At 54.3% G+C, this 49,474-nt stretch carries 51 protein-coding genes, 1 tRNA gene, 1 other RNA gene, 1 pseudogene and 2 riboswitches (1 of these 56 running past the window's edge); of the genes and pseudogenes, 15 read left to right on the top strand and 39 right to left on the bottom strand.

Translation table 11 applies throughout. From position 1 onward, the window contains the following. Window positions 1-264 precede the first annotated feature (264 nt). From DBY86_RS08385 to ubiG, 11 genes are all read right to left on the bottom strand, one after another. Window positions 265-918 carry a TIGR01621 family pseudouridine synthase gene (locus DBY86_RS08385; protein ID WP_107819629.1) on the bottom strand — a complete coding sequence of 218 codons (654 nt, stop codon included), beginning with the start codon at window positions 916-918 and terminating at the stop codon, window positions 265-267. A 35-nt stretch (window positions 919-953) separates the two neighbouring features. Beyond that, the gene (gene coaD / locus DBY86_RS08380) at window positions 954-1,466 is read right to left on the bottom strand and encodes a pantetheine-phosphate adenylyltransferase (RefSeq protein WP_107819628.1); all 513 of its coding nucleotides are present in this window, start codon (window positions 1,464-1,466) and stop codon (window positions 954-956) included. A 123-nt stretch (window positions 1,467-1,589) separates the two neighbouring features. Continuing rightward, complete coding sequence (locus tag DBY86_RS08375) at window positions 1,590-2,273, bottom strand: Bax inhibitor-1 family protein (protein WP_107819627.1); 684 nt, start codon at window positions 2,271-2,273, stop codon at window positions 1,590-1,592. Window positions 2,274-2,430: 157 nt separating this feature from the next. Then, window positions 2,431-2,697, bottom strand: a complete 267-nt coding sequence (locus DBY86_RS08370) for an oxidative damage protection protein (protein WP_002223157.1) — start codon at window positions 2,695-2,697, stop codon at window positions 2,431-2,433. Between the two features lie 75 nt (window positions 2,698-2,772). Further along, entirely contained in the window at window positions 2,773-3,243 is a 471-nt protein-coding gene (rlmH, locus tag DBY86_RS08365) for a 23S rRNA (pseudouridine(1915)-N(3))-methyltransferase RlmH (RefSeq protein ID WP_107819626.1), read from the bottom strand. 53 nt (window positions 3,244-3,296) lie between these two features. Then, the gene (rsfS, locus tag DBY86_RS08360) at window positions 3,297-3,683 is read right to left on the bottom strand and encodes a ribosome silencing factor (protein ID WP_002214954.1); all 387 of its coding nucleotides are present in this window, start codon (window positions 3,681-3,683) and stop codon (window positions 3,297-3,299) included. A gap of 57 nt (window positions 3,684-3,740) precedes the next feature. Further along, window positions 3,741-4,346 carry a nicotinate-nucleotide adenylyltransferase gene (nadD, locus tag DBY86_RS08355; protein WP_107819625.1) on the bottom strand — a complete coding sequence of 202 codons (606 nt, stop codon included), beginning with the start codon at window positions 4,344-4,346 and terminating at the stop codon, window positions 3,741-3,743. Next, a complete protein-coding gene (locus DBY86_RS08350) occupies window positions 4,343-4,942 on the bottom strand; it encodes a beta-class carbonic anhydrase (RefSeq protein ID WP_003677311.1) in 600 nt (199 codons plus the stop codon). Before DBY86_RS08350 ends, nadD begins: the two co-directional genes overlap by 4 nt. Window positions 4,943-4,970: 28 nt before the next feature. After that, on the bottom strand, window positions 4,971-6,512 hold the full coding sequence (locus tag DBY86_RS08345; protein ID WP_107819624.1) for an ABC transporter permease: 1,542 nt from the start codon (window positions 6,510-6,512) through the stop codon (window positions 4,971-4,973). 245 nt (window positions 6,513-6,757) lie between these two features. Next, window positions 6,758-7,675, bottom strand: a complete 918-nt coding sequence (gene thrB / locus DBY86_RS08340; protein WP_003753519.1) for a homoserine kinase — start codon at window positions 7,673-7,675, stop codon at window positions 6,758-6,760. Window positions 7,676-7,711: 36 nt separating this feature from the next. Then, window positions 7,712-8,440, bottom strand: a complete 729-nt coding sequence (gene ubiG, locus DBY86_RS08335) for a bifunctional 2-polyprenyl-6-hydroxyphenol methylase/3-demethylubiquinol 3-O-methyltransferase UbiG (RefSeq protein WP_107819623.1) — start codon at window positions 8,438-8,440, stop codon at window positions 7,712-7,714. Between the two features lie 152 nt (window positions 8,441-8,592). Here ubiG and DBY86_RS08330 point away from each other — a divergent pair, with 152 nt between their 5' ends. Next, window positions 8,593-9,834, top strand: a complete 1,242-nt coding sequence (locus DBY86_RS08330) for an aromatic amino acid transporter (RefSeq protein WP_107819622.1) — start codon at window positions 8,593-8,595, stop codon at window positions 9,832-9,834. 69 nt (window positions 9,835-9,903) lie between these two features. Here the strand turns inward: DBY86_RS08330 and DBY86_RS08325 are convergent, their stop codons facing one another. Continuing rightward, complete coding sequence (locus tag DBY86_RS08325; protein ID WP_107819621.1) at window positions 9,904-11,556, bottom strand: LTA synthase family protein; 1,653 nt, start codon at window positions 11,554-11,556, stop codon at window positions 9,904-9,906. A gap of 142 nt (window positions 11,557-11,698) precedes the next feature. Here DBY86_RS08325 and gmhB point away from each other — a divergent pair, with 142 nt between their 5' ends. The 4 genes from gmhB (at window position 11,699) to DBY86_RS13375 (ending at window position 13,936) form a co-directional block, all read left to right on the top strand. Further along, window positions 11,699-12,262, top strand: coding sequence for a D-glycero-beta-D-manno-heptose 1,7-bisphosphate 7-phosphatase (gene gmhB, locus DBY86_RS08320; protein ID WP_107819620.1), 564 nt, complete (start codon window positions 11,699-11,701; stop codon window positions 12,260-12,262). 28 nt (window positions 12,263-12,290) lie between these two features. Further along, on the top strand, window positions 12,291-13,034 hold the full coding sequence (locus tag DBY86_RS08315) for a lysophospholipid acyltransferase family protein (protein WP_107819619.1): 744 nt from the start codon (window positions 12,291-12,293) through the stop codon (window positions 13,032-13,034). Then, complete coding sequence (locus tag DBY86_RS08310) at window positions 13,031-13,720, top strand: M48 family metallopeptidase (protein WP_107819618.1); 690 nt, start codon at window positions 13,031-13,033, stop codon at window positions 13,718-13,720. Before DBY86_RS08315 ends, DBY86_RS08310 begins: the two co-directional genes overlap by 4 nt. An 84-nt stretch (window positions 13,721-13,804) precedes the next feature. Continuing rightward, window positions 13,805-13,936, top strand: a complete 132-nt coding sequence (locus DBY86_RS13375; RefSeq protein WP_199901071.1) for an acyl-CoA dehydrogenase — start codon at window positions 13,805-13,807, stop codon at window positions 13,934-13,936. Window positions 13,937-14,262: 326 nt separating this feature from the next. On the opposite strand, the pseudogene DBY86_RS08300 reads toward DBY86_RS13375, so the two are convergent. Further along, window positions 14,263-14,472, bottom strand: a pseudogene (locus DBY86_RS08300) (IS110 family transposase); the annotation flags it as partial. Window positions 14,473-14,687: 215 nt separating this feature from the next. Further along, window positions 14,688-16,589, bottom strand: a complete 1,902-nt coding sequence (gene thiC, locus DBY86_RS08295) for a phosphomethylpyrimidine synthase ThiC (RefSeq protein ID WP_107819636.1) — start codon at window positions 16,587-16,589, stop codon at window positions 14,688-14,690. A gap of 90 nt (window positions 16,590-16,679) precedes the next feature. Further along, window positions 16,680-16,779, bottom strand: a riboswitch (TPP riboswitch). 149 nt (window positions 16,780-16,928) lie between these two features. On the opposite strand from thiC, the gene DBY86_RS08290 reads away from it, so the two are divergent. The 3 genes from DBY86_RS08290 to DBY86_RS08275 all read left to right on the top strand — a co-directional run bounded on the left by DBY86_RS08290 (window position 16,929) and on the right by DBY86_RS08275 (window position 19,009). Then, window positions 16,929-17,005, top strand: a tRNA-Met gene (locus DBY86_RS08290). 181 nt (window positions 17,006-17,186) lie between these two features. Next, window positions 17,187-18,062: an NUDIX hydrolase gene (locus DBY86_RS08280; protein WP_107819616.1), complete on the top strand. Its 876-nt coding sequence runs from the start codon at window positions 17,187-17,189 to the stop codon at window positions 18,060-18,062. 8 nt (window positions 18,063-18,070) lie between these two features. Then, entirely contained in the window at window positions 18,071-19,009 is a 939-nt protein-coding gene (locus DBY86_RS08275) for an ABC transporter ATP-binding protein (RefSeq protein ID WP_107819615.1), read from the top strand. Between the two features lie 119 nt (window positions 19,010-19,128). Here DBY86_RS08275 and ptsP read toward each other — a convergent pair whose 3' ends face one another. From ptsP to DBY86_RS08250, 5 genes are all read right to left on the bottom strand, one after another. Then, on the bottom strand, window positions 19,129-20,904 hold the full coding sequence (gene ptsP / locus DBY86_RS08270) for a phosphoenolpyruvate--protein phosphotransferase (RefSeq protein ID WP_107819614.1): 1,776 nt from the start codon (window positions 20,902-20,904) through the stop codon (window positions 19,129-19,131). Next, window positions 20,904-21,173, bottom strand: a complete 270-nt coding sequence (locus tag DBY86_RS08265; protein ID WP_107819613.1) for an HPr family phosphocarrier protein — start codon at window positions 21,171-21,173, stop codon at window positions 20,904-20,906. Before DBY86_RS08265 ends, ptsP begins: the two co-directional genes overlap by 1 nt. 68 nt (window positions 21,174-21,241) lie before the next feature. After that, complete coding sequence (locus DBY86_RS08260) at window positions 21,242-21,679, bottom strand: PTS sugar transporter subunit IIA (protein WP_107819612.1); 438 nt, start codon at window positions 21,677-21,679, stop codon at window positions 21,242-21,244. An 80-nt stretch (window positions 21,680-21,759) separates the two neighbouring features. Next, complete coding sequence (locus DBY86_RS08255; RefSeq protein WP_107819611.1) at window positions 21,760-22,323, bottom strand: hypoxanthine-guanine phosphoribosyltransferase; 564 nt, start codon at window positions 22,321-22,323, stop codon at window positions 21,760-21,762. 68 nt (window positions 22,324-22,391) lie between these two features. After that, a complete protein-coding gene (locus tag DBY86_RS08250; protein WP_107819610.1) occupies window positions 22,392-23,216 on the bottom strand; it encodes a DNA ligase in 825 nt (274 codons plus the stop codon). An 89-nt stretch (window positions 23,217-23,305) separates the two neighbouring features. On the opposite strand from DBY86_RS08250, the gene DBY86_RS08245 reads away from it, so the two are divergent. Further along, window positions 23,306-23,938 (top strand): MBL fold metallo-hydrolase, encoded by a 633-nt coding sequence (locus DBY86_RS08245; protein ID WP_107819609.1) that lies wholly within the window; start codon window positions 23,306-23,308, stop codon window positions 23,936-23,938. 66 nt (window positions 23,939-24,004) lie between these two features. Here DBY86_RS08245 and DBY86_RS08240 read toward each other — a convergent pair whose 3' ends face one another. The 5 genes from DBY86_RS08240 to DBY86_RS08220 all read right to left on the bottom strand — a co-directional run bounded on the left by DBY86_RS08240 (window position 24,005) and on the right by DBY86_RS08220 (window position 29,759). Beyond that, window positions 24,005-25,795 carry a DNA recombination protein RmuC gene (locus DBY86_RS08240; protein ID WP_107819608.1) on the bottom strand — a complete coding sequence of 597 codons (1,791 nt, stop codon included), beginning with the start codon at window positions 25,793-25,795 and terminating at the stop codon, window positions 24,005-24,007. 339 nt (window positions 25,796-26,134) lie between these two features. Further along, a complete protein-coding gene (locus DBY86_RS08235; protein WP_199901070.1) occupies window positions 26,135-26,923 on the bottom strand; it encodes a cytochrome c1 in 789 nt (262 codons plus the stop codon). A 14-nt stretch (window positions 26,924-26,937) separates the two neighbouring features. After that, window positions 26,938-28,287: a cytochrome b gene (locus DBY86_RS08230; RefSeq protein ID WP_003677248.1), complete on the bottom strand. Its 1,350-nt coding sequence runs from the start codon at window positions 28,285-28,287 to the stop codon at window positions 26,938-26,940. Window positions 28,288-28,305: 18 nt separating this feature from the next. Beyond that, on the bottom strand, window positions 28,306-28,887 hold the full coding sequence (petA, locus tag DBY86_RS08225; RefSeq protein WP_107819606.1) for a ubiquinol-cytochrome c reductase iron-sulfur subunit: 582 nt from the start codon (window positions 28,885-28,887) through the stop codon (window positions 28,306-28,308). 122 nt (window positions 28,888-29,009) lie between these two features. After that, a complete protein-coding gene (locus tag DBY86_RS08220; RefSeq protein ID WP_107819605.1) occupies window positions 29,010-29,759 on the bottom strand; it encodes a Nif3-like dinuclear metal center hexameric protein in 750 nt (249 codons plus the stop codon). A 129-nt stretch (window positions 29,760-29,888) separates the two neighbouring features. Here DBY86_RS08220 and DBY86_RS08215 point away from each other — a divergent pair, with 129 nt between their 5' ends. Both DBY86_RS08215 and DBY86_RS08210 read left to right on the top strand, forming a co-directional pair. Beyond that, entirely contained in the window at window positions 29,889-30,818 is a 930-nt protein-coding gene (locus DBY86_RS08215; RefSeq protein ID WP_107819604.1) for a LysR family transcriptional regulator, read from the top strand. A gap of 192 nt (window positions 30,819-31,010) precedes the next feature. After that, window positions 31,011-31,505: a hypothetical protein gene (locus DBY86_RS08210; protein WP_107819603.1), complete on the top strand. Its 495-nt coding sequence runs from the start codon at window positions 31,011-31,013 to the stop codon at window positions 31,503-31,505. 381 nt (window positions 31,506-31,886) lie between these two features. Here the strand turns inward: DBY86_RS08210 and rpsI are convergent, their stop codons facing one another. The 7 genes from rpsI to ppc form a co-directional block, all read right to left on the bottom strand. After that, the gene (rpsI, locus tag DBY86_RS08200; protein ID WP_002227789.1) at window positions 31,887-32,279 is read right to left on the bottom strand and encodes a 30S ribosomal protein S9; all 393 of its coding nucleotides are present in this window, start codon (window positions 32,277-32,279) and stop codon (window positions 31,887-31,889) included. 9 nt (window positions 32,280-32,288) lie between these two features. Continuing rightward, entirely contained in the window at window positions 32,289-32,720 is a 432-nt protein-coding gene (rplM, locus tag DBY86_RS08195) for a 50S ribosomal protein L13 (protein ID WP_002215010.1), read from the bottom strand. A 177-nt stretch (window positions 32,721-32,897) separates the two neighbouring features. Then, window positions 32,898-33,077, bottom strand: a non-coding RNA gene (ssrS, locus tag DBY86_RS08190) — 6S RNA. A gap of 5 nt (window positions 33,078-33,082) precedes the next feature. Next, window positions 33,083-33,388: a cell division protein ZapA gene (locus DBY86_RS08185; protein WP_025457457.1), complete on the bottom strand. Its 306-nt coding sequence runs from the start codon at window positions 33,386-33,388 to the stop codon at window positions 33,083-33,085. Between the two features lie 10 nt (window positions 33,389-33,398). After that, window positions 33,399-33,728, bottom strand: coding sequence for a hypothetical protein (locus DBY86_RS08180; RefSeq protein WP_002233231.1), 330 nt, complete (start codon window positions 33,726-33,728; stop codon window positions 33,399-33,401). Between the two features lie 54 nt (window positions 33,729-33,782). Next, the gene (locus DBY86_RS08175; protein ID WP_107819601.1) at window positions 33,783-34,772 is read right to left on the bottom strand and encodes an NAD(P)H-dependent glycerol-3-phosphate dehydrogenase; all 990 of its coding nucleotides are present in this window, start codon (window positions 34,770-34,772) and stop codon (window positions 33,783-33,785) included. A 122-nt stretch (window positions 34,773-34,894) separates the two neighbouring features. Then, window positions 34,895-37,597, bottom strand: coding sequence for a phosphoenolpyruvate carboxylase (gene ppc, locus DBY86_RS08170; protein WP_107819600.1), 2,703 nt, complete (start codon window positions 37,595-37,597; stop codon window positions 34,895-34,897). A 42-nt stretch (window positions 37,598-37,639) separates the two neighbouring features. Here ppc and DBY86_RS08165 point away from each other — a divergent pair, with 42 nt between their 5' ends. Continuing rightward, the gene (locus tag DBY86_RS08165; protein ID WP_159068574.1) at window positions 37,640-38,533 is read left to right on the top strand and encodes a HesA/MoeB/ThiF family protein; all 894 of its coding nucleotides are present in this window, start codon (window positions 37,640-37,642) and stop codon (window positions 38,531-38,533) included. A gap of 566 nt (window positions 38,534-39,099) precedes the next feature. Here the strand turns inward: DBY86_RS08165 and DBY86_RS08145 are convergent. The 8 genes from DBY86_RS08145 to tldD form a co-directional block, all read right to left on the bottom strand. After that, the gene (locus DBY86_RS08145; protein ID WP_002218191.1) at window positions 39,100-39,324 is read right to left on the bottom strand and encodes a SlyX family protein; all 225 of its coding nucleotides are present in this window, start codon (window positions 39,322-39,324) and stop codon (window positions 39,100-39,102) included. Then, complete coding sequence (locus tag DBY86_RS08140; protein WP_107819598.1) at window positions 39,325-40,713, bottom strand: Na+/H+ antiporter family protein; 1,389 nt, start codon at window positions 40,711-40,713, stop codon at window positions 39,325-39,327. Between the two features lie 85 nt (window positions 40,714-40,798). Further along, window positions 40,799-41,620, bottom strand: coding sequence for a peptide chain release factor N(5)-glutamine methyltransferase (prmC, locus tag DBY86_RS08135; protein ID WP_107819597.1), 822 nt, complete (start codon window positions 41,618-41,620; stop codon window positions 40,799-40,801). A 309-nt stretch (window positions 41,621-41,929) separates the two neighbouring features. Beyond that, on the bottom strand, window positions 41,930-42,793 hold the full coding sequence (locus tag DBY86_RS08130; RefSeq protein WP_107819596.1) for an amino acid ABC transporter substrate-binding protein: 864 nt from the start codon (window positions 42,791-42,793) through the stop codon (window positions 41,930-41,932). Between the two features lie 73 nt (window positions 42,794-42,866). Then, window positions 42,867-43,598, bottom strand: a complete 732-nt coding sequence (locus tag DBY86_RS08125; RefSeq protein ID WP_107819595.1) for an amino acid ABC transporter ATP-binding protein — start codon at window positions 43,596-43,598, stop codon at window positions 42,867-42,869. A gap of 1 nt (window position 43,599) precedes the next feature. Next, a complete protein-coding gene (locus DBY86_RS08120; RefSeq protein ID WP_107819594.1) occupies window positions 43,600-44,268 on the bottom strand; it encodes an amino acid ABC transporter permease in 669 nt (222 codons plus the stop codon). Then, complete coding sequence (locus DBY86_RS08115; protein ID WP_107819593.1) at window positions 44,258-44,917, bottom strand: amino acid ABC transporter permease; 660 nt, start codon at window positions 44,915-44,917, stop codon at window positions 44,258-44,260. The genes DBY86_RS08120 and DBY86_RS08115 overlap by 11 nt, the downstream gene beginning before the upstream one ends. Before the next feature lie 149 nt (window positions 44,918-45,066). Beyond that, window positions 45,067-46,509, bottom strand: a complete 1,443-nt coding sequence (gene tldD / locus DBY86_RS08110) for a metalloprotease TldD (protein WP_107819592.1) — start codon at window positions 46,507-46,509, stop codon at window positions 45,067-45,069. A 116-nt stretch (window positions 46,510-46,625) separates the two neighbouring features. Then, window positions 46,626-46,730: riboswitch (TPP riboswitch) on the top strand. Between the two features lie 66 nt (window positions 46,731-46,796). On the opposite strand from tldD, the gene cytX reads away from it, so the two are divergent. The 3 genes in view from cytX to thiE are tightly spaced (at most 20 nt apart) and all read left to right on the top strand, a layout consistent with a single transcriptional unit that may run on beyond the window. Beyond that, the gene (gene cytX, locus DBY86_RS08105; RefSeq protein WP_107819591.1) at window positions 46,797-48,020 is read left to right on the top strand and encodes a putative hydroxymethylpyrimidine transporter CytX; all 1,224 of its coding nucleotides are present in this window, start codon (window positions 46,797-46,799) and stop codon (window positions 48,018-48,020) included. Continuing rightward, the gene (locus DBY86_RS08100) at window positions 48,017-49,117 is read left to right on the top strand and encodes an FAD-dependent oxidoreductase (RefSeq protein ID WP_107819590.1); all 1,101 of its coding nucleotides are present in this window, start codon (window positions 48,017-48,019) and stop codon (window positions 49,115-49,117) included. The genes cytX and DBY86_RS08100 overlap by 4 nt, the downstream gene beginning before the upstream one ends. Window positions 49,118-49,137: 20 nt before the next feature. Then, window positions 49,138-49,474: the 5' portion of a thiamine phosphate synthase gene (gene thiE / locus DBY86_RS08095; protein WP_107819589.1), read on the top strand. 287 nt of this gene lie beyond the right edge of the window; 337 of the gene's 624 nt are visible here — the first part of the coding sequence; its start codon is at window positions 49,138-49,140; its stop codon lies off the right edge, out of view.

The raw sequence follows: 49,474 nt of genomic DNA, 5'->3' as shown, positions 1-49,474 counted from the left end.
TTAACTTCTGGTCTGCTTCAAAGAAACCGACAGGACAATGTTTAAAACATTATCTTGTCTGTCTTTTAAACAGTGTGAGGCTCAAGGCACTCACACTTATCGGTAATCTGTTTTGTTAAAGAGCGTTTGAACTACTTCATCACCGCCGTTTCGTCAGCAGCGAAGACGCGAACTATACGCTTGAAGAGATTTGCGGTCAACCGTTTTCTTGAAAAATTTTTATAAAAATATTTATCATATTGTTTATAAATTAATTTATATTTATTAACCTGCTTTTGCCATATAAAATTCTTCCAGCACATGAGATATATTTTCAGTCTGCCATTCGTTTTTTAAGGGTGCAACAATTTCGATTTGTCGGTTTTGGTAGGCAAATTGTATTTTCCATGCATACAGAAACATGATTTCGGATTCTGTTCCGCCGTATAAGCTGTCGCCTAGAATCGGACTGCCCAAACTTTTCATCGCCACTCTCAATTGGTGCGTTTTGCCCGTATGGGGCTCAAGGATGAACAGCCGCAGTTTTTCGGCGATACTGATGCTGTGGAATCGGGTAACGGCAATATTTTCCATATTGCGCGTCAGCTTCCACATCCCGCGCCTAGATTTTTCCATGCCGCCTTTTATCCATCCTTGTTTTTTGGACGGTTTGCGGTCGGACAAAGCCAAATAGGTTTTCTTCATTTTCCTTTCGGCAAACTGTGCGGCAAAAACAGCGGCACTTTGGGGATTAAGGGCAAACAGCAATATGCCTCCGGTCTGCTTGTCCAACCTGTGCAGCAACCATACCTTTTCTACGCCCAACTGTGCCGCAAGTGTTGCCGTCAGACTGACTTCGCCGTCGGAACGGTGGACGGATATGCCTTGAGGTTTATTGATGGCGACAAAATCTTGGTGTCTGAATAAGATTTCCCACATATTTGAACCTGAATATATTTGACAGAAGCTTTCTGTCAGGCATTGTTGCAATGTTCTGCAATCATTTTTTGGTACACGGCCGGCGGCACATATCTTTTAACGGTTTCAGTCCAGCCTTCCGGCCCGACCAGTCCTTTGACCATAGTGGACGACACTTCGGCAATTTCGCGCGGCGGCATGAGGAATACGGTGGATATTTCGGGGGCAAGGTCGCTGTTGATATGGCGCATAGAGCGTTCGTATTCATAATCGGAGGCGGAACGTATGCCGCGCACGATGAATCCTGCCTGCACTTCGCGGGCGTAATGCACCAGAAACCGGTTTTCAAACACTTCAATTCTGACGTTTGGGAAGTTGTCGGTAATGGCGCACAACATATCCTGCCTTTCAGCGACGGTATAGGTGTTGCGTTTGTCGGGATTGATGCCGATGGCGACGATGAGTTCGTCAAACATAGATTGCGCCTGCCGTATCATCCACAGATGCCCCAATGTGGGCGGATCGAAACTGCCGGCATAAACGGCTCGGCGCGGTGTATTCGGTGACATATGATTCCTTCCGACTTCATAGCCGGCTGTGTTTTTATGTGTGTGCATCCGTATTGTATGCCCAAAACAAAATGCCGTCTGAAGCATTTTCAGACGGCATAGCCCGATAGCATTTTGCCGGCATCAATCCTCGCCGTTTAAAGACAACAGGATGTTGAGCAGGCTGCTGAAGATGTTGTAAAGCGAGATAAACAGTGTCAGTGCCGCGCTGATGTGGCTGTCTTCGCCGCCGTCGATGACGGTGCGTACCTGCCACATAATCATTAAGGAACCGAACAAGACAAAACCGGCGGAAATGGTCAGGGCAAGTGCGGGAATACCCAAAAACAGATTGGCAACCACGGCGACCATCAGAATAACCGCCCCTACGGTCAGGAAGCGTCCGAGCGCGTTCATATCGAGCCGGGTTCGGCGCGCCAAGGCGGACATCGTTAAAAAGACGGCGGCGGTCATCGCGGCGGCAATGCCGACGATTTTCGCACCGTCGGCAATATGGAGCGCGTATTGCAGCACGGGACCGATCAATACGCCCATACCGAATGTGAATACCATCAGCAGGGCAACGCCGGTATTGCTGTAACGGTTTTTCTCGATGAAGTGGATCATACCGTAGAAAAACGCCAACACGACGGCAAATCCTATCCAGCGCGAACCGAAGGTGGCGTAAAAATTGAAACCGGCATTGGCAGCAAGCACTGCGCCTGCGGCAGCCGGAATGAAAGAAAATCCGAGCAGGCGGTAGGTTTTCTGCAGGACGGTGTTTTTAGAAACCGTATGCGCGGTGTAGTCGTAAACGTCGTGTTGCATATCATCTGCTCCTGAAAGCGCGGTTGGGAATAACGGGGGATTTTAACATTGCCCAATGTCAAAATTTGTCCAGTTGCGTGAAGATAAAGTTGTCCGGCGTATTTTAAAGGCCGTCTGAAACAGGTTCGGACAGCCTTTATTTGAAGCAGGAAACCATTTATTGCGGAACATACCCCTGAACGGCATCCGCGCCGTCGCCGAAGAAATACTGCTCCATCTGCTGCGCCAGATATTCACGCGCGCGCGGATCGGCGAGGCTTAAGCGGTTTTCGTTAATCAGCATCGTTTGGTGGCGCGTCCACGCCATCCATGCTTCTTGCGATACGTTTTCAAAAATGCGCTTGCCCAATTCGTTGGGAAGCGGTGGAAATTTCATGCCTTCGGCTTCTTTGTTGAGCTTAACGCAGAATACCATGCGTGCCATAGCGGATTCCTTTGCTGTGTGTTCAGAAATAACGGGGATGATTTTAACCGATTAGGGGTACGGACAAAAGCCTTCTTATTCCCGATGATAGGGATGGTTGTGCAGGATGGAGACGGCCCGGTAGAGCTGCTCGGTCAAAAGGACGCGCACCATGCCGTGCGGCAGAGTGAGGCTGGACAGGCGCATCATCATGCGGGCTTGTTGTTTGAGGCGGTCGGTCATGCCGTCCGCGCCGCCGATGATGAAGCAGACGTGTTCGCCGTTTTGCTGCCAGCTTTTGAGGTGTTCCGCCAGATCGACGGAGGTCGGTGCTTTGCCGCGTTCGTCAAGAACGACAAGGAACGCGCCTTGCGGAACGGCTTCAAGGATGCGTTTTTCTTCTGCCGCCATACCTTGGGCGGCATTCACGCCCGCGCCGCGTTTTTCGGGTTTGATTTCTTTGAGTGCGTAGGCGATGTCGCGTCCGAAGCGTTTGGCGTATTCGGCGACGGCCTCATCAACCCAGCGCGGCATTTTGGTGCCGACTGCCAAGACGGTAATGTTCAATGCTTTCTCCCTTACAGGAAAATGCCGTCTGAACATTCAGACGGCATTGGGAATCAGTCTGCCGCGTGCCACGGCTTCTGCATTCCGGCGTGGAAACTCGGTTTCTCGCCGCCCCAGAGGGTGTCGATGTCGTAGAAGTCGCGCACGGCAGGGAGCATAACGTGGACGACGAGGTCGCCTGCATCAACCAACGTCCATTCGCCGCTGTCGCCTTCGGTACTGAGGATTTCAAAACCGGCTTCTTTCAAATCGACGGCAACGTTGTTGGCAAGGGCTTTGACTTGGCGCGTACTGTCGCCGCTGGCGATAATCATTCTGGCAAACAGCGAAGTTTTGTCTTGGGTTTCCAAAACGGAAATGTCTTTGGCTTTGATATCTTCGAGGGCGTTGACGGCCACCCCGACCATTTTTTGCAGGTCTTGCAGTTCTTGTTCGTTCATTATGTTCCTAACGGGATGTTTTCAGACGGCATTATAGCCGTTCCTTACCGGTTTGACTTATTTTTCATACAGCCGGTGTTCGCGGATGTAGCGTGCGGCGGCAGGCGGTATGCCGTCTGAAACACTGGCGGCACTCAGGTTGCGGCGGATTTCCGTTGACGACACATTATGCATCGGGGCGGACAAGATGCGGACGCTGCCGTCCTGAAGCGCATTGCCCAGCCACGCGTGCAGTTCGCGCGGGGTTTGGTGCAGGCTGTCGCCCTGCCGCATGGCGACGGCGATATGGGTTTCGCGCACGAGCATCTGCCATTTTTTCCATGTGTGCAGCTTCATCAGGCTGTCGCTGCCCATCAGCCACCAGAGTTGCGCGGACGGGAACTGCTGGCGGAAGATTTGTACGGTGTCGAAGGTGTAAGTCGCGCCTTCTCGGACGATGTCGCAGTCGCTGACGGCAAAACGCGCGTCTTCTGCCGTCGCCAGTTCGACCATGGCAAGGCGGTCGGCGGCGGAAGCGGAGGCGGCGTCTTTGTGATACGGGCCGCCTGCCGGCAGGAAAACAACCGTGTCCAACCCGATTTCATCGGCAAAGGCACGGGCGATATGAAGATGCCCGTTGTGTATCGGGTCGAAAGTGCCGCCGAACAGTCCGATTTTCTTCATGATGTTTCCATTCCTTCCGATAAGTCCATGCCGTCTGAAACACTGCCGTCCACAATCAGGGTCAGTTTGCCGGTAACGGGATGGATGACCAATCCGTGAACGGCAATATGACGCGGCATCAACGGATGGCGGCGGATGAGTTCGACCGTATGGCGCACGCTGTCTTCGACGTTGTCGAAACCGGTCAGCCAGCCGTCGAGGTCAACACCTGCATAACGCAGGGTTTCGATACGGTCGTCGGGAATATTGCTTTCATGCACCTTACTGAGAAAGCCGGCCGCATTCAATCCCTGCATACCGCAATCGTGATGGGAGATGACCATGATTTCTTTGACTTTCAGTTCAAACACGGCAACCAGCAGGCTCCTCATGACCGAACCCCACGGATGCGCAACCAGCGCACCTGCATTTTTAATCAGTTTGGCATCGCCGTTCCTCAACCCCAAAGCATTGGGCAGTAGCTCGATAATCCGCGCATCCATGCAAGACAAAATCGCCAACTCCCTGCCTGGGTATTTGTCGGTAAAATATTTCTCATATTCGCCCGACTCGACAAATTTCTGATTATAGGAAAGGATTTCGCTCAACTCGCTCATTTTGCCGTCCTCTGAAAAAGGGTTCACATTATAACGTTTCCGTCTGTTTTCCGCCTTCACCGTTGTCCAACAGCAGGAAAATGCACACCGCAAATGCCGACAACAGCAATGTCAACACCATTGCCCGCGCATAATTGTCCTCACCCGCACGCCCCAAATAGGCGTAAATCAGCGTCGTCAGCGTCTGCCACTCGGGGCGCGACAGGAACAAGGTTGCCGCAAATTCGCCCACACACGTCGCCGCCGCCAAGGTCAGCCCGCGCCGCAACGCCGGTTTCAAGAGGGGGAGCGTAATACGGTATGCCGTCTGAAAGCTATCCGCGCCCAAACCTGCCGCCGCCCTGCCGTAATCCGGCGGCAGTGCATCCCAGGCCGATAAAACATCTTTTGCCACAAACGGATAAGCCAGCAGCGCATACATCGCCAGCAGCAACGGCAACGAAGCCGTCCACTGCGGATAAAGCAGCAGCACGCCCGCCGAAACACAAACCGGCGACACCATAAACGGCAAAAACATCAGCCCGCGCATCCACGCCGACCACCGCGCCGCCGCAGCATACATGACACCCAATACCGCCGCCGAAAATACCGCCGCCGCCGAGAAGCGCAAAGTATTCCACACCGCCTGCCAAGTTTCGCGTTCCGCCAACACCTGCCAGGATTCTCCTGCAGAACAGGCCTTTACCACGACCGCCGCCAGCGGAAACAGGCAGCATATGCCCAACACTGCCGCCGCAAACGCCAGCAGCACATATTCCCCGACCGACTGCGGTTCAGACGGCATCACAGGGGAAACCGCCTTATCCGAACCCGCGCGTCTGCCGAACCACGCATACAGCAATCCCGCCACCGCCGTTACCCCCAACACCAGCCACACCAGCACCGAAGCAACCGCCATATCGAGTTCGAACATGACCAACTGGTAAATTTCCACTTCGACCGTGGCATAACGGCTGCCGCCCAGCAGCAATGCCAGCCCGAACCCGGAAAAACAATACAAAAAGACAAGGCACACACCGCCGGCAAGCCACGGGCGCAAAACGGGCATTTCAATGTTCCAAAACCGCCGCCACGCCCCCGCGCCCAACGTCCGTGCCGTCTGAAGCCGTGCCGCAGGCACTTGCACAAACCCCTGATATGCCGCCCTGACCAGCACGGGCAGGTTGAAAAACACATTGCCGTACAACAACAGATACGGCGTATCCTGCCAGCCGCGCCACAACAGCCCGTCCGCCCCGAACAAGGCCAGCACGCCCACGCCCGCCACCAGCGTGGGCATCACGAACGGCAGCATCAGCAGGCGCAGCACCAAAGCCCGCCCCGGGAACGCCAGCCGCGCCAGCACCCACGCGACAGGTACGCCCAAGGGAAGCACCAGCACACAGGTTGCCGCCGCCTGAAACACCGTCCACGTCAAACGTTTGAGCATATAGGCATCCGACAGCACCGCGTGCCACGCCAAACCGTCATATGCCGCCATCGCCCACAAAGGCGCAAGCACCATCGCGGTCAAAAAAAACAGGGGCGGCAGCGTAACCAATCCGACAACCGCCCAACGCCGCATATCCATCCGTTTTCCCATTTCAAAACATAATGGCTGGATTGTACCCAAAGCCAATCAAAAATGACTGCACAATTTTATCCGTCCGCAGTCAAACCGCCAGAATTCAGAGTCAAACACCGGCGCGGGTGCGTAACAAAGCAACCGAAACCGGTACGCCGAACCGGAAAACATCCGGAAAACATATTCAAATCCGAAACAAAATGCCGTCTGAAACCCTTTCAGACGGCATTTCTGTCAAACGCCGGACGCACTCAACCCAAACTCAACAGCAGGTTGCGGAACGCGTTCGGGTCTTTGATAAACGTCATCTCGCCCTCCTGCGGAAAATGAAAATCCAACAGGCGCGACACCCAAAAACGGATGCAGCCGGCACGTTGGGCGGTCGGGAAATACGCCTTTTCTTCGGCACTCAAGGGGCGCACGCCCTCATAACCGCCGATAAACGCCTTTTTCAACGCCTCATCCAACTTATTGTCCGCCGTCCTTGCCCAATCGTTGACCGCAATCGCCAAGTCATACATAAAATTGCCCCGGCAGGCATAATAGAAATCGATGAAGCCCGATACCTGACCGCCGTCAAGCAACACATTGTCTTTAAACAGGTCGGCATGGATGATGCCCGAAGGCAGATGGTTGCCGAGATTGTCCTTCAGCGCATCGATTTCGGAACACAGCAGCGCGGCATCGTCTTGCGACAGGACGGGCAGCAGTCGGGCGCACGCTTCCGTCCACCACGCATCGTAACGCGGGTTTTCCATTTCCAAAGGGAAATCGGCGGCGGCAAGGTGCATTTTCGCCAACATCGCACCGGTATGGAAGCACTGCTCCGCCGTCGGCAGCGCGGTATCCGAACCTTTCAGGCAGGCAACCAGGCAGGCGGGCTTGCCCGCCAAAACGGAATCAAGCCGACCGTCTTTGCGCGCGACCGGCGCGGCAACCGCCACGCCCTTCATACTCAAATGCCGGTTAAGTTCCAGAAAAAACGGCAACTCCTCCTGTTTCAACACTTCAAACACGGTCAGCACATAACGTCCCGAAGTCGTCGTCAGAAAATAATTGCTGTTGGTAATCCCCTGCGCGATACCCTGCAGGGAAACAAATTCCCCCAAATCGTAACCGCTCAGGAAGCCGCGCATTTCATCATCGGAAACACTGGTATAGACAGACATATCAACTCACTTGCTCAAAAACGGGCAAACCCGCCGTCAGAACGCCGGACGGCAGGCAAACATATAATTCACATCGGTCGAATCGCACAGGGCATAAGTTTGCGACAACACATGGTAAGTCATACCCTTCGTATCCGCCACATCCAAGCCCGCCTGACGGCACATCCGCGCCAGCTCGGCAGGCGCGATGAATTTTTTCCAGTCGTGCGTGCCTTTGGGGACAAACTTCAACAGATATTCCGCCGCCACAATCAGATGCAGATACGATTTCGGGTTTTTATTGATGGTGGAAAAAAACACCATGCCGTCCGGTTTGACCAGCTTGGCACAAGCACGCACGATGGCGGCGGGATCGGGGACGTGTTCCATCATTTCCATGCACGTTACCACATCAAACGAGTACGGTTCCGCCTCGGCAAGGTCTTCCACGCGGATACATTCGTATTCGATATCGGCGACATTGTTCAAAGCCGCATGCAGGCGGGCGGTTTCCAACGACTGCTCCGCCATGTCGATGCCCTTGACAAACACCGCGCCGCGCCGCGCCATACTTTCCGCCAAAATCCCGCCGCCGCAGCCCACATCCAAAACCCGTTTGCCGCGCAAATTTGCGTGTCCGTCGATATAATCGAGCCGCAGCGGATTGATGTCGTGCAAGGTTTTGAACTCGCCCGACTTGTCCCACCATTTGTCGGCAATCCGGCTGAATTTGGCGATTTCCCCCTCATCGACATTATATTTTTTGTCGGACATTTTTCCTCCCATCTGACGAACCGCCCCACTCCAAAACCCAAGATTATACTATGGAACACGATGCCGTCTGAAAGCCTTTTCGGGCGGTGCGGCGCAAATACCTTACAAACCCTTACACTTTACGGCATAATGGCAGCCGCGCATTTCTAGAAGAAAGATAAACAATGTCAACCAAAACCCCTTCCCTATTCGGCGGCGCGATGATTATCGCCGGTACGGTTATCGGCGCAGGTATGCTCGCCAACCCCACCGCCACCTCCGGCGTATGGTTTGCCGGCTCGCTGATTGTGTTGCTCTACACCTGGTTTTCCATGCTCTCCAGCGGCCTGATGATTTTGGAAGTCAACACCCACTACCCCCACGGCGCAAGTTTCGACACCATGGTCAAAGACCTGCTCGGACGGAGCTGGAACATCATCAACGGCATCGCCGTCGCCTTCGTTTTATACCTGCTTACTTACGCTTATATCTTCGTCGGCGGCGACCTGACCGCCAAAGGCTTAGGCAGCGCGGCAGGCAGCGACGTTTCGCTCACCGTCGGCCAACTCGTCTTCTTCGGCATCCTCGCCTTTTGCGTATGGGCATCCGCACGCTTGGTTGACCGTTTCACCAGCGTCCTCATCGGCGGCATGGTATTAACCTTTATTTGGGCAACCGGCGGCCTGATTGCCGATGCCAAACTGCCCGTTCTCTTCGACACCCAAGCCCCCGTCGGCACCAGCTACTGGATTTATGTCGCCACCGCCCTGCCCGTCTGCCTCGCTTCCTTCGGCTTCCACGGCAACGTCTCCAGCCTGCTCAAATACTTTAAAGGCGACGCACCCAAAGTGGCGAAATCCATCTGGACGGGCACACTGATTGCGCTGGTGATTTACGTCCTCTGGCAAATCGCCATCCAAGGCAACCTGCCGCGCAACGAGTTCGCCCCCGTCATCGCCGCCGAAGGGCAAGTCTCCGTCCTGATTGAAACCCTGTCCAAATTCGCCCAAACCGGCAATATGGATAAAATATTGTCCCTGTTTTCCTATATGGCGATCGCCACCTCGTTTTTAGGCGTAACGCTCGGACTCTTCGACTACATCTCCGACATCTTCAAATGGAACGACAGCTTGTCCGGCCGCACCAAAACCGCCGCGCTGACCTTCCTGCCGCCTCTAATTTCCTGCCTGCTCTTCCCCACCGGCTTCGTTACCGCCATCGGCTACGTCGGACTGGCGGCAACCGTCTGGACAGGCATCATCCCCGCCATGCTACTCTACCGTTCACGCAAAAAATTCGGCGCAGGCAAAACCTATAAAGTTTACGGCGGCTTGTGGCTGATGGTTTGGGTCTTCCTTTTCGGCATCATCAACATCGCCGCACAGGTATTGAGCCAAATGGAACTCGTCCCCGTATTCAAGGGATAAAGGCAAAATGCCGTCTGAACGAGTTTTCAGACGGCATTTTCGCAACCGTTGCAGCCGTGCGGCAAAAAGCTAACGGGCAATTTTCAAAACATCGTACAGATAGTTCCGATAGTCTCCGACCAGTTTCCGGTTCGGGCAGTCTTCCAACCCTCCGCCGCACAAACCGCGCATCGCCATATTCGCACGCATGAAGCCGTCTTTGGCTTCCAAACCCGCCGCCTCCATCAGTACGCCGCCTGCAAAGGCAAGGTCGAGAAAATCCTGCCGCTGTACGAATCCGCCAGCAATATTGCTCCTGACGGCAAACTGCGTTACATAATCCGGCTGCGCGTAATCCCATTTCTTCCTGACGGACACGCCCTCAAACGGTACCTGATGATCGCCGAAATAACCGAAAACAAAGGGTTTGCCGCGTTCATGCAGATAACGGTCGAAACTTTCCACTGCTTTGTCCAAATCGGCAATGCGCCCGATGTAGTCATTAAGCGCGGATACGGTTTTCGCATTCAAATCAGGCGCATCCAAATCAAACACATTGTCGGTATCCGTCCGATACGGCCCGTGTTCCTTCATGGTCAGCACATATACGAACATCGGTTGGCGCACATTTTCCAAATCGGGATGGCGTTTTTCGAGAATCATCCGCGCATACTGCATCATTTCCTCACTGGAAATGTGCCACAGGTTTTTGCCCATCGGCGCGGGATAGCCCAAATCTTGCGGCTGGAACATCAGATTAAAGCCGAAATGGTCATATGCTGCCTTGGCATTGTAGTTGCCCTTGGTAAACGGCGAGAGTGCCACGCAAAAATAACCGTGTTCGCGCAGGTTGCGGACAAAACCGGTCTGCAAATGCGGTACGACCGAGTAAAACACGCCGCTTGCCAACGCGCCGAAATCCGTGGACGGAACACCCGCCAAAAACGCAAATTCGGACTTCCACGTTGCGCCGCCGAAAGTATGCACGCGCAAAGGTGAGGAAAATACGGTATCTTCCTGCCGTCCGAACATTTTCAAATCGGGAATCTTGGCGGCGGCAAAATCGAAACAGTGCGGATCGAGCGTCGATTCCATCAGGGTAACGACAATATCGGGTTTTTCACCCGACCTGCCGCGCAAAGGAGGTTCAGACGGCATCTGCCTGGCAAACGCTTCCCCGTCGCCCTCAAACACGGGTACTTGGAAAAACACCGCCCGACAGGACATCGGCAGGTTCAAAAACACGTCGCGCCCGTCGTCCGGCAGCGAGTCCAGCCACGTCTTTACCGCGCCCGGATGTTTGGAAAAATGCCGCATCGACACGAACGCCGCCGCAAACAACGCCGCGCTCGCCCACCGCCACGGCATATCCAAAGAATCCGCACCGCTCCAGCCGAAAACCGCATATGTCGCCAAAGCCAGCAGCCCCGCCATACCGATAACCGCTTCCTTATAATGGAACAGCGTTTCCCAATTCCGCCAGTCGGCAATCAGCAAAAAGTCGGAAATTAACAGCGGCTGTTTGTAATAATGGATTTTCAGCCTGTGGAACAGTATCAGCACTACAAACCAGACCGAAGCGAAATTCAAGGCGCGCTGCCACTGAGCCGTCAGCATCAGCATACCGCCCGCCAAAAAGACAAACAGCGCGGATGCGAAAAAATACGTCCAGCGGTAGTGTGACCTGATAATCAGCACCAACGCCGCCGTTACAAACAAAAACAGGAAAACATAGGCAACCATCCCGCCCCACTCCTCAAAACGGCATACCTGAGCCGTTGCAAATTATTATCGAAAGCGTGCATTATAATGCAGCACAGGCGCATTTCCACCGATATTTCAGTATAATGCCATCCCCAAACCTGCCTAACCCAAAGGAACCGTGATGAAACTCATCATTCTCGACCGCGACGGCGTCATCAACCGGGACCGCGACGACTTCGTCAAATCCGTTGACGAGTGGATACCCATCGAAGGCAGCATGGATGCGGTGGCATTCCTGACGCAGGCGGGCTGCACCGTCGCCGTCGCCACCAACCAATCCGGCATCGGGCGCAAATATTTCACCGTTCAAGACCTCACCGAAATGCATGCCAAAATGCACCGCCTCGTCCGTCAGGCAGGCGGCGAAATCAACGGCATCTGGTTCTGCCCCCACACCAACGCCGACAACTGCAACTGCCGCAAGCCCAAACCGGGTATGATTGAAGACATCATCGGACGCTTCAACGCCCAAGCCTCGGAAACCTGGCTGGTCGGCGACAGCCTGCGCGATTTGCAGGCAATCGATGCCGTCGGCGGCAAACCCGCGCTGGTTCTGACCGGGAAAGGCAAAAAAACGCTCTCCCAACACGGACACGAATTGCCCGAACACACACAGGTTTTCGATACCCTGCTCGATTTCTCACAATACATCATGCAGGAAAACGCCGCACCGCAAGCCGACTGAACATACCGTATTCCGACAAGGCAAAACCATGCTCATCATCCGCAACCTGATTTACTGGCTGATACTCTGTTCCAGCCTGATTTTCCTCTTTCCCTTTATGCTGCTCGCCTCGCCTTTCCGAGACGGGGCGCACAAGATGGCGCGGGTCTGGGTCGGCATCCTCAACTGGTCGCTCAAACACATCGTCGGGCTTAAATACCGCATCATCGGCGCGGAAAACATCCCCGACCGCCCCGCCGTCATCTGCGCCAAACACCAAAGCGGCTGGGAAACGCTTGCCCTTCAGGACATTTTTCCGCCGCAGGTTTACGTTGCCAAGCGCGAGTTGTTCAAAATCCCCTTTTTCGGCTGGGGCTTGAAACTGGTCAAAACCATAGGCATAGACCGCAACAACCGCCGCGAAGCCAACGAACAGCTCATAAAACAGGGTTTTGCGCGCAAAAACGAAGGCTATTGGATTACCATTTTCCCCGAAGGCACGCGCCTTGCACCCGGAAAGCGCGGCAAATACAAGCTCGGCGGCGCGCGCATGGCGAAAATGTTTGAGATGGACATCGTCCCCGTCGCCCTCAACAGCGGCGAATTTTGGCCAAAAAATTCCTTTCTGAAATACCCGGGGGAAATCACCGTCGTCATCTGTCCGACCATCCCGCACGCAAGCGGCAGCGAAGCTGAACTGATGGAAAAATGCGAACATCTCATTGAAACGCAACAACCGCTTATTTCCGGCAAAGGCTCATTTGCCGCCAAAATGCCGTCTGAAACCGCATGACCTCCCTGATTCATACTCTTTCAGACGGCATGGAACTGACCATAGAAATCAAACGCCGCGCCAAGAAAAACCTGATTATCCGCCCTATCGGCACACATACCGTCAGCATCAGCGTCCCACCCTACTTCTCCGTCTCCGCTCTAAACCGCTGGCTGCGCGACAACGAAGCCATCCTGCGGCGAACACTGGCGAAAACACCGCCGCACAATACGGCAAACCGGCTGCCCGAATCCATCCTCTTCCACGGCAGGCGGCTTGCCCTCACCGCCCATCAAGACACGAAAATCCTGCTGATGCCGTCTGAAATCCGCGTCCCCGAAGGCGCGCCCGAAAAACAGCTTGCGCTGCTGTGGGACTTTTTGGAACTGCAGGCGCACAGTTACCTGATTCCCCGTCTCGAACGCCACGCCCGAACCGTCCGCCTGTTTCCAACCGCCGCCGCACTGACCTCCGCCAAAACCTTCTGGGGCGTGTGCCGCAAAACCACAGGCATACGCCTCAACTGGCGGCTGGTCGGCGCACCGGAATACGTTGCCGACTATGTCTGCATACACGAACTCTGCCACCTCGCCCATCCCGACCACAGCCCCGCCTTTTGGGAACTGACCCGCAGCTTCGCCCCCTACGCGGACGAAGCCAAGCAATGGCTCAAAGACCGCAGCAGGGAACTTTTCGCCTTGGGTTGACGCTGCTGGGCCGGCCCGCCGCTTTCAGACGGCATCCGTGCCGGAACAGGCACGCGCCCGCCCGATTCAAACCGCGATGACGCTTTGCCGCCAGTTCGGGGCAGGATGGCGGCATCCGTGCCGTCCGCCGCGTTTCATTTCACACCGCCCTTCCGAAACCCGCCCGATCCGACGTGCGGTATGAAACGCTTAAGCTGGCGCGAAGTCTTCTACTGATTTGCCCACGAAAATGCCGTCTGAAAGTCCTTCAGACGACATTTTTTTGCGTTTTCGGGGATGGCGGCGGATTCGTAAAAGGCGGGCAGGGTGGGTTGTAGGATGGGTTGAGGCCTGCCGAATCCGCCAAATCTACCGCCGTCATTCCCACGAAAGTGGGAATCTAGGACTCGGAGTTGGAGAAACCTTTTTTCCCGATAAGTTTCCGTGCCGACCGGTCTGGATTCCCGCCTGCGCGGGAATGACGGTTCGGGTATTTCTGACGATTCATCGAGCCGTAGCAACTGTATTTTTCACTCCGTCGGGCAAAAATACCAAAACTCAAATCAAGCCGTCCGGATACCGTTTTCGGCGGTATCGTTTTCAGCAAGATAATCACGCATCCGAGCATTCAATATCGTCAGCAGTTTGCGCATACATGCCGTAACGGCAACCTTATACGGCTTACCCTTGGACAGCAGGCGTTGGTAGAAATCCCGAATAAGCGGTTCAAAACGTGTCGCTGCCACGGTAGCCATATACAGCGCCTTACGCATTTATCCTGCGCCTGCCGATATGCCGTCATTCCCGCGCAGGCGGGAATCTAGACCTTCGGGCGGCGGCAATATTCAAAGATTATCTGAAAGTTTGAGGTTCTAGATTCCCGTTTTCACGGGAATGACGAAAGCTTGCGGGCAGCAGGGGAATAACGAAGTTTCAGACGGCATCGGGAGCTTTGTCGGGCTTCAGACGGCATTTTTTGCTTGACGTTTTAGCTGTAAAGCTTCGCTCCTTTTTTGACGAACTCAATCGCTTTTTCCTCCATACCCTGCCGTTGGGCTTTTTGCTTGTCGGCGTAGTCGCGCACTTCCTGGGTGATTTTCATCGAGCAGAATTTGGGACCGCACATCGAGCAGAAGTGGGCGATTTTCGCGCCTTCGGCAGGCAGGGTTTCGTCGTGGAAGCTCTCGGCGCGTTCGGGGTCGAGGCTTAAGCGGAATTGGTCGCGCCAGCGGAACTCGAAACGCGCTTTGCTTAAGGCGTTGTCGCGCAACTGTGCGCCCGGCCAGCCTTTGGCGAGATCGGCAGCGTGGGCGGCGAGTTTGTAGGTGATGATACCGGTGCGCACGTCTTCTTTGTCGGGCAGACCGAGATGCTCTTTCGGGGTAACGTAGCAGAGCATGGCTGTGCCGTACCAGCCGATATTGGTCGCGCCTATGCCCGAAGTGATGTGGTCGTAGCCGGGGGCGATGTCGGTAACGAGCGGGCCGAGTGTGTAGAAAGGCGCTTCAAAGCAATGTTGCAGCTCTTCGGTCATGTTTTCTTTGACGCGTTGCAGCGGCACATGGCCGGGGCCTTCAATCATGACTTGTACGTCGTGTTTCCACGCTTTATCGGTCAATTCGCCCAAGGTGTGCAGCTCGGCGAATTGGGATTCGTCGTTGGCATCGGCAATGCAGCCGGGGCGCAGGCCGTCGCCGAGGCTGAACGATACGTCATACGCTTTCATAATTTCGCAGATTTCGTCGAAATGCGTGTAGAGGAAATTTTCCCGATGATGTGCCAAACACCATTTCGCCATAATCGAACCGCCGCGCGAGACGATGCCGGTGAGGCGGTTGGCGGTCATCGGCACATAACGCAGCAACACGCCCGCGTGTATGGTGAAATAGTCCACGCCTTGCTCCGCCTGTTCGATGAGAGTGTCGCGGAACAAATCCCAAGTCAAATCTTCGGCGATGCCGCCGGTTTTTTCCAACGCTTGGTAAATCGGCACGGTGCCGATGGGGACGGGCGCGTTGCGGATAATCCATTCGCGCGTTTCATGGATGTGCGCACCGGTGGACAAATCCATAATCGTGTCCGCGCCCCAACGCAGCGACCACACCATTTTTTCGACTTCTTCGGTCAGGCTGGAGGTTACGGCGGAGTTGCCCAAATTGCCGTTGATTTTGACGCGGAAGTTGCGGCCGATAATCATCGGTTCGAGTTCGGGGTGGTTGATGTTGGCGGGGATAATCGCGCGTCCGGCGGCGATTTCTTGGCGCACGAATTCGGGCGTGATTTGGTCGGGATGGGTCGGGATATTCGCGCCGAAACTTTGCCCTGCGTGCTGTTTCAAGAGTTTGGCGTATTCCGGTTTTTGGGACAATTCGTCTAATTTTAAACGTTCGCGTATGGCGACAAACTCCATTTCGGGCGTGATGATGCCGCGGCGCGCATAGTGAAGCTGGGTTACGTTGCTGCCGCTTTTCGCGCGGCGCGGGCGGGTGATTTGGTTGAAGCGCAGATGGGCGGTTTTCGGATCGTGTGCGCGTTCGATGCCGTATTCGCTGGAGAGCTTGGGCAGGATTTCGGTATCGCCGCGTTCGTTCAGCCATGCAGTGCGGATGTGCGGCAGGCCTTGTTTCAGGTCGATGTGCGCCGCCGGATCGCCATACACGCCGCTGGTGTCATAGACAGGAATCGGCGGGTTGGCTTCCGTGCCTTGCGCCGTGTAGGTGTCGTCCTGACGGATTTCGCGCAAAGGCACGCGGATGTCGTCGCGGCTGCCTTGCAGATACACGCGCTCCGAGTTCGGATATTTGAAGCGGATGCCGATGTCTTCGCTCAAGTCGGCAAGCTCGCGCGCTTCGTTGCCGGAAGTTTTGGCGGTTTTTTTTGGCGTAGTCATAAAAAATGCTCCTGTTTTCTCGTTTAAAATAAAGAAACAGGAGCGTTTCGCGTTTTCAGACGGCATTTGAAAACCGATGCCGTCTGAAAGGCAGAATCCGTGAAAACTCCCCACGCAGGTATTATCCCGATCGGGTGTAAAGGGTATTTCTCAGCCGCCTGAACATCAGGCAGCACCCCTGTTTCGATGTTGGGCAAAATTAAAACACGGGCTTGGATTTTTGTAAAGAAAATAATATTTCAAATCAGGCATAAACCGACGGACGGCAAAATTTTATGATTTTTCGCGGAAGTAATGTTTGACAACATAAAAAATCTGCCGTATAGTCTCGTTTTCTGACGCGGGATGGAGCAGCATGGTAGCTCGTCGGGCTCATAACCCGAAGGTCGTAGGTTCGAATCCTGCTCCCGCAACCAAATATTAAACCCCTCGGTTCAATGCCGAGGGGTTTTGTTTTGCCTGTTTCCTGCCGCCTCCGTTTTTTGCCGGATTTTCCTTCCTGCCGCAATATCGGAACGGCAGCCCGCCGTCTGTTTGCGGTTGCAAATTCAGGCGGTTTGGCTACAATCTTCCGCATTATGTTCAAGAAAGCCGACTATGCCGACCGTCCGTTTTACCGAATCCGTCAGCAAACAAGACCTTGATGCCCTGTTCGAGTGGGCAAAAGCAAGTTACGGTGCAAAAAGTTGCTGGAAAACGCTGTATCTGAACCGTCTGCCTTTGGGCAATCTGTCGCCGGAATGGGCGGAGCGCGTCAAAAAAGACTGGGAGGCAGGCTGCTCGGAGTCTTCAGACGGCATTTTTCTGAATGCGGACGGCTGGTCAGATATGGGCGGCCGCTTGCAGCACCTCGCCCGCACATGGAACAAGGCGGGGCTGCTTCACGGATGGCGCAACGAGTGTTTCGACCTGACCGACGGCGGCGGCAATATCTTGTTCTCACTCGAACGCGCCGCTTTCCGTCCGTTCGGACTGCTCAGCCGCGCCGTCCACCTCAACGGTCTGACCGAATCGGACGGCCGATGGCATTTTTGGATAGGCAGGCGCAGTCCGCACAAAGCAGTCGATCCCGACAAACTCGACAATACTGCCGCCGGCGGGGTTTCCGGCGGCGAAATGCCGTCTGAAGCCGTGTGCCGCGAAAGCAGCGAAGAGGCGGGTTTGGATAAAACGCTGTTTCCGCTCATCCGTCCGGTATCGCGTCTGTACAGCCTGCGCCCCGTCAGCCGGGGTGTGCACAATGAAATCCTGTATGTATTCGATGCCGTCCTGCCCGAAGCCTTCCAACCCGAAAATCAGGACGGCGAGGTGGCGTGTTTTGAGAAAATGGACATCGGCAGCCTGGTTGCCGCCATGTTGTCGGGAAACATGATGCACGACGCGCAACTGGTTACGCTGGACGCGTTTTGCCGTTACGGTCTGATTGATGCCGCCCATCCGCTGTCCGAGTGGCTGGACGGCATACGTTTATAGGATGCGCCATGCTTGAACTGAACGGACTCTGCAAACGCTTCGGCGATAAAACCGTCGCCGACAACATCTGCCTGACTGTCGGGCGCGGCAAAATACTCGCCGTTTTGGGGCGGTCGGGATGCGGAAAATCCACCCTGCTGAATATGATTGCGGGGATTGTCCGGCCGGACGGCGGCGAAATATGGCTGAACGGGGAAAACATTACCCGTATGCCGCCCGAAAAACGCCGTATTTCGCTGATGTTTCAAGATTACGCGCTGTTTCCCCATATGAGTGCGCTGGAAAATGCGGCATTCGGTTTGAAAATGCAAAAAATGCCGAAAGCCAAAGCCGAACGCCTCGCCTTGTCGGCACTTGCCGAAGTCGGACTGGAAAACGAGGTGCACCGCAAGCCTGAAAAACTTTCCGGAGGCGAGAAGCAACGGTTGGCACTGGCGCGCGCTTTGGTTGTCCGCCCTTCCCTGCTGTTGCTGGACGAATCGTTTTCCAGTTTGGACACGCATTTGCGCGACCGGCTGCGCCGTATGACCGCCGAACGTATCCGAAACGGCGGCATCCCTGCCGTTTTGGTAACGCATTCGCCCGAAGAGGCCTGCACGGCGGCGGACGAAATCGCCGTGATGCACGAGGGGAAAATCCTTCAATGCGGTACGCCCGAAACATTGGTCAAAACACCGTCCTGCGTGCAGGTCGCCCGACTGATGGGTCTGCCCAACACCGACGATGACCGCCATATCCCGCAAAATGCGGTGCGTTTCGACCAAGACGGCATGGAGTGCCGCGTATTATCCCGCACCTGTTTGCCCGAATCGTTCAGCCTGTCCGTCCTCCATCCGAAATACGGCATCCTGTGGCTGAACCTCGATATGCCGCACGCCGGTGAAATATCGGGAAACGATACGGTACGCATCCATATCGAAGACAAGGAAATCGTCCGTTTCCGTTGATGCTTCCTTAAAAACAAAATGCCGTCTGAAAAACCTTTCAGACGGCATTTCTTGACCAAAGCAGCTGTATTTTTTAAGGGCGTTATTTGACTGCAATCTTTTTCCATTGTCAACAATATTTATTTCCGCCCCTTGGCTTCGGCTTCTTCCTCGACCGACACGCTGTTGATCTGTTTGATCAGCTTTTCCGACTTCTCTTCGTCTTCGCAGCGGATGACTTTCGCAATATCGTTTTCGAGCTGTCCGGCATTGCTGTGCAGAATGATGTTTTTGACGGGCAGGATGTTGTTTGGATTCATCGAAAAACGGCGCAGCCCCATACCCAATAAAACGCGGGTAAACGCGGTATCGCCCGCCATCTCGCCGCATACGGACACGTCTTTTTCCATACGGTTGGCGGTACGGATGACGTGTTGCAGCATTTTCAACACGGAAGGATGGCCGGGCTGGTAGAGGTGGCTGACGCTGTCGTCGCCGCGATCGACTGACAGAATATATTGGATCAAATCGTTGGTGCCGACGGAGATGAAATCGACCAGTTTCAAAATGCTGCCGACGGTCAGCGCGGCAGACGGAATTTCAATCATGCAGCCGATGCCGACTTCGCCGAAGGCATCGCCGCGTTCGGCAAGCTGGCGGCGGGCGGTGTCCAAATGAATCAGGCACTGGCGCACTTCGGATACGGAGGTAATCATCGGCCACATCATGCGGACGGGGCCGTGTACCGCCGCACGGAGGATGGCGCGCATCTGGGTGCGGAACATGACCGGTTCGGCAAGGCACAGGCGGATGCCGGTCATGCCCAGCGCGGGGTTGAGGCTGCCGTTGGGCGTGCTGTTTTTCCCGAACCAGCGCGGATTCTTGTCCACACCCAAATCGACTGTCCGTATCGTTACGCTTTTGCCCTTCATTTTTTTGACAATCGCGCTGTACACTTCGTACTGCTCGTCTTCAGACGGCATCGTATCGCGGTTCAGGTAAAGAAACTCGCTGCGGAACAGCCCGATGCCGTCTGCGCCGAGGTTGTGCAGCGGTTTCACGTCTTCGGCGGATTCTATATTGCCCACAAGCTCGATGCAGACCCCGTCGGCGGTGGCGGCAGCGGTTTTTTTGAGCTTGTTCAACTCGCGTTTGTGGCTGCGGTATTCGCGGGCGCGGCGGCGGTATTCGTCCAAGACGGTTTCATCGGGCGCGATAATCAGGATGCCGTTGATGCCGTCCACAATGACTGTTTCGCCTTCGGTAATCAGTTTGCGCGCGTTGTGCAGCCCGACGACGGACGGGATGTCCAAGCTCCTGCCCAAAATCGCCGTATGCCCGGTGGGGCCGCCGGCATCGGTAACGAAGGCGGCAATGCGCTGCTCTTTAAACAAAACCGTGTCGGCGGGCGAAAGGTCGTTTGCAATCAGCACGGTTTCGTCAAACAGGTTGTCGGCAACCTCCAACTCGTTGCCCTGCCCGATCAGGTTGTTGTGGATGCGGCGGACGACTTGCAGCATATCCTGCTTGCGTTCGCGCAAATAGGCATCGTCCATATTGTCGAATTGGGCGGCGAGTTTGTCGCTCTGCTGCTTCAATGCCCACTCGGCGTTGATTTTTTGTTCCCTTAAAATATCGACGGGTTCGCGCGACAAGGTAACATCGGTCAAGAGCATCAGGTGCAGCGAGATGAACGCGCCCAACTCGGTCGGGGCGTTTTCGGGAATCGCGCTGCGGAGCTGTTCCAACTCTTTGCGCGTGGCTTTGACGGCGGCATCGAAACGTTCGGCTTCGGCATCGGTGTCCGCCTCCGCAACATCATACTGCGGCACTTCCTCCGTGCCGCGCGCAATCAGGTGGGCGCAACCGACGGCAATGCCTTTGCCCGCCGCCACGCCGTGCAGCACGATACTCATTATTCGCCCTCGCCGAAGTAGCCGTTGATTAAGTCGGTCAATGCCTTCATGGCTGCGGCTTCGTCCAAGCCGTCGGTTTCCAACTCGATGACCGTACCCTTGGCGGCGGCGAGCATCATCAGCCCCATAATGCTTTTGCCGTTGACGCGGCTGCCGTTTTTCGTAACCCAGACTTCGCTTTTGAATTGGGACGCGGTTTGGGTGAACTTGCTGGACGCGCGGGCGTGAAGTCCGAGTTTGTTGATGATTTCGATGGATTGTTTGAGCATTTCGGTTCCCGTGTTATGTATATCGGCAGCAGATGCCGTTTAAAATGTTTTCCTGCCCTGCCGCTTCTTCAGACGGCATCGCCGCTGCGCCGGCACACCAAATCTTCGGGCGCGGACGTGATGGCGAAAATGCCCTTTACCGCCGCTTCCCTGACACTCTCGGTGAAGGCAGCAAGGTCTTCCGCCGCCGGCGAATATTGGACGGCCTTAATCATCATCGGCGCGTTCAACCCGGTCAAAATCGCCGATTTGTTTTCGCGCACGAGCCGGCGGGCGGCATTGCAGGGGGTCGCGCCGAAAATGTCGGTCATAATCAATACGCCGTGGTTTTCAGGAAACTCTTGCAGCGCGGCAATGGCGTTGTTGATGATGTCGTCTTGGTCTTCCGTCGGCTGCACGCCGAGTATGCGGACGTTTTCAGGCAGCCCGCCCGGAAAAAAATGATGCGCCAGCTTGCGGTAGGCTTCGCCTATGGTTTCGTGTGTGATGATTAAAAGCCCTATCATATTATGCGTCCTGTTCCTCGTTGTCCTGCCGGCGTATGGGCGCGATACCGTCTGAAAGGCCTTCAGACGGCATTGCATCCTTATTTTCCGTTCAATGCGTAAATCTCGCCTAGATTGCGCCAGCAGCCTGCCGCATCCATGCCGTAACCGAAAACATAACGGTTCGGCACATCCAGTCCGACATAATCGGCTTTGACCGGTTTTTCTTTGTCGATTAATTTATTGGCGAACACCGCCGCACGGCAGCTTGCCGCCCCCATTTCCAAAAGTTTGGCTTGAATGGCGGACATCGTATGCCCTTCGTCCAAAATATCGTCCAACACGACCACGTGCCTGCCCCGGATTTGTTCCGCATCGGGCATACGTTTCCAGTTGAACGCGCCGCCCTCCAGCTTGTCGCCGTAACGGGAAACATGAACATAATCAAAATCTAAGGGAAAGCGCAACAGCGGCAGCAACTGCCCCGTAAACACCACCGCACCGCCCATCACGGGCAGCAGCAGCGGGTATTTGCCGCCCAAATCGCGCGTAATCTCATCCGCCACTTTTTGCAGCGCGGCGCGGCATTGCCCTTGGTCGAACAAAAGTTCGGCGTTTTCAAGCATCGCCTGTGTTTCAAGGCGTTTGGTTTCTAAATCGGTCATATGTCGGAATCGGTCGGTAAAAGGAAAATTATAAACCAAAGTATCGGCTGCCGTCCGAACCGTCCTGCTCAGCGGTCGGTACTCACGCGCACAAATGTGGCAAATTTCGGCGTGCCTTTCCGCGTAAAACCACGGTAGCGGTAGGTAATCAGCGTGCCGATTTTGGGCGGGTTGTCGCGGTCTTTGTCTTTGAAACCGCTGCCGATGCGGAATTCGCCGTGCCAGTTTTTGCAGCCGACCGCGCCCAACCGTCCGGCATTGCGCCCTTTGCCTTCATAGTGCCGCGTTACCGTGCATTCGTCGTCGTATTGGCTTTTCAGCTTCAATAATTGGCTGCTCCTGCCACCGCTATAACGGGATTCGGGCTGGCGCAGCATCACGCCTTCGCCGCCCTGCGCTTCGATTTGTTTTAAAAAGTCCATCGCGTGCTGCCGGTCGCGCACTTTGATTTGCGGAATGATGACAATCGGCGCGTTCGGATGCGTTTTCAGCCACTGCGTTGCGACTGCCAAACGTTGGTAGAGATTGCCCTGCGCCTTGGGTACGTCGAAAACGTGCAGGCGGATACCGCGCCAGTCTGAAGAAGCAGAACGCACGGTAGCGGAAATCTGCTCGAACTGACCGCGTCCGCTATACAATTCGCCGTCCAAAGGATAAGGCGGAAACTGCGCGGTAAAACCTTTGGGCGGCGCAAACGCATAACCCTGACGGCTTATCAGGTGCTTTCCGTCCCAATAGGCGCGCACGCCGTCGAGTTTCTCGCTCATCGCCCAGCCGGCAATGTCCTGCCCTTTGTATTCCTGCGCCAGCATCAAATCCGCCGCGCCTGCCGATGCGGGGATGAAAACCGCCGTAAAAATCGGTATGATGCCGCCGATTATCTTCTTAATCATCTGATTCCCCACTATCCGAACAGGCGGCAAACCGCCATAAAACAAACGGTAAACCCGATGCCGTCTGAAAAACCGTTTAGGAACACGCCATGACCCTACGTTACGAAATCCTCCCCGTTACCCCCTTTCGCCAAAACTGCACCCTGATTTGGGACGACGAAAGCGGCGAAGCCGTCCTGACCGATGTCGGCGGCGACGTGCCGTTCCTGCTGCAAGCGTTGGCAAACCGCAAACTTACGCTCACGGCAATCTGGCTGACGCATGGCCATCTCGATCACGCGGGCGGCGTGGTCGAAATGTTGAAAACGCATAAAGTCCCCGTCCTCGGCCCGCACCGCGAAGATGAATTCCTGCTCCAATCGCTGCCGCAAACTACCGCGCAATACGGATTTCCCGTCTCGCCCGCCTTTTCGCCGAACCGTTGGCTCGAAGAAGGCGAAACGCTCGCGGTCGGACGCTATGCCTTTCAAGTGCTGCATATTCCGGGCCACACGCCGGGGCACATCGTCTTTTATTGCGCCGAGGCGGAATTGCTGATTGCGGGCGACGTGCTGTTTTACGAAACCATAGGCAGGACCGATTTTCCGCGCGGCAACCACGCCGACTTAATCAATAATATCCGCAACAAATTATTCGCCCTCCCCGAAACCGTACAAGTTGTCGCCGGACACGGGCGTATGACCTCCATCGGACACGAAAAGCGGCACAATCCGTTTTTCTAACCGACTTCCCAAAGTCTTCAGACGGCATCCCCTGCCCCGATGCCGTCTGAAACGCATCCGCCTTTCCTATTCGGCTTCGTCAGCCGCTTCCTGTTCCGAAGGTTTGCCCAAAGCAAATGCCGTCTGTTCGTTGGCACGCTCGACCAAATCCCGTTGAAGCTGTTTGCCTGCCTTCACACCCAACAGACGCAGTTTCTCGGCGCGGCCGACCAAATTGCCCCGCCCCTCGGCAAGTTGCTTGAATGCCGTCTGAAAGCTGCTTTGCGCCTGATCGATGCCTTTGCCGACGCTTTCGAGCGTCTGTACGAAGCCGACAAATTTGTCGTACAGCTTTCCGCCTTCGTCCGCAATCGCCAGTGCGTTCTGATTTTGCTGTTCGTTGCGCCAAATATTCGCCACCGTCCGCAAAGTCGCCAGCAGCGTACTGGGGCCGACCAGCATAATCCGTTTGTCGAAACACTCTTGGAACAAGCCCGCGTCATTCTGCAACGCCAACAGGTAGGCCGGTTCGACAGGGATAAACATAAAGACGAAATCCAATGTGTTCACACCTTCCAAATCGGTGTAATCCTTCAGCGACAAGCCTTTCATATGCGCGCGTATGCTGGCAACGTGTGCCGCCAGTTCGCGCGCCGCCGTATCCGCATCCGCCGCCTGCGTATAGCGCACATAAGCCGTCAGCGAAACCTTGGAATCAATCACAATCTGCTTGTTGTCGGGCAGGTTGACCAAAACGTCGGGCTGCAGGCGGCGCGTGCCGCCGTCTTCTTCTTTGCGGACAGCCGCCGCCTGCACCACATATTCGCGCCCTTTCTGAAGGCCGGAATTTTCCAAAACCGTTTCCAGAATCATCTCGCCCCAATTTCCCTGAACCTTATTCTGCGTACCGGTCAGCGCGTTGGTTAAAGCCTTTGCCTCGCTGTGCAGCTGCGCATTCAACCCCTGAAGCCGTTTCAATTCGTTTTCCAAAGTCAGCCGCTCGCGCGATTCTTTATCATAGGTTTGCTTGACCAACTCGCCGAAACCGTGGATGCGTTCGTTCAGCGGGTTCAAAACCTGATGGAGCTGCTCCCGGTTCTGCTCGGTAAAACGGCGGCTTTTTTCTTCCAAAATCGTGTTGGCAAGATTTTGAAACTGATCGCTCAAGCTCTTGCGCGCCTCGCCCAGTAAGGACAGCTTCTCTTCAGAAGCAAGGCGTTCCTGTTCGATTTGCGTTGCCAAACGTTCGTTTTCAACCGCCAAACCCTGTGCCTTTTCCTGCAACTCGGTATGCGACTGCCTCAACCGCTCCGCTTCTGCCTCTTTTTCCTGCAAATGGGCAATCTGTTTTTCGGCTGCGGCAAAACGGTTGCCCACATCGGAAAGGTCGTTTTGCACGTCGCGGACAGTTTGGCGGCTTTCTTCCAAATCGGTTTCGACTCTTTGGCGGATTTGGCGTTCCAGCGCATATTGATCGGCAAACGCCTTCCGCTCCTGTCCGAGCTGCGTTGCCAAACGTTCGTTTTCAACCGCCAAACCCTGTGCCTTTTCCTGCAAATCGATATACGACTGCTTCAGCCGAACCGACTCCGCCTCTTTTTCCTGCAAATGGGCAATCTGCTTTTCGGCTGCGGAAAAACGATTGCCCAAAGCATAATTCTCGTCTTGCAAATGCTGGTATTTCCCATCCAAAGCGGCCAATTCTGATGCAATTTCTGCGTGTGCCTGTTCAACAAAATCACATCTTGCCGCCTTTTCCGCCAATTGCGCGTTCAAACCGGCAAACTCGCCCTGAAACCTGCCCTTCATCAGCAACCATGTAAACAACACGCCTGACAGCAAAGCCGCCAGCAATAGCAACACAGTCATCTGCTCCATAAATCATCCTAATATTCAAACATTTTTCACACCGGACAAAACTGCCGCTTATTCCGATTCTACCTGTTTGTTCGACATAGCTCCAAAAAATATAGCGGATTGGCTTTAAACCTGTTCGACATCGCCTTACCATGCTGCTTACGGTTTCAGACCTTTTCCTAATTCAATATCAATCTGCCACAAACCCTGATTAAGTTCCCGATGTCTGACATTTTTAGAATGATGCCGTCTGAAATGTTGCAGCTATGTTCAGACGGCATACGGATTCAGGCTTTTCAAACGGCAGGCAAAATGAAAAAAGGGCAAACCCTAAAGGGTTTGCCCTTTTGTTCCAACCGCTTAATGTACGTCTTTCCAATATTCTTTTTTCAGGAAATACGCCAAAGGCAGCATAACCGCAAATAGGAAAATCATCACGATATAGCCTATACGTTTGCGTTGCAGTTGTGCAGGCTCGCCCATGTACACAAGATAGTTCACCAAATCGCGTACATATGCGTCGTACTCTTTTTGGATCACTTTGCCGTTCGGCAGGCGGCGGCTGTGCAGACCGGTAGATTCCCAATACAGCTTAGGCTTCATCTCGCCGTGTTCGTCTTTTACCATAACCGGCTGACCTTTGGCATCCAACTCAACGGCTTGAACACCTTGTTGCTCCCACAACGGGTGAGGCATACCGACTTTATCGAATACGGTATTATTCCAGCCGCTCGGACGGGTCGGATCTTTATAGAAGCCGCGCATATAGGCGTAAAGGTAGTCTGCACCTTTGGAACGCGCAATCAACGTCAAATCGGGCGGAGCAGCACCAAACCATTTTGCCGCATCTTTCGGGTTCATCGCCGAATGCATGACATCGCCGACATTATCGGTAGTAAACATCAGGTTTTTCTTGATTTCTTCATCAGTCAGACCAATGTCTTTCAAACGGTTGAAACGCATACCGCTTGCCGAGTGACATGACAGACAATAGTTGGTAAAGATTTGTGCGCCGCGCTGCAAGCTGACTTGGTCGCGCAAATCGATATCGACTTTCTCATAGTGTGCATGACCGCCCGAAGCAAATGCCGCACTCATGGGTACTGCCAACAGTAAGGCAGCAAACCAGTTTTTCATAACTTGTTTCATTTCGACTGCCCTCATCAGATGTTAGTTGCAAACAGATATGCACAAACCGCCGTAATACCTACATAAACAAAAAACATGATTTTCTGTTTGGCGGTACTCATGGTTACACGTTCGGGAACCGGTTTGTTGGTATCCAGTTTGGTATAGAACGGCATACCCAAGAAGAATGCAAAATAAACGAAGGACAGGATGCGCGCAACCAAAGTACGCGTATCAGTTGCCACCATCGCACCCAAAATACCCAAACCGATAAAGGCAATGATGAACAGAACCAATGCGGTTTTAAAGATCGGGCCACGATAGCGGACGGATTTAACCTCGCCTTTATCCAGCCAAGGCAACAGGGCAATCAGTACAACTGCCGCACCCATACCGATTACACCCCATACCTGTGTTCCCAAGAACGAGGGAATCGCACGCAAAATGGCGTAGAACGGAGTGAAGTACCATACCGGTGCAATGTGCGGAGGTGTTTTCAGCGCATTCGCCGCATCGAAGTTCGGCGCTTCGAGGAAGTAGCCGCCGCCTTCTGGTGCAAAGAACAACACGGAACAGAAAACAATCAGGAATACAACGACACCCAAGATGTCTTTAACGGTGTAGTAAGGATGGAATGGGATACCGTCGCGCGGGATACCGTTTTCGTCTTTGTTTTTCTTGATTTCAACGCCATCAGGGTTGTTAGAACCCACTTCGTGCAGGGCGATAATGTGCGCCACAACCAAGCCGAGCAATACCAGAGGTACCGCGATAACGTGCAGGGCAAAGAAGCGGTTCAGGGTAACGTCGGAAACGTTGAAGTCGCCGCGGATCCAAGTGGACAAATCAGGACCGATAACAGGGATGGCGGAGAACAGGTTAATAATTACCTGCGCGCCCCAGAAGGACATTTGACCCCAAGGCAACAGGTAGCCCATAAAGGCTTCCGCCATCAATGCCAAGAAAATCAGGGAACCGAAAATCCACACCAACTCACGGGGTTTTTTGTACGAACCGTAAATCAAACCACGGAACATGTGCAGATAAACAACAATGAAGAAGAAAGATGCGCCGGTGGAGTGCATGTAGCGGATAATCCAACCGCCGGACACGTCGCGCATGATGTACTCTACTGCGGTAAAGGCAGCAGGCAGATGGTAGGCGTTAAGGTTGCCGTCCGGTTTGTAGTTCATAGTCAGGAAAATACCGCTGACGATTTGAATCACGAGGACGAGCAGAGCCAAAGAGCCGAAGTAATACCAAAAATTAAAGTTCTTTGGTGCGTAGTATTGCGCCAAATGCTCATTCCACATTTTAGACAGGGGGAAGCGAGCGTCCATCCAGCCTAACAATGCTTTTGCTTTGCTATTGGTTTGGTTTGCCATAATTATCGTTCCTTATTCTCAGTCTTCGCCCACCAAAATAGTTGTATCGCTCAAGTATTTATATGGCGGGACAACCAGGTTGGTCGGGGCAGGAACACCTTTATATACGCGGCCGGCCAAGTCGAATTTCGAACCGTGGCAGGGGCAGAAAAAGCCGCCCTTCCAAGCCGAACCCAAATCGGCGGGCGCAATGTCGGGACGGAAGGTGGGCGAGCAGCCCAAATGGGTGCAGATACCGATGGCGACGAGGATGTTCGGCTTAATCGAACGTGTCTCGTTTTTAGCGTATTCCGGCTGTTGCTCCACATCGGAATTGGGATCGGCCACTTCGCCGTTTAGGCTTTTCAGGTCTTTAAGCTGTTGATCCGTACGGTTGACCACCCAAATCGGTTTGCCTTGCCACTCAGCAGTCAGCAGCTGACCCGCTTCGATTTTGCTGACATCCACTTCGACGGCAGCACCGGCGGCCTTAGCTTTTTCCGAAGGGAAAAAACTGGCCACAAACGGCGTTGCCACACCCAATGCTGCCACTCCGCCTGCGCCGCAGGTCGCAAGTGTCAGGAAACGGCGGCGGCCGTTATTGATTTCTTGATTATCCATTATTCAGTCGTCCTAATATTTTGGGAATACCGAGCCATTAAACATTGCAATTTTACCCAGTTTGCAGTGATACTCAAAGCATTATTTAAAATAAGGTAAAGTTTTATGATATTTCTCAATACTCAAGCCGGGTTGTTTTCGTCAAAATGGCACACTTCCAACCCGAAAGCCTCTGCCGCCGATTCTGCCAGCGCGCGCACACCGTAGCGTTCCGTCGCGTGATGCCCTGCCGAAATGAAAGCCGTACCCGTTTCATTGGCGAGGTGGTATTGGGCTTCGGAAATTTCCCCCGTCAGATACAGATCGACACCTTCATCTATTGCCGTCTGAAAAAAGCCCTGTGCACCGCCGGTACACCATGCGACCCGTCGGATTTCGCGTTCGGGATTGCCGATGATGACAGGCTTGCGTTGCAGGACAGTTTCAATGTGCGCCGCCAATGCGCCGAGTGTCTTGGCTTGTTTCAGGCAGCCCGAGTTGAGCAGGTTTTGTTCTCCGAACCGTTTTTCTATCGCAAAACCCAATCTGTCGGCGAGTTGGGCATTGTTGCCCAGTGTGGGATGTGCATCCAGGGGCAGATGGTAGCCTGCCATATTGATGTCGTGCCGCAACAGTGCGGCAATCCGTTCTTTTTTCCAACCGGTAACGGTCGGCAGCTCGCTTTTCCAGAACATACCGTGATGCACCAAAAGCAAATCTGCCTTCTGATCCGCGGCAAAATCAATCGCCGCTTTGCTTGCAGTTACCGATGTGGCAATCTTGCCGATATACTCTTTACCTTCAATCTGCAAACCGTTGGGGGCGTAATCTTTAAACGATGCCGTCTGCAACGTTTCGTCGCACCAGGCTAAAAAATCTCTGCGCAAAACCATATTTTTTCCTGTCATTTCCAAACAAGCGGGCATTCTAACCGCAAATGCCCGAAACACCCATTTTTCTGATTTGCACCCGCATATGAATTATTTTAATATGAGCCGGTTCAATATGCCGTCTGAAGCCCCATGGATTCCATTATCGAATTGCGCCACCTCAAAACCCTGCTGGCACTTGAAGAAACCGGCAGCGTCTCCCTTGCCGCCAAACGGGTTTTCCTTACCCAATCCGCCCTTTCCCACCAGATCCGTATGCTCGAAAACCACTACGGCACGCCGCTGTTCGAACGCAAATCCACGCCCTTGCGCTTTACCCCGGTGGGCGAAAGGCTGCTGCGCCTCGCCCACGAGCTGATACCTCAAGTTGCTGTTGCAGAACGAGATTTGGCGCGAATCACGGAAGGGGAGGCGGGAGAGCTACGGATTGCCGTCGAATGCCATACCTGTTTCGACTGGCTGATGCCCGCAATGGGCGAATTCCGCCCGATATGGCCCCAAATCGAATTGGATATCGTATCGGGATTCCAAGCAGACCCTATCGGGCTGCTGCTGCAACACCGCGCCGACCTTGCCATTGTTTCCGAAGCGGAAAAACAAAACGGTATTTTCTTCCAACCGCTGTTTGCCTACGAAATGGTCGGCATTTGCGCCCCGGACCATCCGCTTGCCGCCAAAAACGTTTGGACGGCGGAAGACTTTATCGGGGAAACCCTGATTACCTATCCCGTTCCCGACGAGATGCTGGATTTACCCAAAAAAATCTTGATTCCGAAAAACATCAACCCGCCACGCCGACACAGCGAACTGACCATCGCCATTATCCAACTGGTTGCCAGCCGAAGGGGAATCGCCGCCCTTCCCTACTGGACCGTTATGCCCTACCTTGAAAAAGGCTATGTCGTCCACCGCCAAATTACTGCCGACGGACTGCAAAGCAAACTGTATGCCGCCATCCGCACTGAAGACACAGATAAAAGTTATCTGAACAACTTTTGCCAAATCATACGTGAACGCGGCTTCGCGGACTTGCCCGGATTAAGTGAGTTGGAACCGGTCTGATTTCCCTTGTTCAAACCATACCCGGGCGGTTTTTCTATTTTTTTATATTTAAGAAAACGGAATAGTTATTAGAAAAACTCTTTTAACATGGCCTCAATGAGTTGTTAAACTTGAAACTATATGAGATGGGAACAGACTCATAACGGGTGAAATATATGGACCAACAGGATGTTTTAGGCATGGAACAAAATAATGAGATTAACGAAATATCCTTATAACTCCATAAGAGAGTTAGAAGACTATTTAATAAACACCTATCAAAAATATATTATTCTACAAGAGGGAGGAAAAGAGATTTATCGATGTTTTATTCTTTCTTTTCACAAAGAATTCAATATAGGTATTGGATTAGCTGTTTCCTGCATAAGTATTCCCCCAAAAGTATTAATACTTGATGATAAAAATATTTTTATCGGATTTGATTCAGTCGTTTTTTGTATTTCTATACAAAATTTAAAAGTTAACATGCTAAATATAGATGGAATAGTTTTTGATATTTATTTATTGGATAATCAAAAAATTTGTATTATTCATGAGTTGGGTGCAATTATTACAGATAAAAACTTAACAAGAGAGAATTCAGTATCTACCGATATAATATCAGACTGGGAAATAGATAAATTTAATAAGTTAATCATATTAAAAGAGTTAGACTCTGAAAAAATAATTTCTCTAAATTATGATTAAGGATGCTTGGTTATTTAAGATATTCTCCCCATTATGTAATACAGGTTAGCTAAAAACTAGGAAACTGTTCCTTTACTGATCGGCTTGAACGGCGGCGGTGACACCTATGCTAACCCTAATAGATTGCCATTTTTATAGGCTAGTTGAAAATAGCCGTTCTACTTTTTCAATAACTCCAAATGAATTAAAAGTTATTTTATAAAATAGAAATACGATGTCCTCTCCAGTAACAGCCATCCCTGACGGTCAGTTCGTCCGTGTAGTCGATACTGGTGCTGTTTTTGATTTTTGCCCAATCTGTAATCTTTAGATTGCCAATGGGAAACCGTCTGCTACAAATAAAAAACCCTGCGATAAGCAGGGTTTTTTGAATTTCCAACATTAACGTTTGGAGAATTGTTTTGCACGGCGTGCTTTGCGCAGACCCGGTTTTTTACGCTCGACTTCGCGGGCATCGCGGGTAACAAAACCGGCTTGAGACAAGGCAGGTTTCAACGCGGCATCAAAATCAATCAGTGCACGGGTAATGCCGTGGCGGATTGCGCCAGACTGGCCGGTTTCGCCGCCGCCGACAACATTTACTTTGATGTCGAAAGATTCGGCGTTTTCAGTCAGAACCAAAGGTTGGCGGACAACCATGCGGCTGGTTTCGCGTGCGAAGAATTCGTCAACGGGACGGCCGTTTACGATGATTTGACCTGTACCTTTAGTCAGGAATACACGAGCCACTGAACTTTTGCGGCGGCCTGTGCCGTAATAGTATTTACCGTTCATGTCGCGTCCTTATTTCAGTTCCAAAACTTTGGGTTGTTGTGCGGCATGGGCATGTTCTGCACCAGCGTACACTTTCAATTTTTTAATCATGGCGTAACCCAGGGGACCTTTAGGCAACATGCCTTTTACGGCTTGTTCCAAAGCGCGGCCCGGGAATTGCTCTTGCATTTCGCGGAAAGTGCGTTCGTAGATACCGCCCGGGAAACCGGAGTGGCGGAAGTATTTTTTGTCTTCGAATTTGGCACCGGTTACACGCAGTTTGTCTGCATTGATGACGATGATGTAATCGCCGGTATCGACGTGGGGGGTGTATTCAGGTTTGTGTTTGCCACGCAGACGGCTGGCGACTTCGGCCGCAACGCGACCCAAGACTTTGTCTTGGGCATCGATGACGAACCATTCGCGCTTCACCTCGTGGGGTTTCGCTGAAAAGGTTTTCATAGTGGAAATCCAGATAGATATAGAAAGTTGTAAATTTTAAAGACAGGATTCGATTTTGTCAATCGCATTACCGCGTTACGGAAGGATTTTCCGGATTTCGGCAGACTGCATACTGCTTTTTCAGGCGGGGCGGCGGCCAATGTGAAAAACCGCATCGTTGCGATGCGGTTTTGAATGGGAATCCCCGCGAGAGCCGTTTCGGCCGAATCCGCTTGAACCTTGCTGACAAGGCGGCTGCCTCGGGTAGTTTCGGGTGCGTCCGCAAAAGGACGCTCGCGCCCACTACTGCTCCCGGCAACCTTAAGCGAACTTATTGGTTCAAAGGAATATATGCCTTCGCGGACACCGCAGGGAAAAAGGGGTTACTCCTGCGCCAAGCGGGATAATGCTTTTTGGCAGGCGTTGTCCATATCGGTTATTTTACGCGCAAAATCGCCGATTGCCAAATCGCCGCCGTTCAGGGAGGTTTTCAACAGGTCGTGGACGACGTTGAGCGCGGCCATAATGACGATTTTTTCGCTGTCCGCGACGCGTCCGCCTTCGCGGATGGCTTCGGCTTTGCCGTTGAGCATTCCGACTGCCTGCAACAGTGTGTCTTTTTCTTCTGCCGGAGTGTTGACGGTCAGCCGGGCGTTCATGACTTCGATGTGGACTTGTTCGATGTTCATCCTTTAATCCTTATTGCTGCGTTTCCTGCCGTTGGGGGAGTCGCGCCGCCAGTGCGCTGATTTTTTCCCTGCTCTGTTCGAGCAGGCTGCGGTATCGTGTATTTTCTTCTGTCAGGCTGTCGATTTTGTTTTGCAGGTCTTCTTTGAGTTTGCCGACTTGGACGAGCAGGGCTTCGCTGAGTTCGTCGACGGCGGTTTCGTGTTCGAGTTTTTGCCGCTCGTGCGCCCGTTTGAGTTCGGCGACGGTTTCTTTGAGGCGGCGGTTTTCGCTGACGAGGGTTTCGAATTTTTGTACCAGCGTATAAACGCTGCTTTCGAGTTTTTCGATATTTTGTTTCATAACCTTACCTGTCCGTATGCCGTCTGAAGGCTTCAGACGGCATCTGTATGTTGTTTATTCAAAACGCGCGCTGCGTTCCATCAGCCTTTCGACGACCTGCTGAGGGGTCATTTCTTTGCGGATGAGTTGCAGCAGGGTTTGGGTAATCGGCATGTCGATTTGGTATTTGCAGGCGGTATTGAAGACTTCTTCTATCGTGCTTACGCCTTCAGAAACGTGCCCGATTTCGACAAGCACCTGATGCAGTTCCTTGCCTTCTGCCAAACCCAAGCCGACGCGGCGGTTGCGCGAAAGTGCGCCGGTGCAGGTCAGGATGAGGTCGCCGATGCCTGCCAGCCCCATCATGGTTTTGGGCTGTGCGCCCATTGCGGAGGCAAGGCGGGTGATTTCGGCTAATCCGCGCGTAACCAGTGCGGCACGGGCGTTGAGTCCGTATTCGAGTCCGTCGGACAATCCGGTGGCAATCGCCATAACATTTTTTACCGCGCCGCCAACCGCCACGCCGATAACGTCGGTACTGCCGTAAAGCCTCATGACGGTCGTGTTGAGCTGCGGTACGAGTTCTTCAATCCACTCTTGGTTTTCGGAGGCGAGGACGACGGCGCAGGGCAGTTGTTTGGCAAGTTCCTGTGCAAAACTCGGGCCGGAGAGTACGCCGATTTTCTTATTGTCGGGCAATACTTCTTTCAATACTTGAAAGGTCAGCAGCCCTGTATCCTGCTCGAAGCCTTTGCAGGCGGCGAGGACGGGGAGGTGTCCTGCGCCGTACTGTTTGAGCAGCTCTGCGCTGCTTCTCAATCCGGCAACGGAGGTTACGATAAGGACAAGTCCGCTGTCTTTGAGCGCGTCTGCCAAATCCGCACACACTTCCAGCGTTTCGGGAAAGGGAAAGCCGGGCAGCCCGTGCTTGTTTTCACGTTCTTCCTGCATTTGGCGGACTTGGTCTGCGTTGCGCGTCCACAGGGATACGCGGTTGCCGTGTTGGGAAAAATGCAGGGCGAGCGCCGTACCCCACGAACCTGCGCCGATAACGGTAATTTTCATTGGTCGTCTTTCAACATATCACTGCCGTTCACTTTAAAACAATCGCTGTTTCTCTGCAAGTGCGGTCAGGGAAATGCCGTCTGAAAGGTGTTCAGACGGCATTTTGCCCCGATGCGGCACCGTCAGCCTGTATTGCGCAAACCTTGCGCCACGCCGTTGATGGTCAGGTGGACCATCAGCAGCGCGTGCGGATTGTCGGGCTCTTTGCGCAGGCGTTTGAGCATGGCGACTTGCAGTCCGTTGAGCGCGTTCAGGTAGGGAATCCTCAAGGCGAGCGAGCGGGCGAGACTGCGGTTGTCGCGCAAAAGTTCTTCGGTTTGCAACAGGTCGAGCAGGGCTTTGCGGCTGCGCCGGTATTCTTCCTTGATCATCCCGAAGATGATTTTTGCCTTATCGGGCGATTCGCTCAAGCCGGCATAGTTTTCCGCGAGGGTGATGTCGGTTTTCGCCATCACTTGCTCCATATTGGAGAGCATGGCTTGGAAGAACGGGTTGTTTCGGGCGTGTCCGCGCAGGGCGGCGAGGGTTTCGGGACTGCCTTCGCACAAGGTTTCCACCGCGCTGCCGAAACCGTACCAAGCCGGCAGCATCAGCCGGTTTTGCATCCAAGAGAATACCCACGGAATCGCGCGCAAGTCCTGAATCCGCGCCAAAGTTTTGCGGCTGGCGGGACGGCTGCCGAGGTTGAGGGTGGCGATTTCCTGAATCGGGCTGGTTTGCAGGAAGTAGTCGATGAAGTCGGGGTGGGTAATCAGTTCGCGGTAGTATTTGAACGATACGTCCGACAAATCCTGCATCAGCTTGGCATCGGGGTCTTTTTTGTCTGTCGGGATGCCGGCTTCCAAAGTGGCGGCAACCAGGGTTTCCAAGTTGCGTTGGGCATTGCCGGGGTCGGCGTATTTGGCGGTAATGACTTCGCCCTGCTCGGTAATGCGGATTTGTCCGGCAACGCTGCCTGCCGGTTGGGCGAGAATGGCTTGGTAAGAAGGGCCGCCGCCGCGACCGACGCTGCCGCCGCGTCCGTGGAACAGGCGCATGCGGACACCGTATTTTTTGAAGAGTTCGACCAAGCCCAATTCCGCCTGATAGAGGCACCATGAGCTGGTAACGTAGCCGCCGTCTTTGTTGGAGTCGGAGTAGCCGAGCATAATTTCTTGGATGTTGCCCCGGCTTTCGAGCAGTGCGCCGTACCAGTCGAGGCGGAACATCGTTTCCATCACCGGGCAGGCGTTTTCCAACGCTTCGATGGTTTCAAACAGAGGCACGATATTGATGCGGCTTTTTGGTTTGCCGTTTTCCACCGCCAACAGGCCGCTTTCTTTCAGCAGCAATGCCAAGGCGAGCAGGTCGCCGGGTTGTTCGCAGTTGGAAATAATGCTTTGGGTTACGGCATCTTCGCCGAATTCGTCTTTGATTTTGCGCGCTTCGTTGAAAATCGCCAGTTCGCGGCGGGTGTGTTCGCTGTATGTGATGAACGGGCTGTACAGAGGGCGTTGGTGGCCCAGTTCGCGCAACAGGGCGGCTTGTTTTTGCCCTTCGTCCAGACTGTTGTAGTCTTCCAAGCCTGCGTGTTGGAAAAGCTCGGCAACCACATCGGCGTGTTTGCCTGCGTGTTGGCGCAAATCAAGCGGCATCATGTGGAAGCCGAACACGGATACGCTGCGGATAATGTCGGCAAGACGGCCTTCGGCAAGCAGGCGGCTGCCGTTGTCGATAAGGGAACGTTGCAATTTTTTCAAATCATCGAGAAATTCTTGTGCCGAGGCATAAGGCTCGAGAAAGCCGAATTTGCAGCCCATACCCAAACCGAGCGCGCGCGCTTTGCCCATAGCGCGCGCCATAATGTAGGCAATGGCGCGGCGGTAGGGTTCTTCGGTGCGAGCGATTTCTTCGTCAGGCGAGAGGGCTGCCAGTGCCATTACATCGCCGTTGACTTTGACGCGGCGGATGGAGAGCGGCAGTTCGCGGTAAAGTTTGTCGAGTTCGCCACGGTAAAAACGGAACACGGCATCGGCGTGGCGGCGGAAGGCAAAGCGCAGGGTTTCGGCAGAAACGAACGGATTGCCGTCGCGGTCGCCGCCGATCCAGCCGCCGATTTTGAGGATGTCCGGAACGCGGACATCGGGATAGGCCGTCTGAAAGTCGTGTTCCATCTTGCGGTAGAGTTTGGGCAGGGCTTCAAAAAAGCTCATCGGGAAGATGGACACGCCGTTGTTGATTTCGTCGTTGACGCTGAGTTTGTGGCGGCGCGTTTCGCTGGTCTGCCACAAGCCCAAAAGCACGGTGTCGATTTCGCGGCGCAGCCGTGCCAGCGCATCGGCATTGGTGCAGCGTTCGCGTTGCGGCAGCAGCGCGCGGATGCGGCGGTTGAAATTCAAAACGGTTTGGCGTTGCACTTCGGTCGGGTGCGCGGTCAAAACGGCGGTAACGGACGTATTGTCCAACTGCCGCTGCACCGATTTGCCGTCGGCTTTCCCCGCCTTGAGCCTGCGGACGGTTTCCGTCAGGCTGCCTTCCGCGCCGCCGTGTCCGGCTTCTTCGTGGATTTGGCGGCGGCGTTCGTGGTGCACGTCTTCGGCGATGTTCAAAATTTGTGCGAACAGCCCGCAGGCAAGCGTCAGGTCGTAGGTTTGCTGTTCGTCCAACTGCGGCAAAACTCTCTCAATCAGTGCCGCGCTGTCGTCCGAAGTGGACAAGAGTTTGACCGTTTCGACAACCAACGGCGAGGCTTCTTCGTGCAGGAGGTTGAACAGGGATTGTTTCAGAAATTCCGCGTCCGCCGCCAAAGCCGCGTCCTTCGGATTGTTCAGGATATGCAGTTGCATGATTTTCCTCTCATTGCCGTAAATACTGTAAATGTACCTCAAATGCCGCATCCGTGCCAAACCGTTCACACTTTAACCGCCCGTTTCCCGAAATGCCGTCTGAAGTTGAACGCCGCCCGACGGCAGCGTTACAATCGCCCTCAACTGTTTTCTCCGAACATCATCATGACCGCGACCGAACACGACAACGACGACGAACTCCTGCTGCGGTACAGCCGCCACATCCTTTTGGACGAAATCGGCATCGAAGGGCAGCAGAAACTTTCCGCCGCGCATATTTTGGTCGTCGGCTGCGGCGGTTTGGGTGCCGCCGCCCTGCCCTACCTTGCCGCTTCGGGTGTCGGCACGCTGACCATAGCCGATTCCGACACGGTCGAACTGCACAACCTGCAACGCCAAGTCGCATTTGACGAGGGCGATGTCGGCAAGCCCAAAGCCGAAGCCTTGGCAGACCGCCTGAAACGCATCAACCATACCGTCAACGTCCGCGCCGTCAACGAAAAACTCGACGGCTGCCGCCTGACCGGTTTGGTTCGTGCCGCCAACATCGTTTTAGACTGCTGCGACAACTACGCCACGCGGCAAGCCGTCAACCGTGCCTGCGTGCACACGAAAACACCGCTGGTTTCAGGGGCGGCGGTACGTTTTGAAGGACAACTTGCCGTGTACCGGCCCGACTTGCCCGACTCGCCGTGTTACGCCTGCCTGTTTGACGGCGGATCGGCTTCAGACGGCATCTGTTCCCTCTTCGGCGTGTTCTCGCCGCTGGTCGGCATCATCGGCTGCACACAGGCGGCAGAGGCTCTGAAAATCCTGCTGGATGCGGGCGAACCGTCGCACGGCAGGCTGGCGGTTTACCGTGCCTTGGAAGGGGGCTGGCAATATTTCGACCTGCCGCGCAACCCCGAATGCCCGATTTGCGGCGCGGAACGGTAAAACCCTGCCGCCGTTTCAGACGGTATCCAAACGGATGCGGAGGAACGGTTTTAAAAATTTAAAAATTTACATTTCTTTGCAAAAAAAAAAAAAAAAAAAATAAACTTACCTTATAATTGCAGTTGTTTTAGCAATGTCTGTTTCGCAGACTCATTGAGTAAGACGTTTTCCCCGTAATGTGTTTGGCCGTCTGTCCCCTTTGGGTTCGGACGGCTTTTTTTTTGGCTGTGTTTGAATACCCGGTTGGTTTTATCTGTTTGCAGCGGGGGAAGCCGCTTATTTCCGTTCGGGCGGAAAACGGTTCCATCGGATAAAAGGCATTTTGTCCGACTGATTAAAGTTATAGTGGATTAACAAAAACCAGTACAGCTTTGGCTCGCCTTAGCTCAAAAAGAACGATTCTCTAAGGTGCTGAAGCACCAAGTGAATCGGTTCCGTACTATTTGTACTGTCTGCGGCTTCGTCGCCTTGTCCTGATTTTTGTTAATCCACTATATATCTTAGGTTTGCATCGTCGGAATATTCAAACACAGCTTTTTTTAAGGAAATCCGGATACGGCGGCGCATCAATAATGCGGCGGAATCTCGTCGCGCAGGGAATACGGCTCTTGCGCGTCGGGATTCCTGTCCTGCATTTTTTGATACAGCAGCCTCAACTGAGCCTGCTGCAAATCCAGCGTCTGCCGCAATTCCGCCACCATCGCGTTCAGGCCGGCGATTACGTCCTCCTGAAGCGCGGATTGGATTTCCAGCTCTGTGATGCGGTGTTCCAACTCTTGAACCGCGTCCATTTACAGCACCATCGCGGCAATCCAGCCGGCAATCAGCAGCGGGATGTTGTAGTGGATGAAGGTCGGGATAACGGAATCGCGGATGTGGTCGTGCTGCCCGTCGGCGTTCAGCCCCATCGTCGGACCCAGCGTGGAATCGGACGCAGGCGAACCGGCATCGCCCAACGCCCCCGCCGTGCCGACAATGGCGACGGTGGCAAGCGGCGAAAAGCCCAAACCGACACACAAAGGCACATAAATCGCGGCAATAATCGGCAAAGTGGAAAAGGACGAACCGATACCCATCGTTACCAAAAGCCCCACCACCAGCATCGCCAATGCCGCCATACCTTTGCTGTTGCCGAATATCGCCATACTGCTTTCCACCAGCGGCTGAATATGCCCGGTCGCATTCATCACGGCGGCAAAACCCTGCGCGGCAATCATAATGAAGCCGACCATCGCCATCATCTTGATGCCTTCGCCGAATACGTCGTTTGCCTTGTCGCGGTTGATGACCCCCAACATCATAAATACGGCGAAACCGAGCATCGCGCCCAACACCAGCGAGTCTTCATACATCAACTGTATGGCAAAGCATACGGCAATGGCGGCGGCGGCAACCAGGCTGCGGTAGGCGGACGGCTGCGGACGGTTTGCCGCATCGGCGTTGCCCGCCGTATCGGCATTGTTGCTTTGGTACAGGCGCGGTTTGCGGTAATGGACAAACGCCAGCAGGAGTCCGGCCAGCATTCCCAACGCGGGAATCGCCATTGCCGCCATTACGTTGATGCTTTTCACATCAAGCTGCGGCGCGGCGGAATGGATGTTGCCCAACAGGATTTCGTTCAAAAAAATCGCGCCGAAGCCGTAAGGCAGGAACATATAAGTCGTAACCAGCCCGAAAGTGATGACGCACGCAATCAGACGGCGGTCGATTTTCAGGCGGTTGAACACCAAAAGCAGCGGCGGAACAATCATCGGGATAAAGGCGATGTGGATAGGTATGATGTTCTGACTCATAATGCCCATCACAAGGATGATGGAAAGCAGCAGCCACTTGACCGCGCCCTCGCCCGAACGCACGCTGTCGGGCATACCGCCCCGGTTCAGCTTGCGGACGACCGCGCCGGCAAGCTGCTGCGGCAGGCCGGAATGGGTAATCGCCATTGCAAACGCGCCGAGCATCGCATAAGAAAGCGCAATCTTCGCACCGCCTTCCAAACCTTTGTTGAACACGGGGATAATCCCCGCCTGACTGACCTGTCCCGCCGCATCGGCAATGTTTTGCAGCGGCATACCCGCCACCGCGCCGCCGACAAACGCGCCGACCGTCAGGCTCAATACCACGTGCACGCGCGACAGCGACAGCACCAGCATAACGATTACGGCAACTACGACTGCATTCATTGTTTATCGCTCCAAACCTATAAATGTTTACATATCGAAACACATCATAACCCAATAACGGGAAACCCGCCAATTTTGCAAACAATTATTTCAAATGCTTCATATACTTCCCCAGCGTAACCCTGTCCAAACCCGCCAAGTCCGGCAGGGTTTCCACTCCTGAAAAACCATTCTCCGCCAACACGCCGCGCACCGCCGCGCCCTGATCGAAACCGTGTTCCAACAACAAAAAACCGCCCTCCGCCAAACGGTCGGGCGCGCCTTGCGCCAAGGTGCGGATGCAGCTTAGGCCGTCTGAAAAGTCGGTCAGCGCGATTTGCGGCTCAAACCGCAAATCGCCTTGCGACAAATGTTTATCACCGTTTTCGATATAGGGCGGGTTGGACACGATGATGTCCCATTTCCCTTCAGACGGCATATCGGTGTCGAACCACGAACCGTGTGCAAATTCGACCCGCGCGCCCAAATCTGCCGCATTTTTCCGCGCCGTTTCAAGGGCGGGCGGGCTGATGTCGGATGCGCGCACAAACGCATCGGGGCGTTCGAGCGCGACGGTTACGGCAACCGTGCCGCTGCCCGTCCCCAAATCCCACACGCGCCCGTTTTCCGGCAGGCGCGCCAATACGGCTTCGACCAAGTGTTCGGTTTCGGGGCGCGGAATCAGCACATTCGGGTTGACGGCGAAACGCCGTCCGTAAAACTCGCGCCAGCCCAACAGATAGGCAACCGGCTCGCCGTTCAGACGGCGTTGCGCCAGCCTGTCCGCCCGCTGTCGGACTTCGTCCGGCATTTCTTCCCCGCCCCGCGTCAACAACTGCACGCGCGTATATTCCGAAACATATTGCAACAGCATTCTTGCTTCAATTTTAGGCAGTTTTGACAAGCCCAACCATTCGTCAAACGTCATTTTTTATCCCGTCTGCCGCCGATGCGGCTCGAACATTTTTTCCGGCTTTGCGGCACGCTGATTCAGAAAATATCATTTTGCATTGAAATTATATAATAAAGGAAAACCCCTTATCGCCGTTTCAATACCGTAGGAATTTATCCGAATAACAGAAACGCTCCGCCGTTATTCCGCGCAAGCGGCAACAACGGAATAAATAAAAAACAATGACATAGTTGGTTTTCCTTTGAATTTGCGATATTTGCGGCGGCTGAAAAAAAATCCGCACCCGCCTTCAAATGCGGATACGGATTTTCTTGTCAAACAAACTTATTCGGCCAACAATGCTTCCGGTTTGACTTTTTCGCCATACACGGGCAACAGGGTTTTTTCATAGGCGGCTTTCAGACGGCCGTCTTTTTTCATGGCGGCGATTTCGCCGTTGACCCAGTTCAGGAGGTCGACGTTGCCTTTTTGAACGGCGGGGGCGATAAATTCGGCAGGGCCGAGGTTGCCGATGGCGACTTCAAAATCTGGGTTTTCTTTTGCCCACGCCCACAGCAGGGCGTTGTCGTGGGCGAGTGCCGCGCCGCGTCCGTCTTTCAGCGCGTCAAAGGTTTCGGTGTTTTGGTCGAATTTCAATAATTTGACTTCGGGATGGTTTTTGGTGAAGAAAGCGTCGGCGGTCGTGCCTTTGTTGACCAGCAGGGTTTGGTCTTTCAGTTGCGCAATGTCGGTAATCGGTTTGCCTTTGGGGGAAACCACGCCCAACGCCACTTTCATATAGGGATCGGCGAAATCAACGGCTTCGGCGCGTTCGGGAGTTTTGGTGAAGTTGGCGAGGATGAGGTCGACTTTGCCGGAGCGGACGTATTCGACGCGGTTTGCGGCCTCGGTTAAGACGAACTCGACTTTGTCGGGGCTGCCGAGCAGGTCTTTGGCGAGGTCTTTGGCGATTTCAACGTCAAAGCCTTGGTTTTTGCCGTTGGCATCAACATAGCCGAACGGGGGCTTGTCGCCGAATACGCCGATGCGGATCACGCCTTTTTCCTTGATGGCGGCAACGGTTGCCGCACCGCTGCTTTGTGAAGATTGGGCATCGCCGGAGCCGCTGCTGCCGCCTCCGCAGGCGGTCAGACCGACGGCGATGGCGGCGGAAGCCAAAAGGGCTTTGAGTTTGGCATTCAGTTTCATTGGGAATCTCCTTTTTGAATGTTTGCTTGGGATGAAATGCCGTCTGAAAGGGGTTCGGACGGTTTGCGGTAAATCAGTAGTCCATACCTGCCAGAAATTGGCGGGCGCGTTCGCTTTTTGGTGCGGAGAAGAAGGTTTCGGGGTCGGACGATTCGACGATGCCGCCTTTGTCCATAAAGACGATGCGGTCGGCAACTTTGCGGGCGAACCCCATTTCGTGGGTTACGATGAGCATACTCATCCCTTCGCGGGCGAGTTCCAAAACCACTTCCAAGACTTCGCGCACCATTTCGGGGTCGAGTGCGGCGGTGATCTCGTCCAACAAAATCACTTCCGGATTCAGACACAGGGCGCGGACAATGGCGATGCGCTGTTTTTGTCCGCCGGAAAGTTCGCGCGGATAGGCGTTTTTGCGGTCGGACAAACCGACGCGTTCCAATAATTTGTCGGCTTGAGCCTCTGCTTCGGCGCGGTTGCGGTTTTGTACTTTTACCGGGCCTAAGAGGATGTTTTCGATGACGGTCATGTGGGCAAACAGTTCGTAGCTTTGAAAGACCATACCGACTTTTTGCCGGGCGGTTTGCCAGGAAACGTCTTTGCCGAATTCGCCGATGCCGTCCATCACGATGCTGCCGCCTTGGTGCGGCTCCAAACCGTTGACGCAGCGCAGGAGGGTGGATTTGCCGCAGCCGGACGGGCCCAGCAGTACGATGACTTCGCCTTTTTCCAAGTCCAAGTCTAAAGATTGGATGGCGGTTACGTTGCCGTATTGTTTGTGCAGCTTGCGGATGCTCAATAAAGCCATATCAGTGTTCCCATTTTTGTTCCAGCTTTGCCGCCAGCAGCGACAGCGGCCAGCAACATAAAAAATACAGCATAAAAATCAGGCCATAAACCCAAAATGAGGCATTGGGCTGCGTCAGCAGAGAGTTTTCAATAATTTGCTGCCCCACTTTGACCACTTCAATCACGCCGATAAGCGAGGCGAGCGAACTGGTTTTAATCATTCGCGTAAACAAATTAACCGCCCCCGGCAAAGCGCGGCGGACACTTTGCGGCAATTCGATGTAGCGGAACACTTGACGGCGGCTCAAACCCAGTGCCAAGCCCGATTCGACTTGATGTTTTTCAATCGATTCCAATGCGCCGCGCACCAAATCGCCCATTTCGGCTATGCCCCAAAGCGTAAAAACCCAAACGCAGACCCAAAATCCGCCGATGTGTATGCCCGTCCACACGGACAAACCGAAATACAGGCCGAACAGCCACACCAAAATCGGCACGATGCGGATGGTTTCGAGATAAAACCGTCCGATAAGGCGGACAAGCCGGTTGCGCGAACGCAAAACCAGGCCGAACAGCGTCCCCAATACGCAAGAGGCCGCAACAGAGATTAAAGAAATTTGTGCCGTCAAGAGCAGACCTTCGCCCAAACGTGCCGCATTTTTTCCTTCAAAAAGCCAGTCAAACGCCATAGTTCGCCCTCCGTATGCGGTTTTCCAATCGCCGCACCAACAAAGAAACAGGCAGCAGGATAATCAGATAAGCGGCAAACAGCAGGAACAATGCCTCGTTGGTTTTGTAGTCCATACCAATCACATCTTTGGTAACAAACAACAATTCCGCAATGCCGACTGCGCTGACGATAGATGTTTCTTTCATCAGAAACAATACGTTTGCGCTGATGGCGGGAACGGCGATCGCCCATGCTTGAGGCAATTCGACATAGCGGAAGACTTGAAAGCGGCTCAAACCGATGGCCTTGCCCGCTTCAATCTGTCCTTTGGGGACGGCCAAAATACCGGCGCGGATGGCTTCCGCCATATAGCTTGCGCCCAAGAAAACCAGTGCGATCACGCCGCAGGTGAAACCGTCCCATTTAATGCCCATTTTCGGCAGGCCGTAATACAGGAAAAACAATTGGATCAGCAGGGGCGTATTGCGCGACAACTCGATATAGGTGCGTGCCAATGCGTAGAAGGGGCGGATGCGGTATGCCGTTACCACGGCGACGGGCAGGCCGAACAGCAACGACAAAACAACGCCGTAAACGGACAATTCCAGCGTCAACTTTGCCGCATCGGCGAATTTGGGTACGGCATCGATTAAATAAGGCCAGTTCATCAGAATCAGAAATCAGCTTAACGAAAGGCGGTATTCTAATGAACTTGCAAGATAATGTTAAAGAATGCTTGGGAATATCAAACATCGGAAAAAAGAATAAGGCGATGCCGTCTGAAAACCTTTCAGACGGCATCGTGCCGGATTCCGCGTCAGATTTCGCTACCGCCCACGGTCAGTCCGGCATCAATCCGCAAGGTCGGTTGTCCCACGCCGACGGGGACGCTCTGCCCTTCTTTGCCGCACACGCCGACACCGCTATCCAACACAGTATCGTTGCCTATCATGGAGACGTGTTTCAGCACTTCGGGGCCGTTGCCGATAATGGTCGCGCCTTTGACGGGATATTGCAGCTTGCCGCCTTCCACCCACCACGCTTCGGATGCACTGAACACGAATTTGCCGCTGGTAATGTCCACTTGTCCACCGCCGAAGTTGACGGCGTAAATGCCTTTGTCGATGGACGCGATGATTTCGTCAGGTTCGTAGCCGCCGTTTTCCATAAAGGTGTTGGTCATGCGCGGCATAGGGACGGAGGCGTAGCTTTCGCGGCGGCCGTTGCCGGTCGATTGCGTACCCGTCAGGCGGGCGTTGGTTTCGTCCTGCATATAGCCAACCAAAATACCGTCTTCAATCAATACGGTGCGGCGGGTTTCGTTGCCTTCGTCGTCGATATTGAGCGAGCCGCGTCTGTCGGCAATATTACCTTGGTCAACGACGGTAACGCCTTTGGCGGCCACGCGCTCGCCGATTCGGCCGGAGAAAACGCTGGTTTCTTTGCGGTTGAAATCGCCTTCCAAACCATGTCCGACCGCTTCGTGCAGCAACACGCCAGGCCAGCCGTTGCCCAAAACGACGGTCATCTCACCGGCAGGCGCAGGACGGGATTCGAGATTAATCAGGGCTTGTTTGACGGCGGAATCGACAAACTGCCGCACGAGGGTTTCATCGAAATAAGCCAAGTCGTAGCGTCCGCCGCCGCCCGCGCTGCCCTGTTCGCGCCTGTCGCCCTGTTTGGCGATGACGGTAACGTTCAGGCGCACCATCGGACGAATATCCGCGGCGTGTTTACCGTCCAAACGGGCGATGTACACCATATCGTATTCGCAGGTCAAACCGGCCATCACTTGCACGACACGCGGATCGGCGGCTTTGGCCAGCGTTTCGACTTTGTTCAACAACGCGACTTTGGCAGCGGAATCAAGGCTGGCAATAGGATCCATCGCCATGTGGACAGGCTTGCCGTAGGCAGGTGTCGGCACTTTGACGCTAGCCTCGCCACCGGTCGCACCAATCACGCGAACGGCTTTAGCAGAGCGGTTGATCGAATCAATACACAGGCTGTCAGCATAGGCAAAAGCAGTTTTATCGCCCGAAACGGCACGAACGCCCACACCCTGATCGATTTGGAAGCTGCCCGATTTGACGATGCCTTCTTCCAGATGCCAACTTTCATAGGCGGTGCGCTGACAATAAATATCGGCATAATCGACATGGTTGGCACCGATAATGCTCAGGCTTTGGGCGAGCAAATCGGGAGAAAGATGGTTGGCTTCGAGCAAATCTCGCTGTACGGCATAATAGGTTTGATGCATGGTGTCGGAGCATAAAAAATCAGTGGGCCGATTATACGGCATTTGTTATTAAAATGTATCGTGCCGCCTGAAATGTAAGATTTTTGCCAACGCACCCTGCTTTTGTGTACACTTAAAGCTCCTTGTCGGAGTGCTGCCCGCCGGGCGGCTGAGATTGCGAAAGCAAAATCCGTAGAACCTGTCGGGGTAATGCCTGCGTAGGAAACAAAACCTCCCCGCCCTTTCGGGCTTCCGTTCCCTTTTCCGCACTTCCCCGCCCCGTTTTCATGTTTTTTTAAGGACTTGATATGTCGGGCAATGCCTCCTCTCCTTCATCTTCCGCCGCCATCGGGCTGATTTGGTTCGGCGCGGCGGTATCAATTGCCGAAATCAGCACGGGCACACTGCTCGCCCCCTTGGGCTGGCAACGCGGTTTGGCGGCACTGCTGCTCGGCCATACCATCGGCGGCATATTGTTTTTCGCGGCGGCATATATCGGCGCATTCATGCAAAAAAGCGCGATGGAAAGCATACGCCTGTCGTTCGGCAAACGCGGTTCCGTCTTATTTTCGGCGGCGAACGTGCTGCAACTGGTCGGCTGGACGGCCGTCATGATTTATTCGGGTGCGGCGGCAAGTTCCACACTGGGCAAAATGCTCTGGCAAAACGGATCGTTTTCCTGGTGGGCTTTTGCCAACGGCGCGCTGATTGTCTTGTGGCTGGTTTTCGGCGCACGCAAAACAGGCTGGCTGAAAACCGGTTCGATGGTGCTGATGCTGTTGGCGGTTCTGTGGCTGAGTGCCGAAGTCTTTTCCACGGCAGGCAGCACCGCCGCACAGGTTTCAGACGGCATGAGTTTCGGAACGGCAGTCGAACTGTCCGCCGTCATGCCGCTTTCCTGGCTGCCGCTGGCCGCCGACTACACACGCCAAGCACGCCGCCCGTTTGCGGCAACCCTGACGGCAACGCTCGCCTATACGCTGACGGGCTGCTGGATGTATGCCTTGGGTTTGGCAGCGGCGTTGTTCACCGGAGAAACCGATGTGGCAAAAATCCTGTTGGGCGCGGGCTTGGGCATAACGGGCATTCTGGCAGTTGTCCTGTCGACCGTTACCACCACTTTTCTCGATGCGTACTCCGCCGGCGTAAGTGCCAACAATATTTCCGCCAAACTTGCGGAAACACCCGTCGCCGTTGCCGTCGCCGTTGTCGGCACACTGCTTGCCGTCCTCCTGCCCGTTACCGAATATGAAAACTTCCTGCTGCTTATCGGCTCAGTATTTGCGCCGATGGCGGCAGTTTTGATTGCCGACTTCTTCGTCTTGAAACGGCGTGAGGAGATTGAAGGCTTTGACTTTGTCGGACTGGCCTTATGGCTGGCCGGCTTCATTCTCTACCGCTCCCTGCTGTCGGCAGGCTGGGAAAGCAGCATCGGCCTGACCGCGCCCGTAATGATTGCTACCGCCATTGCCACCGTATCGGTACGCCTACCGTTTAAAAAATCATCCGACATACAAAGGAACCCGTCATGACCCGTATCGCCATCCTCGGCGGCGGCCTCTCAGGAAGGCTGACCGCACTGCAACTTGCAGAACAAGGTTATCAGATTGCACTTTTCGACAAAGGCACCCGCCAAGGCGAACACGCCGCCGCTTATGTTGCCGCCGCCATGCTCGCGCCTGCGGCGGAAGCGGTCGAAGCCACGTCTGAAGTCATCAAACTGGGCAGGCAGAGCATTCCGCTTTGGCGCAACATCAGAGGTCGTCTGAAAACGCCTGCCATGATGCAGGAAAACGGCAGCCTGATTGTGTGGCACGGGCAGGACAAACCTTTATCCAGCGAGTTCGTCCGCCATCTCAAACGCGGCGGCGTGGCGGATGACGAAATCGTCCGTTGGCGCGCCGACGACATCGCCGAACGCGAACCGCAACTCGGCGGACGTTTTTCAGACGGCATCTACCTGCCGACCGAAGGCCAGCTCGACGGGCGGCAAATATTGTCTGCACTTGCCGACGCTTTGGACGGGCTGAACGTCCCTTGCCATTGGGAACACGAATGTGCCCCCGAAGACCTGCAAGCCCAATACGACTGGCTGATCGACTGCCGCGGCTACGGCGCAAAAACCGCGTGGAACCAAGCTCCCGAACACACCAGCACCCTGCGCGGCATACGCGGCGAAGTGGCGCGGGTTTATACGCCCGAAATCACGCTCAACCGCCCCGTGCGCCTGCTGCACCCGCGTTATCCGCTCTACATCGCCCCGAAAGAAAACCACGTCTTCGTCATCGGCGCGACCCAAATCGAAAGCGAAAGCCAAGCCCCTGCCAGCGTGCGTTCCGGGCTGGAACTTTTATCCGCGCTTTATGCCGTCCATCCTGCCTTCGGCGAAGCCGACATACTCGAAATCGCCGCCGGCCTGCGCCCCACGCTCAATCACCACAACCCCGAAATCCGTTACAGCCACGCCCAACGCCTGATTGAAATCAACGGTCTGTTCCGCCACGGCTTTATGATTTCCCCCGCCGTAACCGCCGCCGCCGTCAGATTGGCGGTTGCCCTGTTTGACGGAAAAGACGCACCCGAACATGATGAAGAAAGCGGTTTGGCGTATATCCGAAGACAAGATTAAAGCCGTCTGAAAGGAACCCCATGACCTTCCCGCCCCTAAAATCCCCGCTCAAATTCTACGCCGTCGTTCCCACCGCCGATTGGGTGGAGCGCATGGTCAAAGCAGGTGCCGACACGGTGCAACTGCGCTGCAAAACCCTGCACGGCGATGAATTGAAACGCGAAATCGCCCGCTGCGTCGCCGCCTGCCGTGGCAGCCGCACGCAGCTTTTCATCAACGACCACTGGCGCGAAGCGATAGAAGCAGGCGCGTACGGCGTACATCTCGGGCAGGAAGACATGGACACCGCCGACCTTGCCGCCATTGCCGCCGCCGGTTTGCGTTTGGGTTTGAGTACGCACTCCGTCGCCGAACTCG

Source organism: Neisseria bergeri, from assembly GCA_003044455.1.
Taxonomy (GTDB): domain Bacteria; phylum Pseudomonadota; class Gammaproteobacteria; order Burkholderiales; family Neisseriaceae; genus Neisseria; species Neisseria bergeri.
Note: the sequence above shows the minus strand (reverse complement) of the source record. Positions and strands in the feature narration are given on the sequence as shown.

Coding starts and splice junctions, on each gene's coding strand:
- DBY86_RS08175 (WP_107819601.1), bottom strand. CDS start 34,772: ATGAAAATTACCGTTATCGGCGCAGGTTCGTGGGGTACGGCGCTCGCC.
- DBY86_RS08145 (WP_002218191.1), bottom strand. CDS start 39,324: ATGGACGCGGTTCAAGAGTTGGAACACCGCATCACAGAGCTGGAAATC.
- DBY86_RS08125 (WP_107819595.1), bottom strand. CDS start 43,598: ATGGCTTTATTGAGCATCCGCAAGCTGCACAAACAATACGGCAACGTA.
- rpsI (WP_002227789.1), bottom strand. CDS start 32,279: ATGAACGGTAAATACTATTACGGCACAGGCCGCCGCAAAAGTTCAGTG.
- DBY86_RS08260 (WP_107819612.1), bottom strand. CDS start 21,679: ATGATAGGGCTTTTAATCATCACACACGAAACCATAGGCGAAGCCTAC.
- DBY86_RS08130 (WP_107819596.1), bottom strand. CDS start 42,793: ATGAAACTGAATGCCAAACTCAAAGCCCTTTTGGCTTCCGCCGCCATC.
- DBY86_RS08100 (WP_107819590.1), top strand. CDS start 48,017: ATGACCCGTATCGCCATCCTCGGCGGCGGCCTCTCAGGAAGGCTGACC.
- petA (WP_107819606.1), bottom strand. CDS start 28,887: ATGGATAATCAAGAAATCAATAACGGCCGCCGCCGTTTCCTGACACTT.
- DBY86_RS08315 (WP_107819619.1), top strand. CDS start 12,291: ATGCTCATCATCCGCAACCTGATTTACTGGCTGATACTCTGTTCCAGC.
- DBY86_RS08370 (WP_002223157.1), bottom strand. CDS start 2,697: ATGGCACGCATGGTATTCTGCGTTAAGCTCAACAAAGAAGCCGAAGGC.
- tldD (WP_107819592.1), bottom strand. CDS start 46,509: ATGCATCAAACCTATTATGCCGTACAGCGAGATTTGCTCGAAGCCAAC.
- thiC (WP_107819636.1), bottom strand. CDS start 16,589: ATGACTACGCCAAAAAAAACCGCCAAAACTTCCGGCAACGAAGCGCGC.
- rplM (WP_002215010.1), bottom strand. CDS start 32,720: ATGAAAACCTTTTCAGCGAAACCCCACGAGGTGAAGCGCGAATGGTTC.
- DBY86_RS08140 (WP_107819598.1), bottom strand. CDS start 40,713: ATGAATGCAGTCGTAGTTGCCGTAATCGTTATGCTGGTGCTGTCGCTG.
- DBY86_RS08325 (WP_107819621.1), bottom strand. CDS start 11,556: ATGGTTGCCTATGTTTTCCTGTTTTTGTTTGTAACGGCGGCGTTGGTG.
- DBY86_RS08120 (WP_107819594.1), bottom strand. CDS start 44,268: ATGGCGTTTGACTGGCTTTTTGAAGGAAAAAATGCGGCACGTTTGGGC.
- gmhB (WP_107819620.1), top strand. CDS start 11,699: ATGAAACTCATCATTCTCGACCGCGACGGCGTCATCAACCGGGACCGC.
- DBY86_RS08180 (WP_002233231.1), bottom strand. CDS start 33,728: ATGAAACAAAATATCGAAAAACTCGAAAGCAGCGTTTATACGCTGGTA.
- DBY86_RS08230 (WP_003677248.1), bottom strand. CDS start 28,287: ATGGCAAACCAAACCAATAGCAAAGCAAAAGCATTGTTAGGCTGGATG.
- DBY86_RS08280 (WP_107819616.1), top strand. CDS start 17,187: ATGCCGACCGTCCGTTTTACCGAATCCGTCAGCAAACAAGACCTTGAT.
- DBY86_RS08330 (WP_107819622.1), top strand. CDS start 8,593: ATGTCAACCAAAACCCCTTCCCTATTCGGCGGCGCGATGATTATCGCC.
- thrB (WP_003753519.1), bottom strand. CDS start 7,675: ATGTCTGTCTATACCAGTGTTTCCGATGATGAAATGCGCGGCTTCCTG.
- DBY86_RS08185 (WP_025457457.1), bottom strand. CDS start 33,388: ATGAACATCGAACAAGTCCACATCGAAGTCATGAACGCCCGGCTGACC.
- DBY86_RS08255 (WP_107819611.1), bottom strand. CDS start 22,323: ATGACCGATTTAGAAACCAAACGCCTTGAAACACAGGCGATGCTTGAA.
- prmC (WP_107819597.1), bottom strand. CDS start 41,620: ATGACGTTTGACGAATGGTTGGGCTTGTCAAAACTGCCTAAAATTGAA.
- ppc (WP_107819600.1), bottom strand. CDS start 37,597: ATGCAACTGCATATCCTGAACAATCCGAAGGACGCGGCTTTGGCGGCG.
- DBY86_RS08165 (WP_159068574.1), top strand. CDS start 37,640: ATGCCGCATCCGTGCCAAACCGTTCACACTTTAACCGCCCGTTTCCCG.
- rsfS (WP_002214954.1), bottom strand. CDS start 3,683: ATGAACGAACAAGAACTGCAAGACCTGCAAAAAATGGTCGGGGTGGCC.
- cytX (WP_107819591.1), top strand. CDS start 46,797: ATGTCGGGCAATGCCTCCTCTCCTTCATCTTCCGCCGCCATCGGGCTG.
- ubiG (WP_107819623.1), bottom strand. CDS start 8,440: ATGGGAGGAAAAATGTCCGACAAAAAATATAATGTCGATGAGGGGGAA.
- DBY86_RS08240 (WP_107819608.1), bottom strand. CDS start 25,795: ATGGAGCAGATGACTGTGTTGCTATTGCTGGCGGCTTTGCTGTCAGGC.
- ptsP (WP_107819614.1), bottom strand. CDS start 20,904: ATGAGTATCGTGCTGCACGGCGTGGCGGCGGGCAAAGGCATTGCCGTC.
- DBY86_RS08350 (WP_003677311.1), bottom strand. CDS start 4,942: ATGAGCGAGTTGAGCGAAATCCTTTCCTATAATCAGAAATTTGTCGAG.
- DBY86_RS08310 (WP_107819618.1), top strand. CDS start 13,031: ATGACCTCCCTGATTCATACTCTTTCAGACGGCATGGAACTGACCATA.
- DBY86_RS08385 (WP_107819629.1), bottom strand. CDS start 918: ATGTGGGAAATCTTATTCAGACACCAAGATTTTGTCGCCATCAATAAA.
- DBY86_RS08235 (WP_199901070.1), bottom strand. CDS start 26,923: ATGAAACAAGTTATGAAAAACTGGTTTGCTGCCTTACTGTTGGCAGTA.
- DBY86_RS08275 (WP_107819615.1), top strand. CDS start 18,071: ATGCTTGAACTGAACGGACTCTGCAAACGCTTCGGCGATAAAACCGTC.
- DBY86_RS08210 (WP_107819603.1), top strand. CDS start 31,011: ATGAGATTAACGAAATATCCTTATAACTCCATAAGAGAGTTAGAAGAC.
- DBY86_RS08345 (WP_107819624.1), bottom strand. CDS start 6,512: ATGGATATGCGGCGTTGGGCGGTTGTCGGATTGGTTACGCTGCCGCCC.
- DBY86_RS08115 (WP_107819593.1), bottom strand. CDS start 44,917: ATGAACTGGCCTTATTTAATCGATGCCGTACCCAAATTCGCCGATGCG.
- DBY86_RS08265 (WP_107819613.1), bottom strand. CDS start 21,173: ATGCTCAAACAATCCATCGAAATCATCAACAAACTCGGACTTCACGCC.
- DBY86_RS08215 (WP_107819604.1), top strand. CDS start 29,889: ATGGATTCCATTATCGAATTGCGCCACCTCAAAACCCTGCTGGCACTT.
- DBY86_RS08220 (WP_107819605.1), bottom strand. CDS start 29,759: ATGGTTTTGCGCAGAGATTTTTTAGCCTGGTGCGACGAAACGTTGCAG.
- DBY86_RS08375 (WP_107819627.1), bottom strand. CDS start 2,273: ATGCAACACGACGTTTACGACTACACCGCGCATACGGTTTCTAAAAAC.
- DBY86_RS08245 (WP_107819609.1), top strand. CDS start 23,306: ATGACCCTACGTTACGAAATCCTCCCCGTTACCCCCTTTCGCCAAAAC.
- DBY86_RS08250 (WP_107819610.1), bottom strand. CDS start 23,216: ATGATTAAGAAGATAATCGGCGGCATCATACCGATTTTTACGGCGGTT.
- nadD (WP_107819625.1), bottom strand. CDS start 4,346: ATGAAGAAAATCGGACTGTTCGGCGGCACTTTCGACCCGATACACAAC.
- coaD (WP_107819628.1), bottom strand. CDS start 1,466: ATGTCACCGAATACACCGCGCCGAGCCGTTTATGCCGGCAGTTTCGAT.